The 55,969-nt window shown below is 63.6% G+C and carries 56 protein-coding genes (2 of these 56 cut by a window edge); 26 read left to right on the top strand and 30 right to left on the bottom strand.

Features of this window, described 5'->3' with window-relative positions; genetic code table 11:
• Together BW975_RS11550 and BW975_RS11555 are read right to left on the bottom strand one after the other, a co-directional pair.
• On the bottom strand, positions 1-626 hold the 5' portion of the coding sequence (locus BW975_RS11550) for a sulfotransferase domain-containing protein (RefSeq protein WP_083687087.1). Its footprint begins 280 nt before the window's first position; only the first 626 of its 906 coding nucleotides appear in the window; the start codon lies at positions 624-626; its stop codon lies beyond the left edge, outside the window.
• A 221-nt stretch (positions 627-847) separates the two neighbouring features.
• The gene (locus tag BW975_RS11555; RefSeq protein WP_244512605.1) at positions 848-1,981 is read right to left on the bottom strand and encodes a porin; all 1,134 of its coding nucleotides are present in this window, start codon (positions 1,979-1,981) and stop codon (positions 848-850) included.
• Positions 1,982-2,412: 431 nt separating this feature from the next.
• Here BW975_RS11555 and BW975_RS11560 point away from each other — a divergent pair, with 431 nt between their 5' ends.
• Positions 2,413-2,697 carry a cupin domain-containing protein gene (locus BW975_RS11560; protein ID WP_076534152.1) on the top strand — a complete coding sequence of 95 codons (285 nt, stop codon included), beginning with the start codon at positions 2,413-2,415 and terminating at the stop codon, positions 2,695-2,697.
• A 3-nt stretch (positions 2,698-2,700) separates the two neighbouring features.
• Here the strand turns inward: BW975_RS11560 and BW975_RS11565 are convergent, their stop codons facing one another.
• The 3 genes from BW975_RS11565 to BW975_RS11575 are packed head-to-tail and all read right to left on the bottom strand — an operon-like array spanning position 2,701 to position 5,359.
• A complete protein-coding gene (locus tag BW975_RS11565) occupies positions 2,701-3,495 on the bottom strand; it encodes a dimethylarginine dimethylaminohydrolase family protein (protein WP_076534154.1) in 795 nt (264 codons plus the stop codon).
• Positions 3,492-4,688 carry a pyridoxal phosphate-dependent aminotransferase gene (locus BW975_RS11570; RefSeq protein ID WP_076534155.1) on the bottom strand — a complete coding sequence of 399 codons (1,197 nt, stop codon included), beginning with the start codon at positions 4,686-4,688 and terminating at the stop codon, positions 3,492-3,494. Before BW975_RS11570 ends, BW975_RS11565 begins: the two co-directional genes overlap by 4 nt.
• Positions 4,685-5,359 carry a TetR/AcrR family transcriptional regulator gene (locus BW975_RS11575; RefSeq protein WP_076534157.1) on the bottom strand — a complete coding sequence of 225 codons (675 nt, stop codon included), beginning with the start codon at positions 5,357-5,359 and terminating at the stop codon, positions 4,685-4,687. The genes BW975_RS11570 and BW975_RS11575 overlap by 4 nt, the downstream gene beginning before the upstream one ends.
• Before the next feature lie 103 nt (positions 5,360-5,462).
• Here BW975_RS11575 and BW975_RS11580 point away from each other — a divergent pair, with 103 nt between their 5' ends.
• From BW975_RS11580 to BW975_RS11595, 4 genes are read left to right on the top strand one after another with little or no spacing between them, the layout of a single operon-like run.
• Positions 5,463-6,287, top strand: a complete 825-nt coding sequence (locus tag BW975_RS11580; RefSeq protein ID WP_083687089.1) for an ABC transporter ATP-binding protein — start codon at positions 5,463-5,465, stop codon at positions 6,285-6,287.
• Positions 6,288-6,339: 52 nt separating this feature from the next.
• Complete coding sequence (locus BW975_RS11585; RefSeq protein WP_076534159.1) at positions 6,340-7,116, top strand: transporter substrate-binding domain-containing protein; 777 nt, start codon at positions 6,340-6,342, stop codon at positions 7,114-7,116.
• A gap of 9 nt (positions 7,117-7,125) precedes the next feature.
• Positions 7,126-7,842, top strand: coding sequence for an ABC transporter permease (locus tag BW975_RS11590; RefSeq protein WP_076534162.1), 717 nt, complete (start codon positions 7,126-7,128; stop codon positions 7,840-7,842).
• Between the two features lie 3 nt (positions 7,843-7,845).
• A complete protein-coding gene (locus BW975_RS11595) occupies positions 7,846-8,625 on the top strand; it encodes an ABC transporter permease (RefSeq protein WP_076534165.1) in 780 nt (259 codons plus the stop codon).
• Here the strand turns inward: BW975_RS11595 and BW975_RS11600 are convergent.
• The 3 genes from BW975_RS11600 to BW975_RS11610 are packed head-to-tail and all read right to left on the bottom strand — an operon-like array spanning position 8,622 to position 11,904.
• Positions 8,622-10,157, bottom strand: coding sequence for a rhodanese-like domain-containing protein (locus BW975_RS11600; RefSeq protein ID WP_076534168.1), 1,536 nt, complete (start codon positions 10,155-10,157; stop codon positions 8,622-8,624). The genes BW975_RS11595 and BW975_RS11600 overlap by 4 nt on opposite strands.
• Positions 10,154-10,738: a cysteine dioxygenase family protein gene (locus tag BW975_RS11605; RefSeq protein ID WP_076534170.1), complete on the bottom strand. Its 585-nt coding sequence runs from the start codon at positions 10,736-10,738 to the stop codon at positions 10,154-10,156. Before BW975_RS11605 ends, BW975_RS11600 begins: the two co-directional genes overlap by 4 nt.
• Positions 10,739-10,752: 14 nt before the next feature.
• Entirely contained in the window at positions 10,753-11,904 is a 1,152-nt protein-coding gene (locus BW975_RS11610; RefSeq protein ID WP_244512604.1) for a CaiB/BaiF CoA transferase family protein, read from the bottom strand.
• Positions 11,905-12,053: 149 nt separating this feature from the next.
• On the opposite strand from BW975_RS11610, the gene BW975_RS11615 reads away from it, so the two are divergent.
• A complete protein-coding gene (locus BW975_RS11615) occupies positions 12,054-12,860 on the top strand; it encodes an HpcH/HpaI aldolase/citrate lyase family protein (RefSeq protein ID WP_092746255.1) in 807 nt (268 codons plus the stop codon).
• The gene (locus BW975_RS11620) at positions 12,857-14,344 is read left to right on the top strand and encodes a fumarate hydratase (RefSeq protein ID WP_076534174.1); all 1,488 of its coding nucleotides are present in this window, start codon (positions 12,857-12,859) and stop codon (positions 14,342-14,344) included. The genes BW975_RS11615 and BW975_RS11620 overlap by 4 nt, the downstream gene beginning before the upstream one ends.
• A gap of 22 nt (positions 14,345-14,366) precedes the next feature.
• On the opposite strand, the gene BW975_RS11625 is transcribed toward BW975_RS11620, so the two are convergent.
• The 8 genes from BW975_RS11625 to BW975_RS11660 all read right to left on the bottom strand — a co-directional run bounded on the left by BW975_RS11625 (position 14,367) and on the right by BW975_RS11660 (position 22,412).
• Positions 14,367-15,116, bottom strand: a complete 750-nt coding sequence (locus BW975_RS11625; protein WP_076534176.1) for an SDR family oxidoreductase — start codon at positions 15,114-15,116, stop codon at positions 14,367-14,369.
• A 10-nt stretch (positions 15,117-15,126) separates the two neighbouring features.
• On the bottom strand, positions 15,127-16,581 hold the full coding sequence (locus BW975_RS11630) for an aldehyde dehydrogenase family protein (protein ID WP_076534178.1): 1,455 nt from the start codon (positions 16,579-16,581) through the stop codon (positions 15,127-15,129).
• On the bottom strand, positions 16,578-17,258 hold the full coding sequence (locus BW975_RS11635) for an ABC transporter ATP-binding protein (RefSeq protein WP_076534180.1): 681 nt from the start codon (positions 17,256-17,258) through the stop codon (positions 16,578-16,580). Before BW975_RS11635 ends, BW975_RS11630 begins: the two co-directional genes overlap by 4 nt.
• The gene (locus tag BW975_RS11640; protein ID WP_076534182.1) at positions 17,258-18,004 is read right to left on the bottom strand and encodes an ABC transporter ATP-binding protein; all 747 of its coding nucleotides are present in this window, start codon (positions 18,002-18,004) and stop codon (positions 17,258-17,260) included. Before BW975_RS11640 ends, BW975_RS11635 begins: the two co-directional genes overlap by 1 nt.
• Positions 18,001-18,957 (bottom strand): branched-chain amino acid ABC transporter permease, encoded by a 957-nt coding sequence (locus BW975_RS11645; RefSeq protein WP_076534185.1) that lies wholly within the window; start codon positions 18,955-18,957, stop codon positions 18,001-18,003. Before BW975_RS11645 ends, BW975_RS11640 begins: the two co-directional genes overlap by 4 nt.
• A 15-nt stretch (positions 18,958-18,972) precedes the next feature.
• Positions 18,973-19,878, bottom strand: a complete 906-nt coding sequence (locus BW975_RS11650; RefSeq protein ID WP_076534187.1) for a branched-chain amino acid ABC transporter permease — start codon at positions 19,876-19,878, stop codon at positions 18,973-18,975.
• Between the two features lie 222 nt (positions 19,879-20,100).
• Positions 20,101-21,387, bottom strand: a complete 1,287-nt coding sequence (locus tag BW975_RS11655; RefSeq protein WP_076534189.1) for an ABC transporter substrate-binding protein — start codon at positions 21,385-21,387, stop codon at positions 20,101-20,103.
• A gap of 65 nt (positions 21,388-21,452) precedes the next feature.
• Positions 21,453-22,412 carry a cyclase family protein gene (locus BW975_RS11660; RefSeq protein WP_076534191.1) on the bottom strand — a complete coding sequence of 320 codons (960 nt, stop codon included), beginning with the start codon at positions 22,410-22,412 and terminating at the stop codon, positions 21,453-21,455.
• Between the two features lie 229 nt (positions 22,413-22,641).
• On the opposite strand from BW975_RS11660, the gene BW975_RS11665 reads away from it, so the two are divergent.
• From BW975_RS11665 to BW975_RS11705, 9 genes are all read left to right on the top strand, one after another.
• Positions 22,642-23,766, top strand: coding sequence for a zinc-dependent alcohol dehydrogenase family protein (locus tag BW975_RS11665; protein WP_076534193.1), 1,125 nt, complete (start codon positions 22,642-22,644; stop codon positions 23,764-23,766).
• A 77-nt stretch (positions 23,767-23,843) separates the two neighbouring features.
• Positions 23,844-24,779 carry a LysR family transcriptional regulator gene (locus BW975_RS11670; protein WP_076534195.1) on the top strand — a complete coding sequence of 312 codons (936 nt, stop codon included), beginning with the start codon at positions 23,844-23,846 and terminating at the stop codon, positions 24,777-24,779.
• Positions 24,780-24,870: 91 nt separating this feature from the next.
• Positions 24,871-26,043 (top strand): acyl-CoA dehydrogenase family protein, encoded by a 1,173-nt coding sequence (locus tag BW975_RS11675; RefSeq protein WP_076534196.1) that lies wholly within the window; start codon positions 24,871-24,873, stop codon positions 26,041-26,043.
• Positions 26,040-27,329: an MmgE/PrpD family protein gene (locus BW975_RS11680; RefSeq protein ID WP_076534198.1), complete on the top strand. Its 1,290-nt coding sequence runs from the start codon at positions 26,040-26,042 to the stop codon at positions 27,327-27,329. The genes BW975_RS11675 and BW975_RS11680 overlap by 4 nt, the downstream gene beginning before the upstream one ends.
• Complete coding sequence (locus tag BW975_RS11685; RefSeq protein WP_076534199.1) at positions 27,326-28,150, top strand: HTD2 family dehydratase; 825 nt, start codon at positions 27,326-27,328, stop codon at positions 28,148-28,150. Before BW975_RS11680 ends, BW975_RS11685 begins: the two co-directional genes overlap by 4 nt.
• Before the next feature lie 120 nt (positions 28,151-28,270).
• Complete coding sequence (locus BW975_RS11690; RefSeq protein WP_076534201.1) at positions 28,271-29,173, top strand: metal ABC transporter substrate-binding protein; 903 nt, start codon at positions 28,271-28,273, stop codon at positions 29,171-29,173.
• A gap of 30 nt (positions 29,174-29,203) precedes the next feature.
• Complete coding sequence (locus BW975_RS11695) at positions 29,204-30,106, top strand: manganese/iron ABC transporter ATP-binding protein (RefSeq protein WP_076534203.1); 903 nt, start codon at positions 29,204-29,206, stop codon at positions 30,104-30,106.
• Positions 30,103-30,966 carry a metal ABC transporter permease gene (locus tag BW975_RS11700; protein ID WP_076534205.1) on the top strand — a complete coding sequence of 288 codons (864 nt, stop codon included), beginning with the start codon at positions 30,103-30,105 and terminating at the stop codon, positions 30,964-30,966. The genes BW975_RS11695 and BW975_RS11700 overlap by 4 nt, the downstream gene beginning before the upstream one ends.
• Positions 30,963-31,808: a metal ABC transporter permease gene (locus BW975_RS11705; RefSeq protein WP_076534207.1), complete on the top strand. Its 846-nt coding sequence runs from the start codon at positions 30,963-30,965 to the stop codon at positions 31,806-31,808. Before BW975_RS11700 ends, BW975_RS11705 begins: the two co-directional genes overlap by 4 nt.
• 55 nt (positions 31,809-31,863) lie before the next feature.
• Here BW975_RS11705 and BW975_RS11710 read toward each other — a convergent pair whose 3' ends face one another.
• The gene (locus tag BW975_RS11710; RefSeq protein WP_076534209.1) at positions 31,864-32,913 is read right to left on the bottom strand and encodes a hypothetical protein; all 1,050 of its coding nucleotides are present in this window, start codon (positions 32,911-32,913) and stop codon (positions 31,864-31,866) included.
• A gap of 13 nt (positions 32,914-32,926) precedes the next feature.
• Positions 32,927-33,397 carry a transcription elongation factor GreA gene (gene greA, locus BW975_RS11715; protein ID WP_076534772.1) on the bottom strand — a complete coding sequence of 157 codons (471 nt, stop codon included), beginning with the start codon at positions 33,395-33,397 and terminating at the stop codon, positions 32,927-32,929.
• Positions 33,398-33,655: 258 nt separating this feature from the next.
• On the opposite strand from greA, the gene BW975_RS11720 reads away from it, so the two are divergent.
• The 3 genes from BW975_RS11720 to BW975_RS11730 all read left to right on the top strand — a co-directional run bounded on the left by BW975_RS11720 (position 33,656) and on the right by BW975_RS11730 (position 38,035).
• Positions 33,656-35,314: an electron transfer flavoprotein-ubiquinone oxidoreductase gene (locus BW975_RS11720; protein ID WP_076534211.1), complete on the top strand. Its 1,659-nt coding sequence runs from the start codon at positions 33,656-33,658 to the stop codon at positions 35,312-35,314.
• Between the two features lie 134 nt (positions 35,315-35,448).
• Complete coding sequence (locus BW975_RS11725; RefSeq protein WP_076534213.1) at positions 35,449-37,170, top strand: tetratricopeptide repeat protein; 1,722 nt, start codon at positions 35,449-35,451, stop codon at positions 37,168-37,170.
• Complete coding sequence (locus BW975_RS11730) at positions 37,160-38,035, top strand: 4-(cytidine 5'-diphospho)-2-C-methyl-D-erythritol kinase (protein WP_076534215.1); 876 nt, start codon at positions 37,160-37,162, stop codon at positions 38,033-38,035. The genes BW975_RS11725 and BW975_RS11730 overlap by 11 nt, the downstream gene beginning before the upstream one ends.
• 2 nt (positions 38,036-38,037) lie before the next feature.
• On the opposite strand, the gene BW975_RS11735 is transcribed toward BW975_RS11730, so the two are convergent.
• Positions 38,038-39,063, bottom strand: a complete 1,026-nt coding sequence (locus BW975_RS11735) for a polyprenyl synthetase family protein (protein WP_076534217.1) — start codon at positions 39,061-39,063, stop codon at positions 38,038-38,040.
• A 48-nt stretch (positions 39,064-39,111) separates the two neighbouring features.
• Between BW975_RS11735 and BW975_RS11740 the strand changes: the two genes are divergently transcribed.
• On the top strand, positions 39,112-39,333 hold the full coding sequence (locus tag BW975_RS11740) for a putative signal transducing protein (protein WP_076534773.1): 222 nt from the start codon (positions 39,112-39,114) through the stop codon (positions 39,331-39,333).
• 174 nt (positions 39,334-39,507) lie between these two features.
• Positions 39,508-39,675: a YdcH family protein gene (locus tag BW975_RS11745; protein ID WP_076534219.1), complete on the top strand. Its 168-nt coding sequence runs from the start codon at positions 39,508-39,510 to the stop codon at positions 39,673-39,675.
• Positions 39,676-39,766: 91 nt separating this feature from the next.
• Here BW975_RS11745 and phbB read toward each other — a convergent pair whose 3' ends face one another.
• From phbB to BW975_RS11765, 4 genes are all read right to left on the bottom strand, one after another.
• Positions 39,767-40,489 (bottom strand): acetoacetyl-CoA reductase, encoded by a 723-nt coding sequence (gene phbB / locus BW975_RS11750; protein WP_076534221.1) that lies wholly within the window; start codon positions 40,487-40,489, stop codon positions 39,767-39,769.
• Between the two features lie 23 nt (positions 40,490-40,512).
• Complete coding sequence (locus BW975_RS11755; RefSeq protein WP_076534223.1) at positions 40,513-41,349, bottom strand: patatin-like phospholipase family protein; 837 nt, start codon at positions 41,347-41,349, stop codon at positions 40,513-40,515.
• A gap of 23 nt (positions 41,350-41,372) precedes the next feature.
• Positions 41,373-42,548 carry an acetyl-CoA C-acetyltransferase gene (locus BW975_RS11760; protein ID WP_076534225.1) on the bottom strand — a complete coding sequence of 392 codons (1,176 nt, stop codon included), beginning with the start codon at positions 42,546-42,548 and terminating at the stop codon, positions 41,373-41,375.
• 141 nt (positions 42,549-42,689) lie between these two features.
• The gene (locus BW975_RS11765; RefSeq protein ID WP_076534227.1) at positions 42,690-43,532 is read right to left on the bottom strand and encodes an EAL domain-containing protein; all 843 of its coding nucleotides are present in this window, start codon (positions 43,530-43,532) and stop codon (positions 42,690-42,692) included.
• An 89-nt stretch (positions 43,533-43,621) separates the two neighbouring features.
• On the opposite strand from BW975_RS11765, the gene BW975_RS11770 reads away from it, so the two are divergent.
• Together BW975_RS11770 and BW975_RS11775 are read left to right on the top strand one after the other, a co-directional pair.
• Positions 43,622-44,212, top strand: coding sequence for a DNA-3-methyladenine glycosylase I (locus BW975_RS11770; protein WP_076534229.1), 591 nt, complete (start codon positions 43,622-43,624; stop codon positions 44,210-44,212).
• A 234-nt stretch (positions 44,213-44,446) separates the two neighbouring features.
• Positions 44,447-45,943, top strand: a complete 1,497-nt coding sequence (locus BW975_RS11775; RefSeq protein WP_076534231.1) for a D-alanyl-D-alanine carboxypeptidase family protein — start codon at positions 44,447-44,449, stop codon at positions 45,941-45,943.
• A gap of 56 nt (positions 45,944-45,999) precedes the next feature.
• Here the strand turns inward: BW975_RS11775 and BW975_RS11780 are convergent, their stop codons facing one another.
• Positions 46,000-46,884, bottom strand: a complete 885-nt coding sequence (locus tag BW975_RS11780; protein WP_076534233.1) for a LysR family transcriptional regulator — start codon at positions 46,882-46,884, stop codon at positions 46,000-46,002.
• 99 nt (positions 46,885-46,983) lie between these two features.
• Here BW975_RS11780 and BW975_RS18075 point away from each other — a divergent pair, with 99 nt between their 5' ends.
• On the top strand, positions 46,984-47,124 hold the full coding sequence (locus BW975_RS18075) for a hypothetical protein (protein ID WP_170846610.1): 141 nt from the start codon (positions 46,984-46,986) through the stop codon (positions 47,122-47,124).
• Between the two features lie 65 nt (positions 47,125-47,189).
• Here BW975_RS18075 and BW975_RS11785 read toward each other — a convergent pair whose 3' ends face one another.
• The 6 genes from BW975_RS11785 to BW975_RS11810 form a co-directional block, all read right to left on the bottom strand.
• Positions 47,190-47,729, bottom strand: a complete 540-nt coding sequence (locus BW975_RS11785; protein ID WP_076534235.1) for a CBS domain-containing protein — start codon at positions 47,727-47,729, stop codon at positions 47,190-47,192.
• A 127-nt stretch (positions 47,730-47,856) separates the two neighbouring features.
• Entirely contained in the window at positions 47,857-49,467 is a 1,611-nt protein-coding gene (locus BW975_RS11790) for an ABC transporter ATP-binding protein (protein WP_076534237.1), read from the bottom strand.
• Positions 49,464-50,570, bottom strand: coding sequence for an ABC transporter permease (locus tag BW975_RS11795; RefSeq protein WP_076534239.1), 1,107 nt, complete (start codon positions 50,568-50,570; stop codon positions 49,464-49,466). The genes BW975_RS11790 and BW975_RS11795 overlap by 4 nt, the downstream gene beginning before the upstream one ends.
• Positions 50,571-50,694: 124 nt before the next feature.
• Positions 50,695-51,783 (bottom strand): microcin C ABC transporter permease YejB, encoded by a 1,089-nt coding sequence (locus BW975_RS11800; protein WP_076534240.1) that lies wholly within the window; start codon positions 51,781-51,783, stop codon positions 50,695-50,697.
• 6 nt (positions 51,784-51,789) lie between these two features.
• On the bottom strand, positions 51,790-53,748 hold the full coding sequence (locus BW975_RS11805; RefSeq protein ID WP_076534242.1) for an extracellular solute-binding protein: 1,959 nt from the start codon (positions 53,746-53,748) through the stop codon (positions 51,790-51,792).
• Positions 53,749-53,928: 180 nt separating this feature from the next.
• Entirely contained in the window at positions 53,929-54,453 is a 525-nt protein-coding gene (locus tag BW975_RS11810) for a c-type cytochrome (RefSeq protein WP_076534244.1), read from the bottom strand.
• A gap of 141 nt (positions 54,454-54,594) precedes the next feature.
• On the opposite strand from BW975_RS11810, the gene BW975_RS11815 reads away from it, so the two are divergent.
• Entirely contained in the window at positions 54,595-55,428 is an 834-nt protein-coding gene (locus BW975_RS11815; RefSeq protein WP_076534246.1) for a prephenate dehydratase, read from the top strand.
• A gap of 255 nt (positions 55,429-55,683) precedes the next feature.
• Positions 55,684-55,969, top strand: the 5' portion of a protein-coding gene (locus BW975_RS11820) for a hypothetical protein (protein ID WP_076534249.1). Its footprint extends 554 nt past the window's final position; the window shows 286 of its 840 coding nt (coding positions 1-286); its start codon is at positions 55,684-55,686; its stop codon lies off the right edge, out of view.

The following is a 55,969-nucleotide window of genomic DNA, read 5'->3' on the forward strand; positions in this document are numbered from 1 at the left end:
TCATAGCGCAGCACCAGCGAGGGATAGGGCGATTTGTTGGTCCAGCTTTCCACATGCTCGGACCAAGAGCCGAGGAATTGCCAGACCGCCGCGCCATCGGTGGCGTTGGCGTTGTCGCTGCGCCCGATCGCCTCGGCGGCGGCGGCAGGCTCGATCCCGTAATGCCGCGCGTAGGACAGCACCATGTCCAGAGGATTGCGGACGATATAGACGGACGAGCGGGTATAGGCGGGCGGGATCAGCGTGACACCGTAGGCTTGCCCGCGGATGTTGTGGGTCTTGACCAGGTTCACATCAGCGCCGTTGCCGATGATACCGCGCAGCACCTTGTCACGCAGTTGCAGCGTCACCTGATAGTCGTGCAGGTCCGGCGTGTGGGGCGCCGCGACCATGTTGTAGGTCTTGGCGATCGAGTCGCCCATGCCAAAGCGGTGGACCTCATTGATCGACACCGGCTTGTCCGGATTGGTCAGGTAATTGGCCAGAAAGATCCGCGTCCAAGTATTACCGGATTTGGGATAGGAGGCGAGCCAGACGATGCTCGCTTTCGGCTTGGGCCGGGGCGTTGCCGAGCCAGGTTTGGGCGCCGGTTTTCCTGCGGTTTTCTGCTTGGGTTTCTTGCTCATGCGTCAGGCCCTGCGTGCGAATGCCGTGTTCCAGCGGGAATAAACCAAGGCGCGGCGCGTTGCCACCCCTAGTCCCCAAGGCCTCCCTCCCGGTGCGCGGCGTCTGACTGCTGCACGTTGGAAAAATCAGGCGGGTGAGCCGCGAAACTTCGGCTTCTCAAACGAGAAACGGGAGGGGCGTTGCCACCCCTCCCGCTCGATCTTGGTCGTATCAGCCAGTCTTAGAAGGACAGGTTGATGCCGGTGCCGATGACAGTACCGGACACGTCGCGGTTTGCCGCGCCGACGCCGCCATTGTCTGCGTCCAGCTGGACAACGTAGATGTCCCAGTCAACGCCCGGGCCCAGGTCACGGCTTGCGCCGATGCGGTAGGCTTCGTAGTCAGCGTTGGATGCACCAACGTCGGTCTCACCAATGTAGGCCAGTGCTTCGACAGCCCAGGGGCCAGCGATGTCGTAGGTCATGCCAAGGCTGTAGCCCGAGCTGTCGCCGGCGCCGTTTGCAACGCCGTTGTCGTTCTCAGCGTACGAACCACCGAAGGTGAAGTCAGCAAAACCGACCTGGAAGCCCAGTGCCCATGTCTCGGGATCGGAAACACCTGCGATGTTGGTGTCGCCCACACCGTAACGACCCGACAGCGTGACGCTGGTGGTACCGAAGGTCTGGCTGTAGTTCACGCCGATGTCGAAGATATCCGACAGAACGCCGGGAGTGTTCTTGTTGACGCCAAAGCTGTTGGCGACGTTGTTGTTGCCGGTGGGTGCGTAGGACACGCCCAGGGTCAGACCGTTGAACGAAGGCGTGAAGTAGGTCAGACGCTGAACGTCGTTGTTACCCGCAACTTCGGTGAAGCTCGACAGGCCCGCCTGACGGAAACCGCCGGGATATGCCGCCGAGAACGGGATGAACGTCGAGATCGATGGCGAGTTGATGTACATCGAAGTCACGCCGGGCGCGCCAACCATGGACTTGTAACCGGCCGAGTTCTCGGAACCGATGATGATCTGACCCAGAGTGTCCGAGCTGATCGTCATGTACGACTCGTCGATTTCACCCGCTCCGTTCTGCTCGGTCTCGAGCTGAACGTTCACACCGAAGGTCAGGCCGTTGTCCAGCGTGATCGAGGGGGTGAAGATGATTTCGGAGTTCGAGTGAATGTCGACGCCGTCAAAGTCGCCGGCGCTCAGGCTTTGGGCGCTGCCCGCTGGGACAGCAGAACCGCTCAGGTCTGCGTATGCGACGTGCTGGCTCATGAAGCCGCCGAACGAAACGTCCCATTCTTGGGCCGCGGCAGGTGCCGCGAGTGCGACGGTGCCCAGGGCAATCGCGCTGGTGCTAAGCAGATGCTTTTTCAAGGTAGGTCCCTCCTCAGAGTAGCAGGAATGATGTGTGTCATGATCCGCCGCCTCCAAGGATGGACGCGACTTGAAGATCAAATGCTGCATTTCGCCCTCTGCTGTCAACGAACCCCGCCCGGCCCGGGTGGATGTTGCCCGCGCTGTGATGATTTTGGCACACAGTGTTGCCATATCTTGCCCCTAGGCGGAGCATGGCCCTTACCTTCAAGGGTCGTGGGCAATGCTAGCACGGGGTACGTGACCCCTCGATTGGGCGAAAAACGGCATTTTAGAGATGCACATTTGCGCAATGGGCCTCTTCAGACGGCATGGTCGAATCGTGCGCGCCCCGCCCTTCAGCACCTCGCACGCCACTGGACAAGCGCTGCGGAGTGTGGCGGAATCAGACTTCACTGTTCTCGAAATACTCCCGCCGGAGGCACATTTTCATGGCCATGACTTGCACCGCAACTCAACTCATCGACGACGCCCGCGTGCGCGTCACACGTTTCGACTTCGAGCCGGGTCAGCAGACGGGCTGGCATACGCACGGGATGGATTACGTGATCACCGCGCTGACCGATTGCCAGATGCGGCTGGAGCTTCCCGGCGGCGAGACCGCCGAGAACAATGTGGCCGCCGGGACGGTCTATCGCCGCAGCGAAGGCATCGAGCACAACGTCATCAACGGTGGCGACGCGCCGATGTCCTTCGTGGAGGTCGAGTTGAAGTAGAACCTACTTCGTCGGATTGAGGCGCAGCGACAGGCAGGACATGCCACCGTCCAGCAGCGCGCAATCCGTATTGTCGATGGGCCGGATATCATATCCCTCGCGCGTCAGCATCTCTGCTGTCTTGGGGAATCCGTCCGGCAAGAGCACCACGTCGTTGAAGCGGATGGCATTGGCCGCCGCTTCCTCGCCTTCGGGCAGGTGCAGGACGCGGTAGCCGTCAAAACAGCCCTCCGAATCGAGCAGCCTGGTCGACAGGATCGTCTCGGGATCGAGAAGCGAGCAATCCGTCTTGAAATGCAGCACGCCGTCCGGCGTCTGCAACTCGCGCAAGCTGTGGCCCCATTCGTCCAGGATCTTGCGAAGCTCTGCCACGCCTTCGGCATCGGTGCGGGCCGATTTGCCCACCAGCACCTCGCGCCCGGTATAAAGGATATCGCCGCCCTCGATATGGCCAGGCCCGGTAATGTCGCGCAGATCGGCAAAGAGGCCGGCCAGCGTGGGGCGCATATGCGCGACCTCGCCCATGCGGCTGGGCGCGCCGGGGCGCATCATGATCGCGCCTTCGGGCAGGCAAAGCGCCGTGTCCTCGACAAAAAGGGCGTCGGGATAGTCCTCGAGCGGATCGAGCAGCGTCACCTCGGCGCCGGTTGCGCGCAGGGTGGCGATGTAATTGTCATGCGCGGCCAACATGCGCACATGATCGGGTGCGCCGCGATCCTCGGCGCGCAAGCCACCGGTGACGGACTGGCCTGGACGGCGCGAGATGGCATGGGTGAAATGAGTGGCGGGGCTGGTCATTCTGCGGCGCTCCTTTTGGCGGCAATATCGGCGGCATGTGCAATGATACGGTCGCAAGCGGTCTCGATTGCCGCATCTGACGCGGTCAGCGCGACGCGCACCCAAGTGTCCAGCGTGGTGCCAAAAGACGTGCCGGGCATCACCGCTACGCCCGCCTGCTCCAGCAGGTCAAACGCGTATGTCTCGGCATCCATTCCGGTGCTGGATATGTCGATCAGCGCGAACATCCCCGCCTGCGGGCGGCTGACCGTCAGCACGCTTTCGTTCTCCAGCCGAGTCGCGATGTAGCCCGCCCGCGCCGCAAAACGCTGGCGCATGCCGGGCGCGACGGTCGAGGGGGATGACACGGCAGCAGCGGTCGCGTCCGCGAGGAACGGCTGGCTGCCGAAGAGCATGGTCTCGGACAAAGGCAGCAGGCTTTGGGTGAACTCGATACTGCCGATGGCCCAGCCGCTGCGAAACCCCGGCGCCGCGTGGCTTTTCGAGATGGACGAGACGATCACTGTGCGCTCGGCCAGATCGGGCTCGGCCAGGGGCGAGGCGAAGGCCACGCCGTCAAAGATCAGCTCTTCGTAAACCTCGTCCGAGATGATCCAGAGGTCGTGCTTTTTCGCGACCGCGCCGATTTCGCGGATGTCCTCTTGCGTCAGCACTGCGCCCGTCGGGTTGTGCGGGGTGTTCAGCATGATAACGCGGCTGCGCGGCGTGATGCGCGCCTCGATATCGGCGGCCCGCATGCGAAAGCCGTTCTCGGGGGCGAGCGGCACGGGCACCATCGCGGCGCCGCTGGCGCGGATGCAGCCCTCGTAGGTGGCGTACATCGGGTCGCCCACCAGCACTTCGTCGCCCTCCTGGGTGATGCCCATCAAGGTGGTAAAGAGCGACGTCTGCGTGCCGGGCAGGCACATGACCATGTCGGGATGGATGTCCCGGCCCGTCGATTCCGTATAGCGGCGCGCGAGGGCTGCGCGCAGTCCCGGCTCGCCCATGCCATCGGAATAGCCCATGCGCCCGCCGCGCATCGCGCCCGCCGCATCCTCCATCAGCGCATCGATCGGCGGCACGTCCGGCTCGCCAATCGTCAGTTCGACAATGTCACGCCCTTCGCGGGCCAGCGCGCGGGCGCGGATGTGAACCTTCCACTTGGCACCGCCAAGGCCGCTGAGCCGCTCTGTAATGTCTGCGAATTTCATGATGTCACCTCTTCGGTCCGTGTTACCTGCGCCGCGTCGTTCAGCGGCAAATCCAGCATCGCGCCGATCGCCTCGCGACCGATCGACGCCAACTCATCGGGTCCAAAAGCGCCCGGCAGCATGCCACCCTCCAGCCATAGCCCGTCGATGACCGCATTGCAGGCAATGGCATGACGGCGCAGCACGGGCGTGGGCGCCGGGCGCCCCGCCTCGCGCAGAGCATCCGCGACCAGCATCTGAAGGTGGTCCCGAAAGGCCGCATAGGTCCGCGCGTGCACAGCGTGCATCTCGGCGCTTTGCTGCACATGGGTCAGGAAGCCCGCCCAGAGCGAGACAGCTTGGGTGCTGACGATGGGCGCGCGCAGGCCGGCCTCGATAAACGCCGTCAGCCGCGCGGCGGCACTGCCGCCTTGCCCCGGACCCTGCCCCGCCTCGCTTGTCGCGCGGGTCAGATCGTCCATGTGCCGCTCGTAGGCGGCGCTCAGCAGCGCGTCCTTGCTGTCGAAGTAATGCCGGATGAGGCCCGGGGTCACCCCCGCCCGCGCCGCGACCGCGCGGGTGGTCGCGGCGGTGATCCCCTCCTCGGCGATGATCGCCAGCATCGCATCGATCATCGCTTCGCGGCGCTGATCCGGGCCGATGCGGCGGAATGGCTTGCGATCGGGCGACATTGGCGGAACCTTGAAATGAGAGCGTGATGAGGATGGCAGTAATTATACAGTTGCACAATTAGCCAGAATCGGAATTACTGCAAGCGACAAGGGAGACGATTGCATGAGTTCTGCACAATCCGCGCCAAAAGCGGAGGCGAACGCCGCACATAACGCCTCGGACGAGGTCGAAACCGCCGCCGAGGCGATTCGCGTCGAGGATCTGCACAAGTCCTTCGGTAATCTCGAAGTGCTCAAGGGCGTGTCGCTGACCGCGGCGCGCGGTGATGTCGTGGCGATTATCGGCGGCTCGGGCTCGGGCAAGTCGACCATGCTGCGCTGCATCAACTTTCTGGAAACGCCCAGCAGCGGCCGGATCATCGTGGGCGGCGAAGAGGTGGCGATGAAGCCCGACGGCTCACCCGCCAAGCCGCGACAGATCGAGCGTATCCGCACCAAGCTGGCGATGGTGTTCCAGTCCTTCAACCTCTGGACGCATCGCAAGCTATTGGAAAACGTGATCGAAGTGCCGGTCCATGTTCTGAAAGTCCCCAAGAAAGAGGCCATCGCCAGCGCCATGACGCTGCTCGAGCGTGTCGGGCTGGCCGAAAAGCACGCCAGCTATCCCGCGTTCCTCTCGGGCGGGCAGCAACAGCGCGCGGCCATCGCCCGCGCGCTGGCGGTCGAGCCGTCGGTGATGCTGTTTGACGAGCCGACAAGCGCGCTCGACCCCGAGCTGGTGGGCGAGGTTCTGACCGTGATCCGTGATCTGGCTGCCGAAGGGCGGACCATGATCCTTGTCACGCATGAAATGAAATTCGCCCGCGAGGTGGCAAGCCACGTCATCTATCTCAGCGAAGGCCGCATCGAGGAAGAAGGCCCACCCGAAGAGGTGTTCGGCAATCCCAAGTCCGAGCGGCTGCAACAGTTTCTGCGCACCGTCGGCTAACGTCGGCACGCAAGAAAAAACCGATCCAATCAAAAAACCAGGGAGACTATTCATGACACTCAAGACAACCCTCACCGCCAGCGCCGCCGCGCTGGCCCTTCTGACCGGCGCCGCGCTGGCCGATCCCGTCAAGGTCGGCATCGCCGCAGAGCCTTATCCACCCTTCGCCGCGCCCGACAGCGCCGGCAACTGGACCGGCTGGGAAGTCGAAATGATCGACGCCGTCTGCGCCGCCGCCGATCTGGAATGTGTGCTGACACCCGTCGCATGGGACGGCATCATCCCCTCGCTGATGGGCGAGCAGATCGACGTCATCATGGCTTCGATGTCGATCACCGAAGAGCGCGCCAAGCAGATCGACTTCTCGGATCACTACTACAAGACGCCTGCCGTCGTCGTCGCTGCCAAAGGCTCAGATATCGAGCCGACGGTCGAGGGCCTCTCGGGCAAGATCCTGGGCGTTCAGGCCTCGACCACGCACCAAGCCTATGCACAAAAGCATTTCGAGGATGCCGCGGCCGAAATCCGCATCTATCAGACGCAGGATGAAGCCAATCAGGATCTGGTGTCGGGCCGCATCGACGCGATCCAGGCCGACAGCATCGCCATGGCGGACTTCGTCGAAAGCGATATCGGCGATTGCTGCGAAGTCGTCGGTGCCGTCGCCGATGACGTTGCCGTTCTGGGCCAGGGCGTGGGCGCGGGCCTTCGCAAGGGCGACGACGCGCTGCGCGAAAAGATCAACATGGGCATCGCCGCCGTGCTCGAGAACGGCACCCACGAAGAGATCACGGCCAAGTATTTCTCGGCCCCGATCTACAGCAAGTAAGCCGCCGGTTTGGAGCAAACGCTCGAACTTCTGTCGCTGTCGCCCCCCGGTTGGGGGGCGAACCTTCTGCGCGGTCTGGCCGCTTCGATCCAGATCGCGCTGGGGGCTTTCGGCTTTGGCCTGATCATCGGGTTCTTCGGCGCCATGGGCAAACTCTATGGCAGCCCGTGGGTGCGGGACCTGCTGGAGGTCTATACCACCGTCGTGCGCGCCGTGCCCGAGCTGGTCCTGATCCTCATCCTTTATTACGTCGGCACGGATCTGATCAATCAGGCCGCCGCAGCCATGGGGCGCGGCCCCGTCCAGATCAGCGGCGTCGCCGCCGGCATCTGGGTGCTGGGCATCGTGCAGGGCGCTTATTCCACTGAAATCCTGCGCGGCGCGATCACCGCCATCCCCGTGGGCCAGATCGAGGCGGCGCGCGCCTATGGCATGCCGCGCGGGCTGATGGCCCGGCGCGTGACGATCCCCGCGATGACCGCTTTTGCCATTCCGGGCCTTGCCAACCTGTGGCTGATCGCCACCAAGGACACCGCCCTTCTGGCCGTCGTCGGCTTTAGCGAACTGACGCTCGAGACACGCCAGGCCGCGCAATCGACCCGCGCCTATTTTACCTTCTTCCTCGCCGCCGGTTTTCTCTACCTGATGGTCACGCTCTTCTCGGGCGTCATCTTCGGGCGGATCGAGAAATGGGCGCGGCGCGGTCAGCCGACGCATCGGAGCTGACCCATGGGATTTATCCGCGCCATGCTCATTCCTCGCCGCATCATCATGCTGGGCCTCTTCGCGGCCTTCGTGATCTGGTGCGCGCTGTCGATGGATTGGAGCTGGCTGCCGCGCTACACGCCCCTCATCCTGGAGGGGCTGTGGGCGACGATCTGGATTTTGGCCGTTTCGCTTATCCTGGGCTTCATGCTAGCCGTGCCTCTGGGCCTCGCGCAGGCAATCGGGCCTTGGTATCTCGCGGCGCCCGCGCGCGCGTTTTGCACCGTGATCCGTGGCACGCCGCTGCTGTTGCAGATCTGGCTGCTCTATTACGGCCTCGGCTCGCTCTTTCCGCAATTCCCGGCCATTCGAAATTCCGATCTCTGGCCCTATCTTCGGCAGGCCTGGCCGTATGCCGTGCTGTCGCTCACGCTGTCCTATGCGGGCTACGAGGGCGAGGTGATGCGCGGTGCGTTTGCCTCGGTGCAAAAGGGTCAGATCGAGGCGGCGCGCGCCTACGGGATGCCGCGCCACAAGATCTTTTTCCGTATCTGGCTGCCCCAGGCGATCCGCAGCGCCCTGCCCACGCTGGGCGGCGAGACGATCCTGCAGCTCAAGGCGACCCCGCTGGTGGCCACAATCACGATCGTCGAGCTTTACGCCGTCGCCAGCCGCGTGCGGCAGGACACGTTCATCGTCTACGAGCCTCTCTTGTTGTTGGCCGCCGGATATCTGGTCATCGCCGGGATCATCACGCTGGCCTTCCGCCTGATTGAGGGGCGCGGCCCCAAGATGAGCCGCTAGCGCGGTTTTAAAGGCGCCAGCGCCGCGCGCTCATCCGCGTCCAGCTGCGCAAGCAGGCCCGTCTCCCACTCAAGATACCGGCGCGCGGCGTCGAGATTGCCATCATGCCGGTCATGCACGAACCAAAGATGGTCAATGCACTCGGCCTCCGTGGGGCTATCGGGGGAGGCGACGACGGTCAGGCCTGCTGCCTGCCACGCCTCCGGCCCGCTGGGGATCGCTTCGACGTCGGCATGGCCTTGATGCTTCAGCTCCGCGATGACCCCCTCGACCAGCGCAGGATCGCGCCCGACCACGGTGATCGGCGCCCGGAACCTCGGCCGCTCCCGCCAAAGATGCGCGCGGTTGACCCATGTTGCGCCGTCAATATGCGCGGCGCGGAAATCGAGACCCCGCGACGCATCCAGCCATGTGCCGGGCCGCATACGGCGCATCTCTGGCGTCTCGGCTGCGCTATCGGGCGCCACCTCCTCCATCGGAGCGCCTTGCAGAATACAGGCATCCTGCCCCATCCCGCGCAGCCAGATCGCCGTCGTCGCGGCGCGCAGGCCGGTGTCACAGCTCAGCACGATGCGCGCGCCGCGCACGGCCAGCTTTTCGTCCGTTGCCTGCACCAGCTGCCCACCCGGCGCCGAGGCAAACCCTGCGGCATGGCCCGCGCGGTACTCGGCCTCGCTGCGCACGTCGAAGCGGTAAATCGTGCGCGCGGTGCCCTCGAGAAGGTCCAGCGCAGTCATGTCCAGCACCGGCAAGCCATAGTCCGCGATCAACGCGGCGGCCCGGCGACGCGCCGCCTTGCGGCCCTCGGGCGGCACCTCGGGCAGCGTCCCGGCTGTGCGCCCGTGATCCAGATCATACCCCGCCAGCCGCCAGCCCTGCGTGCCGTTGCGCAGCGCGTGTACCGGACCATCCCAGCCCGCCAGCCGCAGCGTCTCGGCGCCGATGATCGACCGCGTCCGCCCGGCGCAATTGACCACGATGGGCGTGCCCGGGGCAGTCATCTGGCCTGCGCGATAGCCCAGCTCGGCATTGGGGCAGGAGCGCGCGCCGGGGATCGACATCTTGGTAAACTCACCTGCGCTGCGCCCATCGAGCACCACCGGCGCGCGCCCACTCTCTTGCATCGCGCGCAGCTCCTCCGCAGAGACCGAGGGCGTGCCCAGCTCATGCTCCACGATCTCGCCGAAGGTCTTGGACGGCAGGTTCACCCCCTTGAAGAGCGTATGCCCCGCCGCCGCCCAGCCCGGCGCGCCGCCCTCCATGATGTGTAGATCGCCGTAGCCCAGCGCGCCCAGTACCTCGGCGCCGCGATCTGCGATGCCATCTCCGTCATCGAAGAGGATGCAGCGCACGGCCCGGCGCGGCATCAGGCGGGGCGCGTCATGCTCCAGCCGGCTGAACGGGATATTCACGGCAAAAAACGGATGACCCTCGCCGTATCGACCGAATTCACGCAGGTCGATCAGCGCGACCTCGCTGCCATCCGTCAGCGCGGCGCGCACCTTTGCAACGCTGATGCGCGCCGCGCTCATTTGCGTGTCTTGGCGCCGATATCCATCACCTTGCAGGTGCCCGCCTCCAGATCGTAGCTGATCCGCTGATCCAGCGATTCCAGCGGCTGGCCGTAGAAGTGCAGGTGCCGGATCACCTCGGTGCCCTCGATGACCACGCTATGGATATCGTCGGGCATCATGGCCAGTGCATTGCCCGGGCGCAGATCGACCTCCGCGCGCAACTTCAAGTCGGCTTTTCCGGGCACCGATCCATCATCGACGCGCTCGTACACCTTGTTCTGCTCGGCACCCTCGACAGCGGCGATGCAGGCAAAGACGGTGTGATTATGCGGCGGGATCACCTTGCCCGGCTGCATCACGTTCAGATAGAGCGTCAGGCCGCTGGGATCGTCAGCGATGAAATAGCGGTTCTGCTTCTCCTCGGGGCTGGGCGCGGGAAAATCGTCCTCGCCCCACAGCTCGGGGCGTGCGGCGATCTCCATGAGGCGCTCCTTGATCCGATCAAGGCGGGTGCGGGTCATCGCGCCCTCGCCGGCGATGTGGCGGGCGTCAGCGATAAAGGCATCGGTGGCCTCCTTGCGTTCGGCGGCGTGGCTCATCTCAATCTCCTCCTTCAGGCGGAAAATTCGGCGCGCAGGGCGTCTGTATGTTGACCAAGGGCCGGCACATCGCCCGGCTGGGGCACTGTGCCATTTGCCAGAGCGCCGGGGGCCAGCATCCTGACCGGCCCCGTGGGGCTGCCCACCTCGACAAAACGGTTCTGCGGATGCTGCGCCAGATCTTCCATAGTGCTCACGCGGCCATAGGCAATGCGCGCCGCCTCCAACCGCTGAACCATCTGGTCGCGCAAGACCTCGGCAAAGACGGGACGGATGATATCGTCCAAGGCCGCGCGGTTCTCGACCCGGTGGGAGTTGGTGTCAAAGCGGGGATCCTGCGGCAAGTCGGGCAAGCTTAGGATATCGGAGCAAAACACGCGCCATTCCCGCTCATTCTGAATGGAAAACAGCACATCCTTGCCGTCCGCGCAGGTATAGGCGCCATAGGGCGCGATCGTGGGGTGATTGAGCCCGCTGCGCACCGGCGCCTTGCCGCCATAGACATATTGCAGATAGGGCACGTTCATCCAGTCGGTCAGCGCATGAAACAGCGAGATCGACAGATGCCGCCCCTGCCCCGTGATGCCGCGCCCGATCAGCGCCTGCAGCACCGCCTGATAGGCCGTCATGCCCGCCGCGATATCGCAGACCGACACACCGACGCGGGTCAGCTGGTCATCGGTTCCCGTGATCTGCGACAGGCCACTTTCGGCCTGTACCAGCAGGTCGTATGCCTTGAGATCCTTCAGCGGCCCCTCCTCGCCATACCCGGAAATGGCCACCGTTATCAGGCGCGGATATGTGCGGCGCAACTCTGCCTGATCGAAGCCCAGCCGCGCCACAGCACCCGGCGCGAGGTTCTGGATGAATACATCAGCCTTGGCCAGCATCCGGTCCATCAACGCCTTGTCTGCTTCCTGGCGCAGATCAAGGCAAACCGATTCCTTGCCGCGATTGAGCCAGACGAAATACGCGCTCTCACCGTGCACCAGATGGTCATAGCCGCGTGCAAAATCGCCCTCGGGGCGCTCGACCTTGATGACGCGCGCCCCCGCCTCGGCCAGCCGGCCCGATACATAGGGCGCGGCCACTGCCTGCTCGATTGAGACCACCATCAATCCTGCCAGATCGCCCGCCATAAACCCGCCTGTTCCCGCTTTGCACATGGAATGATGCCCGATCCGGCGGATGGCCGGAAATAGCCATAGGCGGCGGGGGGGCATAGGCGAGGGCTATGCCCTCGGACCGATGCATCTGGCCGCACATCACCGCGCAGTTTAGCATAACGCTTATCCAGCCTGACGGAGCGCCCCCGATGACCAGCCCGATAGACGAGATGACCCTTCCCCTCTTTGTGCCAGCCGACCGGCCCGAGCGCATTGCCAAGGCGGCGGCTGCCGGCGCCGATGCGGTGATTATCGATCTGGAGGATGCGGTTGCGCCCGAGGCACGCGAGGCGGCGCGCGCCGGGCTGGCCAAGGCGCTGGCCGGGATCGACGCGCCGCTGATCTTGAGGATCAACACGGCGGAAACGCCCGAGCATGCGGCGGACCTGGCCGCTGCCAAGGAATTGCCGCTGGTCGCCGTCATGCTGGCCAAGGCCGAAACGGGGGACGCCTGCGCCGAGGTCGTGCAAGCCACCGGCAAGCCGGTGATTGCGCTCATCGAGACGGCGCGCGGCATCGCAAATCTGACCGAGATCACGGGCGCCTCGGCGCGGCTGGCCTTTGGCTCGATCGATTACGCAGCCGATCTGGGGATGGGTCACACGCGCCAGTCCCTGCTCACCGCGCGCGCCGCGCTGGTGCTGGCTGCGCGGCTGGCCGGGCAGCCCGCGCCCATCGACGGCGTGACGACGGCTGTGCGCGACGACGCGCTGATCGAAGACGACTGCCGCCACGCCGCCGAGATGGGCCTGACCGGCAAACTGATCATCCACCCCGCGCAGATCGCGCCCGCCCGGCGCGGCTTTGCCCCCTCGGCGGACGAGGCGGCATGGGCGCGCAACGTGGTCGAGGCAGCCAAGGGCGGCGCGGCAGTGCTGATGAACGGCGCCATGATCGACGCGCCGGTGATCGCCCGCGCCCGGCAGATCATCGCCCGCAGCGAGGCCACCTTATGAAACGCATCCTTGAGGCCGACCTGATCGCCAGCATCGCGGACGCGCTTCAATACATCTCTTACTATCACCCGCCCGATTTCATTTCCGCCATGGCCGATGCCTACGCGCGCGAGCAAAGTGCCTCGGCCAAGGCCGCCATCGCGCAGATCCTGATCAACTCGCGAATGTGTGCCCTCGGGCATCGCCCGATCTGCCAGGATACCGGCACCGTCAATGTCTTTATCGATATTGGCGTCGAGGCGCGGACCGATTGGACGCGCCCCGTGCAAGATATGGTGGATGATGCGGTGCGGCAGGCGTGGAAGCTCGACACGAATCCGTTGCGCGCGTCGGTCGTGGTCGATCCGCTCGATGCTCGCAAGAACAGCGGCGACAATACACCCGCGATGATCCAGACGCAGATGGTCGCTGGCAAGGCGGTGCATGTCACCGTCTCGGCCAAGGGCGGCGGTTCCGAGAACAAGACGCAATTCGCGGTGCTGAATCCGTCGGCATCCGTGGCCGATTGGGTGGTCGAGCGTGTGGCGCAGATGGGTGCAGGCTGGTGTCCGCCCGGCATGCTGGGCATCGGCGTGGGCGGCAGCGTGGACAAGGCGATGGCGATGGCCAAATCCGCGCTCAACCAACCCATAGACATCACCGATCTGCGCAGCAGAGGCGCGCGAAACAAGGTCGAGGAAATGCGGCTGGAGATCCTCGACCGCGTCAACGCGCTCGGGATCGGGGCGCAGGGGCTGGGCGGGATCACGACCGCGCTCGACGTCAAGATCGAGACCTTTCCCACCCATGCCGCCTCGATGCCCGTCGCACTGGTGCCGAATTGCGCGGCAACACGCCATGTGGATTTCGTGCTGACCGGGGCCGGACCGGCGGAGTTCACGCCGCCCGATCTGTCGCTTTGGCCCGAAATCGAGGGTCAGGGGCCTATTGGGCGGCGCTTTTCGCTGGATGATCTCACGGATGAGACGCTGGCGGCGCTGCAGCCGGGTGAGACGCTGCTCTTATCGGGCACGCTTTATACGGGCCGCGACGCCGCGCACAAGCGCATGGTCGAGACCTTGCGCGCGGGCGGCACCCTGCCCGTCGATCTGAAAGGCCGCGCGCTTTATTATGTTGGCCCGGTCGATGCCGTGCCGGGCGAAATCATCGGACCCGCCGGGCCGACCACCTCGACACGGATGGACAAGTTTACCGAGGAGGTGCTGGCCGCGACCGGCCTCAAGATCATGATCGGCAAGGCCGAGCGCGGGGCGGAGGCGATCGAGGCGATCCGGCGGCATGGCGCGGTTTACATGATCGCCGTGGGCGGCGCGGCCTATCTGGTAAGCCAGGCGATCAAGGCGGCCCGCGTGGTGGCCTATGACGACCTCGGCATGGAGGCGATCCGCGAATTCACGGTCGAGGACATGCCGGTGACCGTGGCCGTGGACACGCGCGGGAATTCCATCCACGAGACAGGCCCGCGCCAATGGGCACGGGCCTGAAATTCACTTCGAGGCAGTCGTCTCAGATCGTGCGGCCGCCATCCACTTCCAGAACCACGCCAGTGATGAAATCGGCGTCGTCCGAGGCGAGATAAAGCGTTGCATTGGCGATATCGCGCGCCTCTGACAAGCGGCCCATCGGCACGGTTGCGATGAATTTCTTGCGGTTCTCGGGCGTGTCCTCCATCCCCATGAACTGCTCGAGAAGGCCGGTCGCCCCCATCACCGGTGCCACGCAATTCACGCGGATCCTGTCCGGCGCCAATTCGACCGCCAGCGATTTGGTCATCAGGTTCACCGCGCCCTTGGACGAGTTGTACCATGTCAGGCCGGGGCGCGGCCGAATGCCGGCGACCGATCCGATATTGATCATCACGCCGCCACCCTGATCGCGCCACAGCGGCACGCAGGCCTTGGTCATGTGAAAGATCGACAGCACGTTAACGTCATAGATCTTGCGGAACGTCGCCTCATCCGTCTCCATCAAGGGGCTGTTCTTGTTGGTCCAGCCCGCGTTGTTGACGACGATATCCAGCCCGCCGAACGCCTCTTTGGTCTTTTCCACGGCCTGCGCGACCTGCGCGCCGTCGGAAACATCGCACCCGATGGCGATGGCCTTGTCACCCAGACTGGCTGCGACTTCGGTCGCGCCGGTCTCGTTCAGATCGACGATGGCAACGCGCGCGCCCTCCGCGACGAAAAGTTCGGCAATTCCCTTGCCAAAGCCCGACGCCGCGCCCGTCACCAGTGCCGTTTTTCCCTGCAATCTCATGATACTGCCCTCAATCGTGCTTGTGTATGATCGTCTTGATTTGCGAAAATTCCAGCAGCGCGGCAAAGCCCTTTTCGCGGCCATGGCCGGATTTACGCACCCCGCCGAAGGGCAGCTCGATCCCGCCGCCCGCGCCGAAGCCGTTGATATAGACCTGGCCGCCACGCAGCTTTTTCGCCACGCGCTGTTGACGGTTGCCGTCCCGCGTCCAGACCGAAGCCATCAGGCCGTATTCGGTGTCGTTCGCGATGCGGATCGCGTCCGCCTCATCCTTGAACGTCATGGCGCACAGGACCGGGCCGAACACCTCTTCCTGGCCGATTTTCGACTGCGGATCGACGGGACCGAAGAGTGCCGGCGCCACAAAATAGCCGCCCTCGGGCGCGCCCTGCCGTACCTTGCCGCGCGCGATCAGCGGCGCATCTGCGCCCTCTATATAGGCCTCGACGCGCTTTTTCTGTTTTGCGGAAATCACTGGGCCGAGGGCTGCCTCCTCGGCGAGGTCCGACGCCTCCAATGCCTCGAACCGCTCTTTCAGCCCTGCGACCACACGGTCATAGACGCCTTCCTGGATCAGGATGCGAGACCCCGCCGAGCAGGTCTGGCCCGCATTGGCGATGATGCCGCCCACGAGGAACGGCAGTGCCGCGTCGATATCGGCATCGTCAAAGACGATCTGCGGGGATTTCCCACCCAGCTCCAGCGTGCAGGTGATGTAGTTTTTCGCCGCCGCGATCTGGATCATCTGGCCCACCTCGGGCGAGCCGGTGAAGGCAATGAAATCGACGCCCGGATGCTCACTCAGGGCCTTGCCCGCCACATCGCCGCGACCCGTGACCACGTTGATGGCACCGTCCGGAAAGCCGACTTCGCCCGCGATTTCGGCAAGTCGTAGACAGGTCAGGCACGCATCCTCAGCGGGCTTCAGAACGGTCGCGTTGCCCATTGCCAGCGCAGGCCCCAGCGCACGGCCGAACATCTGCGACGGGTAATTCCACGGGATAATGCAAGCGATGACGCCAAAAGGTTCGCGCTGGACCTGCACATTATAGCCATCCATGAAGGGGATGATCTCGCCATGCACCTTGTCGGCACCGCCGCCATAGAATTCGAAATAGCGCGCGCAGGCGGCCATGTCGGCGCGCGACTGCTTCAGCGGCTTGCCGTTGTCACGCGTCTCGAGCTGCGCCAGCGCCTCGGCCTCCTCGAGGATCGCAAGGCTCATCTTCTGCATCAGGCGCCCCCGCTCGGCGGCAGTGAGCTGGCCCCAGGCGCCGGTATGATACGCCTCGCGCGCGGCCTGAACGGCTGCGTCCACATCCTCGGGCTGGGCCGCGGCGATGGTGGTGAACACCTCGCCATCGAGAGGCGAGCGCACGTCCATTTCATCGCCGGAGGCGGCAGGCACCCATTTACCGCCAATCAGATTAAGCGGTTTCGGCAGTATTGTATTGGTGACCATCATGCGTCTTCCTTCTTATCGTCGAGTGACCCTATCGCGACGGCGCCCCGCTCGATCACGAAGGTATCGCTGGCAAAACCGCGCAAAAGCGATGGGTTCGATTCAGTAATGATAAGCGTCACGTTCTGGTCCGTGTCGCGCAGATCGCGCAGTGCATCGGCGTAGCGTTTGGCCAGCGCGGGGGCGAGGCCCTGAAACGGCTCGTCCAGCATGATCAGCTTGGTGCCCAGCATCAGCGCCCGGCCCAGCGCCACCATCTTGCCCTGCCCGCCCGAGACATTGCCGGCCGGGCGGCCCGCCATCTCCTTCAGTTCTGGCAGGATATGATAGACCCGGTCGAGACGCTGTTTGGTGGTGGCGGCGTCCAGCTTGGCCACTTGTGCCGGCAGCAGGATATTCTCCTCGACCGTGAAGGCCGAGAATAGGCGCCGATCCTCGGGCGCGTAGCCGATGCCAAGCGCTGGGCGCTTGGCCGGGGTCATCTCGCTGATGTCCTGCCCGTCAAAGCGGATCTCGCCCGTGACATTGGTAAACCCCATGACCGAGCGCAGCAGGGTTGTCTTGCCCGCGCCATTGCGCCCTATCAGCGCGGCGGTGCTGGATGCAGGAATAGTGAAATCCAGACCGCGCAAAATGGGGATATTCCCGATGGATGCGTTGGCATTGTGAAAGCTCAGCATCAGGCGACCTCCCCGATCACTTCGCGGATGACGTCGGGATGCGCCAGCACCTCCTCCGGCGTGCCGCGCATCTCGATCTTGCCCATGTTCCACACGGCAACCTCGTCGGCGTATTTCTCGACGATGCCCATGTCATGTTCGACAAAGACGGCAGTGACTTCGGCCTCGGCCAGCGCTTTGACCAGAATCTCCATCACCCCGAACTTCTCGGAGCTGGCAACGCCCGATGTCGGCTCGTCCATCAAGAGCAGCTTGGGCTTGAGCGCCAGCGCCACGGCGATGTCGATCAGCTTGCGCTGGCCCTCGGACAGCTCGTCCACCTGGCGGTGGGCGACGTCAGTGCAATTGATCATGTCCAGCAGATGCATCATCTCGGCCCGCTGGCTGCGATCCTTGAGCGCGCGGATCGGGTTGCGCAGACGGTCGCGCGCGGCCACGGCGATCAGCAGGTTCTCCAGCGCCGTATGCTCGGTGAAAAGCTGGGGGATCTGGAAAGCGCGCGCAACGCCCTGCCGGGTGATCTCGCGCGGGGAGAGGGGCGTGACGTCGCGCCCCTCGAAATAAACCTTGCCCTTGGCCGGTTTCAGCCAGCCGGTGCAGATATTCAGGAAGGTCGTCTTGCCCGCGCCATTCGGGCCGATGATGGCCAAGTTCTTGCCCGCATCGATCTGAAGATTGATGTTGTCGGCGGCCACGACCCCGCCAAAGCGGATCTCGAGCCCCTTCGTTTCCAGCAGATGGGTCATTCGCCCTCCTCCTTCTTGCCGGCGATGCGGTCCATCACGCTATTGTAGATGCCGGCGATACCGCCCGGTGCGAAAAGGATGATGATCAGCAGGAAGGTGCCCAGCACCAGCTGCCACACATCCGCGGCATAGGCCGAGGCATAGGTGCGCACGATCTCGTAGATCGCGGCGCCCACCAACGCGCCGGGCACTGATCCTGCGCCGCCCAGAACGGCGATGAACACCATTTCGCCCGAGCGGACCCAGAATGCGTATTCCGGCGTCACGACGCCCTGCACCAGACCCATTATGATGCCGCCCACCCCGCACAGAAGCGCCGAGAGGACGTAGCCCGTCAGCATCACCCGCTGCGGCGACATGCCCAGGTATTGCAGGCGCGTTTCGTTCGTCTTGATTGTGCGGAACAGCTGCCCGGTGGGCGATTCCAGCCAGCGCATCGAGAACCAGCCCAGCCCCAGCGCTAGCGCAAGCGCGAGATAGAACATGAAAAGCTCGTAGGGTCCGCGCTCCATCTCGATCCAGAAAACCGTGGGGCGTGGCAGGCGCATGCCGTCGGCGCCACCGGTGTAGTGATAGAATTTCTCGAGGATCGACCAGAAAATCATCGAGAAGGCGAGGTTGAGCATCGCGAAGAAAATGAAGCGGTAGCGCGCCACGAAAAGGCCCACGATCAGGCCCGACAGCACCGCCGCGATGATGCCCAAGAGGAACACCACGATCAGGTCCGCTCCCGGCATCAGCATGAGGGTGAACGCGCCGCCATAGGCCGCGATCGCAAAATAGAGCGCGTGGCCGAACGAGACCTGCCCGCTGCGCAAAAGGACGGTGATACCCATGACCGCGATGCCCTTGGCCAGAGCGAGGGTGAGCAGAACCTGCAGGCCGGGCGCGCCGAAGGGCACGATCGCCAGCAGGATCAGCAGGATAATGGGGATGAGTGTACGGATCGACATGCTATGCTCGCCCCCTCAGATCTTGCGCGCCGCGGGGCTGCCAAACAGTCCCTCGGGACGGACCAGAAGCACGGCAACCATAATGAGATAAGGCACCAGAACCTGCGTCTCGGGCCAGACATAGACCGCGAAAGAGCGGCCAAGCCCGATCAGCAGCGCGGTCAGCGCCGCGCCCTCGATCTGGCCGAGGCCCGCAGTGGCGACGACCGCAAAGCTAAGCACGATCATATCCGCGCCGATTCCCGGAAGGATCGACGTGGTCGGCGAGGCCAGCGCGCCGCCAAGCCCCGCAAGGCCCGCGCCTACGATGAAGGTCAGAAGGAACACCTTGTCGGCGTCGATGCCGATGGCCTGCGCCGCCTCGCGGTCTTCGGTCGTGGCCAGGATCAGCTTGCCCGCAACCGTCTTGCGCAGGAAAAACCGTAGTCCGACCAGCAATCCGACAGCGACCAAAGGCAGCAAGATCAGCTGATAGACGGTGTAATTAACTGAAAACACACGAACGTTGCCCATCAGCTGCAGCGCGGTCGACTGAAAGATCGGCTGCGTGCCCCAGATCAGGCGCTGTACGTCCTCAAGGATCATGAAAATCGCAAACGTGACCAGCAGCTGCAGGACCTCGGGCTTGTGATAGATCCGCCGCAACAGCAGCCATTCCAATGGCCCGCCCAGTACTGCGCCAATCAGGATGGCCGAGACCAGCATACAGGGGAAGGCAAAGATCGGCGGCAATCCCGCCGAGACGATGAATGTCGTCAGCGAGGCCGTCAGATAGGCCCCCACCGCATAGAGCGATCCATGCGCCACGTTGAGGATGCGCATGACGCCAAAAATGAGCGTCAGCCCGACGGCGACGATAAAGACGAGCGCCGCGTAGGCGATACCGTCGAAGAGGGCTAGCAGGAACAGGGTCAGGTTCATGGGGGTCCACTCTGTAATCTGGCGGCGGAAATTTTGCGTAAGCCGCGTGCTGGGCGTGTGCGGCAAGTCGGGATCGAACCGGCAGTCTTCAGCCTGTCAGGCCGGTCGATCCTTTGCCTTCATGGGCCTTGGAGCCACCCTTTGGCGTGGCATGCGGCCGGACGCCGGGGGCGAAAACGGGGCCTTCGACTGGCGAAGGCCCCGATGCTCAGACCCGAAGGATCAATTCTCGTAGCTGTCGACGGACAAACCGTCGAGCCACGCCTGATCCAGCGTGCCGACCCATGCGACCGATTCTTCTCCAACGGGTGTCGTCAGCTCGGCGCCGTCGAAGATCATGATATTCTCCAGCGTGGCAAAGGGAAGCTCGCCGCCCTGAACCGACATGCCCAAGAGCTGCGCCTCGATGCCCTGATGGTCTTCGCGCAGTGTCACGGGACGTCCCAGACCCTGAAATTCCAGACCGGCCATCGCTTCGATCACCTGGTCTTCGCTGGGCCAGTTGCCACCATTCGCATCGGCTGCCTTGTCGTAGGCGGCCTGAAGTGCAGCCAGACCCTGGCTCATGTGGAAGACGGGATAGATCGCCTTGGCGCCGGTCTTTTCCTCGAATTTGGCCATGAACGATTTGAAGTCCTCGTCATCGCGGCGTTCGGGGTGGTTCCAATAGTGATCACCGCGCGCACCCACGATGTGGCCGGATGGCAGGCTGGAGCCCAGACGCTCGAGCGAGCTTTCGGCCAGGGGCAGGACGAAGGTCGACGTATTGGTCAGGCCGCGCTGCGACGCCTGCTGAACGAAGGTGTCCAGATCGCCGCCCCAGGACGTGCTGAGGATGACGTCAGGCTGTAGGGCTTGCAGGCGCGAGATTTCCGTCGAGAAGTCAGGCGAGCCGAACTTGGGAAAGAACTCGCCGACCACTTCGACATCAGGCTTGAGCGCCTTGAGAGCGGCACTGAAAATGTCCCAGCTGTCACGACCCCAGGCATAGTCCTGGTTCACGACGGCAATGGTGCTGAAGTCCGGCTTGGTTTTCAGCAGGTAGGCGACCGTGGCCAGCATTTCGGTGCCGGCATGGGCCTGGCTACGAAAAACGTAGTTGTACTCGCCCTCTTCAAAGATCTTCTGTGTACCGCAATCCCACATGATGTTGATGACCTCGAGGTCCTCAGCCAGCGGGGCGATCGTCTTGCAGTTGCCGGAAGAAATCGAGGCCAGCATCGCATCGGCGCCATTCTCGACCAGGCGGCGATATTCGGTGGTCAGAACCTCGGTGCCCGCGCCCTCATCAATGAAGGTCAGCTCGAGCGGCACGCCCTGAATGCCGCCTGCGGCATTGATGTCCTCGGCCATGATCTCGGCTGCGTCCTTGGCCGGAACGCCAAAGACGGAGGCCGGACCGGTCAGGAAGGCGGTGACGCCAACCTGCAGCGTCTCGGGCTTGTCCTGCGCGAAGGCCGCAAGCGGCACCACGGCGCAGGCGGCAGCGGACATGAGTAGTTTTTTCATTGGTAATCTCTCCCCTTGGTTTGATGTCGTGGCCGCCACGGCAGCCGCGGCGGTTCGATGCGTCTCTAGCGGATCGCGATCGGATTGATGATCATCTGAACGGCGCCCTTTATGCGCGCCTGGCCCAGGACGAACAGGAATTCATGGACGCCGTCCTGTGCCAATTCGCGCGTGTCCATATTCTCCAAGATGTAGATGCCATGCTCGGGCTGCAGGATCTGGTGCGCGCGGAAGGCCTGGCCCTCTTCTTCGGCGGGCACGACCTCCATGCCCCAGGTATCGGCGCCAACGGCCATCACGCCAAGCGAGGCGAGGTATTCCGCGCCGCTGACGCCCAGCCCCGGCTCGGCCGCGCCGAAACGCTCGGGATCGGGCGCGTCACCGTCCAGCAGATTCATCCAGTTCGAATTGAAGAGGACGATGTCACCCTCGCCGATGCTGACACCTTGCGCCTCGGCGGCGGCCTTGATGTCGTCCTCGGTGTAGGGCGTGCCCTCTTCGACCATGTCGGTGCCGAAATGCTTGGCCATGTCCAGCATCACGCCGCGCCCGACGAGGCCCGGCAGCTTTTCGAGGCCCAGCTTGCTGAGGCCGGCGGCACCGGCGAATTCATCGACGGTATGACCATTGTAGTACATGTGATCGACGCCCGCATGACCCAGCCCGTCGATCTGCGGGCCGATGCCCAGCCACCCCATGAAGATGTCGTCATTATAGGTGAACGCGTTTTCGCCCAGACCGCTGGTTTCTGTCTGGTTGGGCTGCAGCACCGTCACGGACAGGCTGCGGGGCGGGAAAGCGGGCGTATCGCTGCCCACGATCATACCGAGGCTGTACATCTTGCCTTCCGTCACAAGGCCGGCAGCGGACTTGATCCGTTCGGGCGTCATGGTGTTTGCGGCGCCGATTTCGTCATCAGGGCCCCATTGCGACGTGGCCCATTCAGGCTTGGTGTCCTGCGCGGCGGCGGCACCGGCCGTCAGTGCCAAAAGCGCGGCCAGCGCTGCATTGCGAGTGGCAGACATGGTCAATCCTCCTCCCAAAGGTGTGAACAGCTATACCTTACGCACGATCATCGGGCGCCGACTAATAGTTTATGCCTTGCGCCGCCATAGCGCGAGCCTATCACTCTTGGCATTACGGGACCTTTCGCAATAGGATGCCCCAATGCAAGATCACCGCAGAGCGGACGCCGCGCGCCATGCCGTTTGCGCAGCCGGGCCGACCCGATCCGTGACAATGGGAGACGAAGATATGAAAATCACCGCAGCCGTTCTGATGCGCGATGGCATCACCGAAAACTTCGCCAAGGAAGCGCCTCTGGAGGTGCGCGAGGTCGATCTGGCGCCGCCGGGCCGCGGAGAGGTTCTGATCCGCATGGGCGCCGCGGGCGTCTGCCATTCCGACCTGTCAGTGATCAACGGTACCCGCCCCCGGCCCTTGCCGATGGCACTCGGGCACGAGGCGTCTGGCTATGTCGAGGAGGTGGGTGACGGCGTCGATGATCTCAAGCCCGGCGATCATGTCGTGTGCATCTTTGCCCCCGGTTGCCGCCAGTGCACCCCCTGCGCCGAGGGGCGTCCCGCCCTTTGCGAGCGCGCGGCCAAGCATCATGGCGTGGGCGAGTTGATGACCGGCGCGCGGCGCCTGACGATGGACGGCGCGCCGATCAATCACCACGTCGGCGTATCGGCCTTCGCCACCCATGCGGTGATGGACCGCCGCTCGCTGGTCAAGGTCGAGCATGACCTGCCTGCGCATGTATCTGCCTTGTTTTCCTGCGCTATGCTGACGGGTGCAGGCGCCATTTTCAACACGGCGCGCATCCTTCCGGGCCAGACAGTGGCCGTGATCGGCCTGGGCGGTGTGGGCCTCTCGGCGGTTCTCGGCGCGGCGGCAGCGGGCGCGGGGCGTGTTATCGCGATCGACCCTTTCGAGTCCAAGATGGAAGCCGCACGCACCATGGGCGCGACCGATTGCATCAAGGCGGACGAGAATACCATTCAGGCCGTGCGCGACCTCACCAATGGCGGCGTCGATTGCGCGGTGGAACTGGCCGGATCCGTCAAGGCGCTTGAGACAGCCTACGAGATCACCCGCCGCGGCGGTCTGACCGTGACGGCGGGCCTGCCTCACCCGGATCAGCGCATGGCCTTGCCCGCGCTGAAACTGGTGGCCGAAGAGCGCACGCTGAAAGGCAGCTACATCGGATCCTGCGTGCCGCAGCGCGATCTGCCGCGCATGTTCTCGCTGTACGAACAGGGCAAGCTGCCGGTCGAAAAAATGCTTAGCCACCGGGTGCGCCTGGACGAGATCAACGTGGCGATGGACCGGCTGAATGATGGCAGCGCGATCCGCCAGATTGTCGATTTCGACTAAACGGCGCCGCGCCCGCGACCTTGACAAACCTATAGGCGGCGCCTTTAGCTACCCGTTTAAAGTGCAAAGGCCCACCTATGGACATCCGCCAGCTTCGCTACTTCATCGCCATCGCCGAGTCGCCCTCGCTCTCGGTCGCAGCCAGCACGCTGGGCGTGGCGCAGCCGTCGCTGTCACAGAACGTCGTGCGCATGGAGGAAGAGCTGGGCGTGCGCCTGGTCGAGCGCAGCCCGCGCGGTACGGTCCTCACGGATGACGGCACACTTTTCCTGAAACACGCCCGCACTGTATGTGCCGCGTTCGAGAATTGCCTCGACGAGATGCGCGAGGCGGGCGGCGCCTTGCGCGGCAAGGTCGGCTTTGGCATGCCGCCTTCGGTGTCGATGGTCATGGCGGTCCCGCTGGCCGAAACGGTGCGCGTCGAATTTCCCGATCTGCGCCTGCAGGCCATCGAAGCGATGAGCGGCTATATCAAGACATGGATCGACGACGGCACCGTCGATATCGGCTTTATCTATGACCTCGCCAAGGCCGATCACTTCCGCACAATCCATGTGCTGAACGAGCGCCTCTTCTTCTTCTCGGCGCCTGATGCCTGGCCGCTGGACACGCCCCCCGGAACGCCCGTGCGCCTGCGCGATCTGCAAAAGCTGGAGCTGATCCTGCCCAGCCCGTCGCATGGCCTACGCAAGACGATCGAGGATTACGCGCAGCCACGCGGCGTGCAGCTGAACGTCACGATCGAGATGGACGCGATGACCCAGATCAAGGAGCTGGTGGCGCGCGGCTCGGGCTATGCCATCTTTGCCCCCGCCGCCGCACATGATTTCGTGGCGCGCGGTGATCTGGTCAAGGCGCCCATTCGCGAGCCCGACATGGTCCGCCCGGTCTACTTGGCCAGCAACCCCGCCCGCAAAAGCAGCCGTGCCTGTCAGGCCATCGCGCAAGTGACCCTGGACGTCGCACGCGACCTGGTGCAGCGCGGCATTTGGGAAGGCGAACTGGAGGCATAGGCAGCGCCGATAGCCGCCAGATCGCATCCCTATTGGCCGATCCGGCTCCGTTGTTGCACATATTGCGCTATCCAGCATTGCGAGGGCCATCATGACATCGTTCCACCCCACAGCTGACTATCGCGACATCCGCGAAGGCGTCGCTGCCGTCTGCGCCGAATTCCCCGGCAGCTACTGGCGCGATCTGGATGCGCGCCGCGCCTACCCCACCGATTTTGTCGAAGCGCTTATGAAGGGCGGCTATCTGGGCGCGATGATCCCCGAGGAATATGGCGGCCTCGGCCTCAGCCTGACAGCGGGCGCGGTGATCTTGGAGGAGATCCATCGCAGCGGCGGGAATGCCGCCGCCTGCCATGCCCAGATGTACACGATGGGCACCGTGCTGCGACACGGCAGCGACGCACAAAAGCAGATGTATCTGCCCGGCATCGCGGATGGCAGCATCCGCCTCCAGGCCTTTGGCGTGACCGAACCGACCAGCGGCACCGACACGTTGGGACTTAAAACCACCGCCAAGCGAGACGGCGACGATTATGTCGTCAACGGTCAGAAGATATGGATCTCGCGGGCCGAGCATTCCGATCTGATGGTCCTGCTGGCGCGCACCACCCCGCGCGATCAGTGCGAGAAGAAAACCGACGGGCTTTCGGTCTTCCTGATCGACCTGCGTGAATTGCGCGGCAATGGCGTCGAGATCCGGCCCATCCGCACGATGATCAATCACGCGACGACCGAGATCTTCTTTGAAAACGCGCGAATTCCCGCCTCCAGCCTCGTCGGCGAGGAGGGCCAAGGCTTTCGCTATATCCTCTCGGGCATGAATTCCGAGCGCATCCTGATCGCCGCCGAGTGTATCGGCGATGCCAAGTGGTTCCTCGAAAAGGCCTCAGACTACGCGCGCGAGCGGGTGGTTTTCGGCAAGCCCATCGGCGCCAATCAAGGCGTGCAATTCCCGCTGGCCCGCGCCCATGCGCATATGATGGCCGCCGAGGCCATCGTATACCGCGCCGCCGCGATGTATGACGCGGGCGAGAATCCGGGCGTCGAGGCAAACACGGCCAAGATGCTGGCCGCCGATGCCAGCTGGGAGGCCGCCGAGGCGTGCCTGCAGACCCATGGCGGCTTCGGCTTTGCCGAGGAATACGATGTGGAGCGCAAGTTCCGCGAGGCGCGGCTTTATCAGGTGGCGCCCATCTCGACCAACCTCATCCTGTGCTTCATTGCCGAGCGTGTGCTGGGCCTGCCCAAGTCCTACGGCGCATGAGCGGGCTGGACACGCTTCTGGACCTGGCCGCGCTGCCGGACGGGGACATCCCCGAGACCAGCATGGGCATCGCACGCCTGTCGCTGATGGACTGGATGATGTGCGGCCGCGCAGGCGTGCCCGAGCCTGTGGCCGGCATCCTGCGCAACCTGGCAATTGCGGAAGGTGGCGCAGCTCAGGCCGCGATGTTCGGCGGGGGCCGCGCACCCGCGCGGATGGCGGCGCTGGTCAATGGCACGGTCAGCCATGCGCTCGATTACGATGACACGCATTTCGCCCATGTCGGGCATCTGTCGGTCGGGATTTATCCCGCCGCCCTCGCCATCGGCGAGACGGTGGATGCCAGCACCAAGGCGGTCTGCGCCGCTTTCGCCGTCGGAGGCGAAGCGGCGATCCGCGTCGGGCTGGCCCTTGGCCGCGCGCATTACGAGCGTGGGTTTCACCAGACGGCGACCGCTGGCGCCTTTGGCGCGACCGTCGCTGCCGGGCGCCTCATGGGGCTGGACCGCGCACAAATGCGCGCCGCCATCGGCCTTTGCGCCAGCCGCGCGGCCGGTCTGCGCTGCCAGTTCGGCACGATGGGCAAGCCTTATAATGCCGGCGTCGCGGCCTCTGCCGGCGTGGAATGCGCGCAGCTTGCGGCACTGGGCATGGCGGCGCCCGATGACGGGCTTTTCGGGCCGAACGGTTATCTGGCCACCCACAGCGATGCGCCGGGCGAGATTTTGGCGCCGGATGGCGCATGGCTGATCGATGACATGAAGTACAAGCTGCACGCCTGCTGCCACGGCACACACGCAATGATCGAGGCACTCAAAGGCTACAAGCTGGAGGATGTGCGCGCCGTCTCCTTACGCACAAACCCCCGCTGGCTGAGCGTTTGCGACATCAAGGCGCCCCGTACCGGACTGGAGGTGAAGTTCAGCTACGCCTGGCTGGCCGGGATGGCCCTGCGCGGCGATGCGACCGGAAGCGACCGAACCTATACCGACGCACTGGCCGCCGATCCGGAACTGGCCGCGTTTGCAAAGGCGGTGACCGTGACCGGCGACAGCGCGCTGACCGACATGCACGCCGCGGGCGAGATCACACTGGCCGATGGCGGCACGCTTGGCTTTGAACATGATCTGGCCGCGCCAATCCCGCTAAACGTTCTGATGCAGAGCTTGCGGGACAAGGCCGCCGCATTGCTGGGCGAGGAGGGGACGGCTTTGTGCGATGCGCTGGCACCAATGGACAGGATGAGCGCCCGTGCCCTTGGGGATCTGGTGGAGGCCGAAGCATGAGCGACTTTTCCGACTGGATCGGCCGCAGCACAACGCGCACGGACCCGGTGGCGCCGCGCCTCTTGGCCGAGTTTCGCGCCACGCTCGATGGCGTGCTGGCACCGCTCGATGTGCCGCCCGGCGTCGAATTCTGTCTCGCGCCCGATATCTGCGCGCCGGACCTCTTAGGCCGTGACGGTCATCCGCGCACGGGCCTCTACCTGCCGGACCTGCCCCTGCCCCGCCGGATGTGGGCGGGTGGCCGGATCATGCGGCACGCTCCGCTGGCCGAGGGCGACGTGGTCACGCGCGTCTCGACCATCGAGGATGTGACCTTCAAGACGGGGCGGAGCGGGCAACTGGGCTTCGTCACCGTGCGCCACCTCTATAAGACCGAAGGCGAGACACGGATCGACGAGCGGCAGGATATCGTCTATCGCGAGGATCCCGCCCCCGGCGCCCCCGCACCCATCCTGCCCGAAGCCGATCCCTGGCCCGAGGCCACCGCATGGGATGTTACCACAACGCCGACGCTCCTTTTTCGCTACTCGGCCCTCACCTTCAATGGCCACCGCATCCATTACGATGCGCCCTACGCGCGCGCGGTCGAGGGATATGACGGCCTTGTCGTGCATGGCCCCATGCAGGCAATCTGGATGCAGAACCTTGCCTCCACAGTGATGGGTCATGCGCCCGCGCGCTTCGACTATCGCGGAACCGCGCCATTGATCTGCGGCGAGCCTGTGCGCGTCGAGGCAATATCCGAACCGACGGGTCTTGCGCTTCGGGTGCGCCGTTTGTCCAATAATACAATCACAATGCAGGCGCGCGCGACGGCCTGACACAGGCATCCGGTCACTTCCTGCAATCGCAGCAGTCACTTTTGCGAATGATTATCATTTTACTTGCATCTTGCGAGTGCGTCGCATTTACACTACCCCGTATTTAACGATGAGGACGCCATGACTTCGAAACTCACGACATCCCTGCGCGCCGCTCTGTTGCTGACGGCTGCATTTCATTTCTCGCCCGCCGCTGCGGACGACGATCCGCTGAAAGTCGTCACGACTTTCACCATCCTTCAGGACATGGCCGCCAATGTTGCGGGGGATGCCGCCGAGATCGTCTCGATCACCAAACCGGGCGCGGAAATTCACGGCTATCAGCCCACTCCGCAGGATATCGTGCGCGCCTCGGATGCAGATCTGATCCTCTACAACGGTCTCAATCTCGAGCTTTGGTTCGAGCAGTTCCTCGCCAATCTTGGCGATATCCCCTCTGCAACGCTGAGTGACGGGATAGACCCCATTTCGATCTCGTCCGGCAGTTACGAAGGCAAGGCCAATCCGCACGCATGGATGGGTCTCGACAATGCGATGGTCTATGTCGACAATATCGCCGCCGCCTTGGCAGAGCATGATCCAGCCAATGCCGAGACCTATGCCACCAACGCCGAAGACTACAAATCCCGCATCCGCGGCGCCGTCGCCCCTCTGCGCGAGCGTATTCAGGCCATCCCCGAAGAGGGCCGCTGGCTGGTGACCTGCGAGGGCGCATTCAGCTATCTCGCCCGTGATTTCGGGCTGAAGGAGCTTTATCTCTGGCCGATGAACGCCGATCAGGTTGGCACGCCCCAGCAGGTGCGCCGCGTCATCGACGGTGTACGCGACCAAGGCATCCCCGTCGTTTTTTGCGAAAGCACCGTCAATACCGACCCGGCCAAGCAGGTGGCACGAGAGACAGGCGCGCTATATGGAGGTGTGCTCTACGTCGACAGTCTAAGCGGTCCCGATGGCCCCGTGCCGACATATATCGACCTTCTGCGCGTCGACGCCGAGACAATCGCAAATGCGCTCGAACGGTGAGACGCCAACATTGAAACGCCAAGGAAGTCTATGACGCCCCAGCCAAGCACCACGCCGGAAACCGAGGCTATGGACGGCATCACCGCCACCGGCGTCACAGTCACCTATCGCAACGGACACACTGCGCTGCGGGATGCGACATTCCAGATCCCGCGCGGCACGATCACCGCACTTGTCGGCGTCAACGGCGCCGGGAAATCCACGCTTTTCAAGGCCATCATGGGCTTCGTCCCCGCCGCCAGCGGCGAGATTCGCCTGCTGGGCAAGTCGGTGAAGGAGGCGCTGGCGCAAAACCTCGTGGCTTATGTGCCGCAATCCGAAGAGGTCGACTGGGCCTTCCCCGTGCTGGTCGAGGATGTGGTGATGATGGGGCGCTACGGCCATATGGGTTTTTTGCGCCGCCCCCGCGCCGCCGACCGCGCCGCCGTGGATCAGGCGCTGGCCCGCGTTGGCATGGCCGAGTATCGCCACCGCCAGATCGGCGAGCTGTCGGGCGGCCAACGCAAGCGCGTCTTTCTCGCCCGCAGCCTTGCGCAGGACGGCCAGGTCATCCTGCTGGACGAGCCATTCACCGGCGTCGACGTCAAGACCGAGGAGCAGATCATCGCCCTCCTGCGCGAACTGCGCGACGAGGGCCGGGTGATGTTGGTTTCGACCCATAATCTGGGGTCGGTGCCGGAATTCTGCGATCGTACGGTTCTCGTCAAAGGCACCGTGCTGGCCTACGGGCCGACCGAAGAGGTCTTTACCCGCGACACACTGGAAGAGGCATTCGGCGGCGTCCTGCGCCACTTCACGCTGGGCGGCCAAGACCTGCACGACGATGATGACCCGCGCGAATTGCGCATCATCACCGATGACGAACGCCCTTTCGTCCACTATGGCGAGCGCCGGAAAAAGCCGAAAGCGGCCAAGCCGGAGAACGCCGAATGATCAGTGTCCTGCTAGAGCCCTTTGGCTACAGCTATATGTTCAACGCCATGTGGGTGTCGGCGCTGACGGGCGGCGTTTGCGCGTTTCTTTCGTGCTATCTCATGCTCAAGGGCTGGTCCCTGATCGGCGACGCGCTCAGCCATTCGGTCGTGCCGGGCGTCGCGGGCGCCTACATGCTGGGTCTACCTTTTGCATTGGGTGCGTTCTTGGCGGGCGGACTGGCGGCGGGGGCGATGCTGCTGCTGTCGGGGCGCTCGGGCCTGAAAATTGACGTGATCATCGGTATCATCTTTACCTCCTTCTTTGGCCTCGGCCTTTTCATGGTGTCGCTCTCGCCCATGTCGGTCAGCATCCAGACGATCATCATGGGCAACATCCTGGCCATCACGCCCGAGGATACGCTGCAACTCGCCATCATCGGCTTTGTCGCGCTGGCGGTCCTCCTCGCCAAGTGGAAAGACCTCATGGTCGTCTTCTTTGAAGAGAACCATGCGCGCACCATCGGCCTGCGCCCGGAATTGCTGAAGGCCGTCTTTTTCATGCTGCTCTCGGCCGCCGTTGTCGCGGCGATGATCACCGTCGGCGCGTTTCTGGTGATCGCGTTGGTGGTCACGCCCGGCGCCACGGCCTATCTGCTCTGCGACCGCTTTCCGCGCCTCATTATCGTCTCGGTCCTCATCGGCACGCTCACCAGTTTTGCGGGGGCCTATATCAGCTACTTCCTCGACGGCGCGACGGGCGGCATCATCGTGGTACTGCAAACGGTGATTTTCCTCATCGCCTTCTACCTCGCGCCCAAGCATGGCATGCTGGCCGCCCGTCGCAAGGCAATGCTTGCGACAAGCGAGGCGCGATCATGATCGAGCAGCTCCTCCTGCCCTTCCAGTTTCCCTTCATGCAGAACGCCTTCTGGATCGCGCTGCTGGTGGCGCCGCCGACGGCACTGCTATCGTGCTTCATGGTGCTAAAGGGCTGGGCGCTGATGGGCGACGCGGTCAGCCACGCGACGCTGCCGGGCATCGTTCTGGCGTGGATGCTGGGCCTGCCGCTGATCACGGGCGCCTTTGCCGCGGGCATGGCCTGCGCGCTGGCGACGGGCTATCTGTCCTATAACAGCCGGGTCAAGGAGGACACGGTGATGGGCGTCGTCTTCTCGGGCATGTTCGGCCTCGGGATCGTGATGTACACCTCGATCAGCACGAACGAGCATCTTGACCACATCCTCTTCGGCAACATGCTGGGCGTCGGCGCGCGCGACCTGTGGACCTCGGGCCTCATCGCCCTCGTCGTCACCGGGCTGCTGGCTCTCAAATGGCGCGACCTTCTGCTTCATGCCTTCGATCCCGCGCAGGCCAAGGCATCGGGGCTGCGCACCGGCCTGTTGCATTACGGCCTGCTCACCGCGCTCTCGCTTTGCATCGTGGCCACGCTTAGCTCGGTGGGCCTGATCCTCGCGGTTGCCCTCCTCGTCACGCCGGGCGCCATCGCGTTCCTGCTGGTGCGCAGTTTCGGCGCGATGCTGATCACCTCGGTGCTGGTCTGCGCGGCGTCGATGGTGGGCGGCACTTACGCCAGCTTCTTCCTCGATTCAGCCCCCGCCGCGACGATCGTGCTGATCCTGACGGCCATCTTCATCGCCGCCTTCCTGCGCCGCATCGCGATCACGCGCCGCACCTCGCGCATGCAAGCGCGGCAGGTCTAGGCTTTCATTGTTCTGAAAATACTCAAGTCCGCGGCCAGCCATAGGGCGCCGCGCTCTAATCGAACGTGCCCGCCACCCGGCCAAGCAGCATGAAGGCCCGCGCCGTGCGCGTGTCCGACAGATCCGAGATGTCGCTGTCCGTCGCATCATCCGCAAAGCTCGAAAACATCTGATCGAAGCGCCGCAGGAAATGGTGCGCGGCGTCGCGAAAGATCGGATCGTTCTTCATCCGCGCCGCCGCCAGCGCCAACGACGAGCGGTCGCGGATCCCGCCCAGCGCGGCAATCGCGCGACCCCGCGCGCCGCCCGCGAAGTTGCGCCACGTTTCCGGGCGAGCCATATCGGGACGCAGATCATCCATATAGATGCCGTCCTGGCTGAGCAGCGTCAGCACGTCCTGCGCCGCCTGGATCAGCTGCGCCGTGGGGCGGTCCTTCAGCGCGCGGCGCAGAGCGGCAAAACCTTCTTTATCCTCGGCCGTCTCGGGGAAGTTCAGCGCGCGGATAAAGTCGCTGCGCTCCAGCGGGGGCCGCATATCTTCGGCCTGCGTGCCGAGGGGCAGCGCGGTCTGCGCCTCATCGGAGGGCGCGGCAGGCGCTGGCGCCGGGGCGCGGCGCACGGGCGCAGGATTGGCCATGGGCCGGATCGACGAAAATGTGGCCAGCGCGGTCTCGGTCTTGCGCTGCGCCGCCGCGATCTCGTCCAGCTTGCGCGCGACGCTGACCTGACTGTTCGCGGGCGCCGCGAGCGTTTGGCTCTGGGTGATATAGGCCTGCCGGATGGCGTCGATTGCGGCGTGAAGGCGCGCGCTCTCCTCTCGCATGACGCGTGCGGTGCGCGCCGCGGTCGCGGCGACCCAGATCATCGCGACCGGCAGGAAAATGACCAGCGCAATTACCAGAAAGCCCAGCGCGCCGTCGGTCCCCGCCATCCCGAAGACGGCAAAGACCACCGCCGTCAGAACCAGCCATGCTGCGGACAGCACCAGCGCCGCCCTCTCCGGCCCCGACAGGCCCTGTGCGGGGGCGGGCGACGGCCTTGGCGTGCGGTCCTGCGCCGGTTTCGGCGTCTGTCCGGGCCGCGAGGCGTGGCTGGAGGGGGGCATGCGCTGCGCCTTTTCAGATATACTGGATCTTCAGCACTTCATAGGCACGGTCGCCGCCAGGCGTGCGCACCTCGACGCTGTCGCCCTCATCCTTGCCAATCAGAGCACGGGCAATGGGCGATTTGATGTTGAGAAGACCCTTTTCGATATTGGCCTCATGCTCGCCCACGATCTGCCAGGTCTTTTCCTCGTCCGTATCCTCGTCGACCAGCGTGACGGTCGCGCCGAACTTGATCGGACCCGACAGCTTTTTGGGGTCGATCACCTCCGACAGGCCCAGCGCGCCCTCCAGCTCCTTGATGCGGCCCTCGATGAAGCTCTGCTTTTCGCGGGCGGAGTGGTATTCGGCGTTTTCCGACAGATCGCCATGCTCGCGCGCCTCCGCGATGGCGCGGATGATTGCCGGACGCTCAACCGATTTCAGCTGCTTCAGCTCGGCATTCAGCGCGTCGTATCCGGCGCGTGTCATCGGTAGTTTATCCATGGAAATCCCCCAAACCGGCGATGCGAGCATTCCCGCATCGGCCTTTTCTTGTCTTTCGTGCCGCCCGAGGATGGCCCGAGCATGCGCGGCTTTGCAATAGGGCATCGGGGGGTCGCGCGCAATCGCGCCGCAACAGCGGCGAAATGCCGTTTTGCACCCCGCAAGGCGTCGTGTTTGAATTGACGCGCCCCGGCCCGCCGCGCTAGCAACGTGCGACCGGAAATTGCCCCATTGGGGCGCCCAGTGAAAGGATGCTTCATGGCCGATCAGGCGCGCGAGACGATGGAATATGACGTTGTGATCGTCGGGGCCGGGCCGGCGGGCCTGTCGGCGGCGATCCGGCTCAAGCAACTGGACGCGGATCTGGACGTTGTCGTTCTGGAAAAGGGCAGCGAAGTAGGCGCGCATATCCTGTCAGGCGCAGTGTTGGACCCTGTGGGGCTGAACCGCCTCATCCCCGACTGGAAGGAAAAAGGCGCGCCGCTGAACGTGCCGGTCAAGGACGACAATTTCTATCTGCTGGGCGAAGGCGGCCAGGTGCGCATCCCCAATTTCCCCATGCCGCCGCTGATGAATAACCACGGCAACTATATTGCCTCGATGGGCAATGTCTGCCGCTGGATGGCCGAACAGGCCGAAGAGCTGGGCGTCGAGGTCTTTCCCGGCATGTCCTGCTCGGAGCTGGTCTATGCCGAGGATGGCGGCATCAAGGGCGTCGTCGCCGGCGAATTCGGGCGCAATCCCGACGGCACCGAAGGCCCCAACTATGAGCCGGGGATGGAGCTGCACGGCAAATACGTCTTTCTCGGCGAGGGCGTGCGCGGATCGCTGTCCAAGCAGGTGATCGCCAAGTTCGATCTGGCAGACGGGCACGAGCCGCAGAAATACGGCCTCGGCATGAAGGAAATCTGGGAGATTGACCCCGACAAGCATAGCGAGGGCAGCGTCACGCACACGATGGGCTGGCCCCTGGGCAAGAATGCCGGCGGCGGGTCGTTCATCTATCACCTTGAAAACAATCAGGTTTATGTCGGCTTTGTCGTTCACCTGAACTACAAGAACCCGCATCTTTACCCCTATATGGAGTTCCAGCGGTTCAAGCATCATCCGATGGTGGCCGAGCTCTTGAAGGGCGGCAAGCGTGTGGCCTACGGCGCCCGCGCCATCAGTGAGGGCGGCTATCAGTCCATGCCCAAGATGGTCGCGCCCGGCGTTGCCCTGCTGGGCTGCTCGGTCGGGATGGTCAACGTGCCACGCATCAAGGGCAACCATAATGCGATGCTCTCGGGTATGGCCGCCGCCGAGGCCGCCTATGCGGCCATCAAGGACGGGCGTAGCGGTGATGAGCTGTCGGACTATGAGGCCGAGGTGCGCAATGGCGATATCGGCGAAGACCTGAAAAAGGTGCGCAACGTCAAACCGCTCTGGTCCAAGCATGGATTGACCGCTTCGCTGACGCTGGGCGGCCTCGATATGTGGACCAACTCCTTGGGCAAGCTCAGCTTTTCCATTCTCGGCACGCTCAAGCACGGCAAGAGCGACGCCGAGGCGACCGAGCCTGCGGACAAGCACAAGAAGCTGGAATATCCCAAGCCGGATGGCACGCTCAGCTTTGACCGGCTGACCAATGTCAGCTTTTCGATGACCAACCACGAGGAAAACCAGCCCGCGCATCTGAAACTCAAGGATGCCAGCATCCCGGTGGACGTGAATCTGCCGAAATATGCAGGGCCTTCCGCGCGTTACTGCCCGGCGGGCGTCTATGAATTCGTCGAGGAGGACGGCAAGGCGCCGCGCTTCCAGATCAATTTCCAGAACTGCGTGCATTGCAAGACCTGCGACATCAAGGATCCGTCGCAGAATATCGTCTGGACCACGCCTCAAGGCGGCGATGGCCCGAACTATCCCAACATGTAGGCAGATCGGGCGCCTTCACACGCAGAAGTCATAGGCGGGCCCGCGCGGATAGCGCGGGCCCGCATTGCCCTGAGGGCGGCGCCGCATTACGTTGCCCCCAACAGCCGATTGACATCAATGCAAAGGCAGCGCGCGTGACCCTTCGATTTCTGACCATTCTGGCCTTTGTGGCCCCCACCGCCCTTGCCCTGCCCGCGCCGGTTCAGGCGCAGGAGGCCGCAGGCGCGTATCTGGCCACGCGGCAAGCCCGCTATGACAGCGACTATGCCGCCGCGGCGAAATACGCGCTCGAGGCGCTGAAATCAGACGCGGACAACCCATTGCTGATGGAAAGTGCGGTTGGAGCGCTCTTGGCCACAGGCGATGTGGCGCGCGCGATCCCCATCGCCAAACGCATGGACGACGCCGATATCCGCAGCCAGGTTGCGCAAATGGTGCTTCTGGGTGATGAGGTCGCGCGCGGGGATTACGACGCGGTTCAGGCGCGCATTGACGCCGAACATGGCGTCGGCCCGCTGGCCGATGGCCTGATCGGCGCCTGGGCCACATTGGGCCAAGGCGACATGGCCGCCGCGCTAAAAGAATTTGATACCATCGCCGCCGAGCCGGGCCTCCGCGGCCTCGCCATCTATCACAAGGCGCTGGCGCTTGCCTCGGTCGGCGACTTCGAGAGCGCAGACAAGATTTATTCGGGCGACAGCGACGGACCGATGCAGACCACCCGCCGCAGCACACTGGCCTGGGTCGAGGTTCTGAGCCAGCTGGAGCGGTCGGAAGACGCCATCAAGGTGCTGGATGACACGTTCGGCACCGACCCCGACCCGCAGATCGCCGATCTGCGCGCGCGCCTCGCGGCAGGCGAGACGCTGGACATGGGCCGGATCGAGACGCCGGCGCAAGGCATAGGCGAAGTGTTCCTGTCCCTCGGGATGGCCCTCTTGCAGGACACCAGCCCGGATTACATCCTGCTCTATAGCCGCATGGCGGAGTATCTGGACGAAACCGACGTTGACGCCATCATTCTAACCGGCGAGCTGCTGGAACAGCTGGGCCGCTATGAGCTGGCAACCCAAGCCTTCGCCCGCGTGCCCGAAAGCTCGCACGCGTATTACACCGCCGTTCTGGGCCGCGCGGAGGCACTGCGCAGCTCTGGTGATCTGGAGGGCGCGATCGCGCTTGTGGCCGAGCTGCGCGAGACGCATCCCGATCTGGGGCTGGTCCATGCTTCGGCGGGGGATCTTTACCGCCAGAACAACGATTTCGCCAAGGCTGTGGACGCATATGACGCCGCCCTCGAGATATTTGAGGCGCAAGAGGGTGATGCACCTTGGGTGATCTACTATTCGCGTGCCATCAGTCACGAGCGGCAGGGCAACTGGCCCCCCGCCGAGGCCGATTTCCGCCGCGCTCTAGAGCTGAACCCGGACGAGCCGATGGTGCTGAACTACCTTGGGTATTCCCTTGTCGAGCAGCGCGAGAAGCTGGACGAAGCGCTGGACATGATCGAGCGGGCCGTCGCCGCCGAACCCAATAGCGGCGCCATCGTCGACAGCCTCGGATGGGCGCAATTCCGGCTGGGCCGCTACCAGGAGGCGGTCGTCACACTGGAGCGTGCCGCCGAGCTTTATGCCGTGGATCCCGTGGTGAATGACCATCTGGGCGACGCAATGTGGGCCGTGGGCCGCACGACAGAGGCCAGATTCCAGTGGCGCCGTGCGCTGTCGCTCATCAACGAGGACACGCCCAGCCAGGATGTCGACCCCGAGCGCATTCGCCGCAAACTGGAGGTCGGCCTCGATACCGTTCTTGAGCAGGAGGGCGCAGCGCCCTTGAAAGTGAGTGGCAATGAAGGATGATCAAACCCAACCGGAGGGCGACGTAATAGAGATTTTCGCCCCCGCCAAGGTCAACGTGGCGCTGCATGTCACCGGCCAGCGCGAAGACGGGTATCACACGCTCGACTCGCTGGTGATGTTCGCCGATGTGGGCGATCACATCACGGTGCGGCATGCCCCCCAGACCGAGCTGACCATGACGGGCCCGATGGCCGACAAGACGCCGTCGGGCGACGATAACCTGGTGCTGCGCGCGGCACATCTGATAGGCGTCACCGCCGCGATCACGCTGGACAAACGGCTGCCCGTCGCTGCGGGGATCGGAGGCGGCTCGACCGATGCCGCCGCCACGCTGCGCGCCCTGTCGGAGTTGTCGGGCCGTGACATCCCGGATGACGTGATGTCGCTTGGCGCCGATGCACGGGTGTGCTGCGCAGCGGGTGTTGGCGCGGCGCGCATGGGCGGAATAGGCGATATGGTCGAGCCGGTGACAAACCTGCCCGAGCTTCATGCCGTGCTGGTCAATCCCAATGTGCCGGTCGTCACGGCCGATGTTTTTGCCCGGCTGGGCAAACGCGACAATACCCCGATGCCGGACGCCTTGCCACAGCATTGCGATGCGGCGGAATTGATCGAGTGGCTGCGCACGCAGCGCAACGATCTGCAAGGGCCCGCCATCGACGCCGAGCCAGTGATCGAACAGATCTTTGGCGCGCTTGAAGTGACGCCGGGCTGTCTGCTCACGCGCATGTCGGGGTCAGGCGCGACCTGTTTCGGTCTTTATGCAGATGCCGAGACCGCCGCCTCGGCGGCAGGGCGCTTGCAGCTCAGCCATCCGAGTTGGTGGGTGGCCGCGACACGCCTCAACCCCGGCGGCGGCGCCTGAGATCAGTTGATCCGCGCCACCACGTAATCTGCCAGATCCGAGAGCATGTCCCGCACATCATGGGCGGGCAGCACCTTCAGCGCATCCGTGGCGCGGGTGGCCCAGGCAACGGCGTCGTCCCGCGCGGCATCCAGCGCCCCATGCTGGGTCATCAGCGTCATCGCATGGTCCAGATCACCGTCTTGCTGATCACCCTTCTCGATGGTGCGGCGCCAGAACGCGCGCTCTTCTTCGTCCGCCTTGGCGACCGCCTTGATGATGGGCAGGGTCAGCTTGCGCTCACGAAAATCGTCACCGATATTCTTGCCGGTTGCCGCCGCATCCCCTTGAAAATCCAGCAAATCATCCGCGATCTGGAACGCGATACCCAGGGCATCACCGTAGTCGAACAGCGCGCGTGTATGGTCTTCGGGCGCGCCCGCGATGACGCCGCCCACCTCCGTCGCCGCCGAGAAAAGCGCTGCCGTCTTGCCGCGCACAACTTGCAGATAAATCTCTTCGGTGGTCGCCAGATCGCGAGCGGCGGTCAGTTGCAACACCTCGCCCTCGGCGATCGTCGCCGAGGCATTGGCCAAGATATCCAGCACCCGCAGCGAGCCGGTCTCAACCATCAACTGGAAGGACCGCGAGAAGAGGTAATCACCGACCAGGATGCTGGACTTGTTGTCCCATAATAGGTTGGCAGTCGCGCGCCCGCGGCGCTGGCTGCTTTCGTCCACGACGTCGTCGTGGAGCAGTGTGGCGGTATGAATAAACTCCACCGTCGCTGCCAGCTTCTCGTCATCGACGCCGCGATAGCCGCAGATATCTGCCGCAGCCAGCGTCAGCATGGGCCGCAGGCGCTTGCCCCCGGCGCCGACCAAGTGGGCGGTTACCTCGGGGATACGCGGCGCATGGCGCGACTCCATCCTGGTGCGGATCAATGTGCCGACGGCGTCCAGCTTGGTCTCGAACCGGGCCGCCAGCCGATCATGCGGTTTGCTTGGATCTGTCGTCAAACGCCGCTCACTCTCACTTGTGCTACTCATTGAATGCGCGGCTCGACAAATTCGGCCGCTCTGCCTAAACCTTTGACGATGAAACAATTGATGCGCACGACCGATATGTCCACCATCGCCTTCGCCCAGGCATTGCTGCAAGGCGAGGGTATAGACTGCTTTGAAATGGACGTAAATATGAGCGTCCTGGAAGGCGGCATCGGTATATTTCCAAGGCGTTTGATGGTGCATCCCGATGACTGGGAGGACGCCGCGACTGCCTTGCGCGACAACGGCATCGAGGTGCATGACGGCCCCTGAGCCGCACCATGGGCGGAAATGTCGCGCCCGCGTAAGAGCTTATTTTTGCACAAGTTGCGCAAAACTGTTCGCAATAATCCGCCACGATGCTGCGACTGCGGCGTGACAGACTTAAAATTATGTGCTGCACTGCCCATGTACTATTTTGTACACACACAAGCAGAGGAGCTTTTCATGAGCCTGACATCCCACATCGAAGAACTGAAGAGAAAGCATCAGGACCTCTCGGCCAAAGTGGATCAGGCGCAACGCGCGCCGGGTATCAGCACGCTCGATGTAGCGGAAATGAAAAAGCAAAAATTGCGCCTGAAGGAAGAAATCGCTCGCCTGTCGGGCCTCTGACCTTCCGTTCCCACCGGAATACCATTCAAATCGTCAAGGGCCGGTGCGGGATGCACCGGCCCCTTTTGAATTTCGAAGGGGTCATGCGCCCTCAGACGAAGAACTGTCCACCATTGGCCGAAATGGTCGAGCCATTGACGAAACCCGACCCGTCAGCCGCCAGGAAAGACACGCAGCGCGCGATTTCTTCTGGCTCACCCAAACGGCCTGCCGGGATCTGGCCGATGATCGCCTCACGCACCTTTTCCGGAACCGCCATCACCATCTCGGTCGCAATATAGCCGGGGCAGACCGCGTTCGCGGTGATGCCCGCGCGCGCGCCCTCCTGCGCCAGAGATTTGACGATGCCCAGATCGCCGGCCTTGGTCGCGGCGTAGTTGACCTGCGCGAACTGGCCCTTCTGCCCGTTGATCGAGCTGATGACGATAACCCGGCCAAACTTGCGCTCGCGCATGCCGGGCCAGACGGGGTGGACGGTGTTGAAGACGCCGGTGAGGTTGGTATCGATCACCTGGTGCCACTGCTCGGGCGTCATCTTGTGGAAAGGTGCGTCTTTGGTGATGCCGGCATTGGCCACGACGATGTCGATGGGGCCCAGATCGGCCTCCACCTTGGCGATGCCCGCGGCGCTTTCCTCGTAATCGGCGACGTTCCACTTGTAGGTCGCGATGCCCGTTTCGTCGGTGAACGCCTTGGCCGCCTCATCATTGCCGGCATAAGTCGCCGCCACGTTGCATCCGTCCGCCTTCAGCTGTTTCGAAATCGCCGCGCCGATCCCGCGGGTGCCGCCCGTCACCAATGCCGTTCTTGCCATGTCCTTCATCCTCCCGAGATGATTTATTTTTCGGCGCTTCGAAGGAAACGCTCTCCCTCATTCTTACCTTGATTCCAGGTGCGGTCAATTTTTGCCGGATCGGTGAAATCCACCTTGTCGGCCTCCACCTCATCGCCCGGCGCGACATAATGGCGGCCCTCGATCTCGGGGATCCGCCGATACGCGCGTGTGAGCAGGATAAGGCTTCGCCCCTCGTCCGGCTCCGGCATTGGTGCCTGGTCCGACATGCCGCCGTCGATGACGTCCTTGCCATCCCAGCGGGCCAACTCGAACAGCGGCGGGATGACCGCCGCGGCGCAGATGAGGTCCACGAGCAAACCGTCACGCGCGGCCTGACGCGCGTCCACCATGGTCGCGGTGACGCCGATCCGCTCGGCCCAGTTGAAGTGAGGGGAAGAAATCAGATGCAGCTCGGCCTCGTAGGCCATCGTCGCGGCAACGCCTGTCACGGAGGCCAGCGCGCCAGTGGGCGGATGGCCGAGATAGATCTGAAAGACCGGGCCATTCGCCACGGCCTCGACCGCATCGGGTGTCATCGCCGCCTCAACCACCTCGCGATAGATGCGCTGGTGCGGGCTGATCCCGGCGCCCTCGGCAATCTCGTGCATCGGCGCGTTGCTGTCCTGCTCGGAAAAAGCGTCCTTCATGAGGGACAAAATCCGCGGACCTTGCCGGGTGACAAAGCCCGCCCCGGTCAGCGCGCCGCCACTGACGGCCGAAATGCGCGCCGGATCCAGATGTAGCGGATCGCGCACGACATCCAGAAAACCGCCCTGCCAGAAGCAGCGCGTCCCGCCGCCGGAGAAGACAAGCTGGTCATAGGGCGGGCGCGGGCTCAACGCCGCGCGCCCCCGCCGGTCTCTCAGTCCCGCTCCACGCACATGGCCACGCCCATGCCGCCGCCGATGCACAGCGTCGCAAGACCCTTCTTGGCGCCGCGACGCTGCATCTCGAAGAGGAGGGTGTTGAGCACGCGGCAACCCGAGGCGCCGATGGGGTGGCCGATGGCGATGGCGCCGCCGTTGACGTTCACGATCGACGGATCCCAGCCCATGTCCTTGTTCACGGCGCAGGCCTGAGCCGCAAACGCCTCGTTCGCCTCGACGAGGTCCAGATCGCCCACGCTCCAGCCTGCCTTCTCCAGCGCCTTGCGGCTGGCATGGATCGGGCCCACGCCCATGATGGACGGATCCAGGCCCGCTGTGGCGTAGCTGGCGATGCGTGCCAGCGGCTCGATCCCGCGCTTGGCGGCCTCATCCGCGCTCATCAGCAGGGTCGCGGCGGCACCGTCGTTGATGCCCGACGCGTTGGCGGCGGTAACGCTGCCGTCCTTGGTAAAGGCGGGGCGCATCTTTTGCATGGCCTCGATGACGGCGCCGTGGCGGATGTATTCGTCCTTGTCGACGATGTTCTCGCCCTTGCGGGTCTTGACGGTGAAGGGGACGATTTCGTCGTCGAACTTGCCGGCGTTTTGCGCCGCCTCTGCCTTGTTCTGGCTGGCGAGGGCGAATTCATCCTGCTGCTCACGGCTGATCTGCCACTGCTCGGCCACGTTCTCGGCGGTCTGGCCCATGTGATAGCCATTGAATGCGTCCCAAAGACCATCGCGGATCATGGTATCGATCATCGACAGATCACCCATTTTCTGCCCGGCGCGCAGATGCGCGGCGTGGGGGCTGAGCGTCATGTTCTCTTGCCCGCCCGCGCAAATGATCGATGCATCACCCAGCATGATGTGCTGCGCACCCAGCGCCACAGCCCGCAGGCCCGAGCCACATACCTGGTTGATACTCCAGGCCGCCGACTCCTTTGGCAGACCCGCGTTGATATGCGCCTGGCGCGCGGGGTTCTGGCCCTGCGCGGCGGTCAGAACCTGGCCCAGGATCGTCTCTGACACCTCGGATTTGTCGATGCCTGCGCGCGCGACGACCGCCTCGAGTACGGCAGCGCCCAGGTCATGTGCAGGCGTATTGGCAAACACGCCCCCGAACGAGCCGACGGCAGTGCGCGCGGCAGATGCGATAACGACTTTGGTCATAGGATTCCCTCCACCAGGATCATGATTGGCGCGCGTGTCAGCGCCGCCCCTGATTAGATTGATAGACCATGCGCCGCACTGCGGCAACCGGCGCCATGGCCCCCGCCTCGCGCAACAGCGACCGGCAAGCGGCCTTCCCGATCACGCCGCGCCGAGCCTGTCATCGCGGTTCAGCCAGACGGGTTTGACCGAAGGCGCGCCGAAGTAATACCCCTGCAGACAGTCGATCCCGATCGAGGTGAGATAGGCCGCGTCATCGGGGCGTTCGACGCTTTCCGCGACCGTAATCATGTCGAACTGTCGACCGATGGTGGCCAGTGCCGTGGTCAGCACCTGATTGTCCGCGTCCTGCGCGATACCGCGGATGAACTGGCCATCGATCTTGAGAATGTCGAAAAAGAAATCCTTGAGATAGCGCAGCGAGGTGAAGCCGGCCCCGAAATCGTCCAGTGCAAAGCTGACGCCGCGCTGCGACACCTCATCCATGAAACCGGTGACCAACTCGGGCACCAACATGGCCGAACTTTCGGTGATCTCGAGGATCAGGCGCTCGGCCACGGTCGGATCGTTCTGGAGCCCCTCGTTCAAGGTGCGCAACCAGCGCGCATATCCGATCGAGCGGGCGGACATATTGATCGACAGGCGCAGATCACGATGCACGGATAGCGTGCGCAGACCCTTCTCCAGCGCCACGCAATCAATGATGCGCCCTGTCTCGGTCGTTTCGATCGCGCCGATGAATTCGCGCGCCGGAATGATGCGCCCGGTGGCGTCCAGCACCCGCACAAGACCCTCGTAGAAGGCGACACGCTCGGTCTGGCCTGCGGGCACGACCGGTTGATAGGCAAGCATCACCTGTTTATGGCGTACCGCGTCGTCGACCATCTGGATGGTCGTGCGATCCCGCGCCGAGATGGCATATGATAGCGGGTCCTGATGACCCTCGGGCACGTCCGCCCACTTCCCCTTGCGATGGTCCAGCATGTCACGCTCCGATTTGAGTAGGGACACGCTATCGCCAAGCGGCTAATCAGGACTTAACACTTTGCAAAGAAGTATAGAGGATTGTTCCGATGTGCCAAAGGTGCGCCTGGGCGGGGCCCGAAGACATCTATATCGCCTATCACGACACCGAATGGGGCGTGCCCGAATGGAACAGCCGGGCCTTGTGGGAAAAGCTGATCCTCGATGGATTTCAGGCGGGCCTGTCCTGGATCACGATCCTTAAAAAGCGCGAGAATTTTCGCGCGGCCTTTGCGGGATTCGACCCGGACATCATCGCAAAATGGGGTGAAGCGGACGTCACGCGCCTTCTGGCCGATCCGGGAATCATTCGCCACCGGGGCAAGATCGAGGCGACCATCGGCAATGCCCGCGCCTGGCGCCGAATCGAGGATGAGGGCGGGTTCGACCGCTTTTTATGGGGGTATGTCGGCGGCACGCCGCTTCAGAACAGCTTTGCCAGTCAGGCCGACGTGCCGACCCATACCGCCCTTTCGACCCGGATCTCAAAGGACCTGAAGCGCCACGGGTTCAAATTCTGCGGGCCGACCATCGTCTATGCCTTCATGGAGGCCTGCGGTCTGGTCAACGATCACCTGACTACCTGCCACCGCCATGCGCCGGTGGCCGAGATGGCCCGGCGGCCAGACACCGGCGCCTGATCCCGGTCTACCCGCTCGCCTCTCGCGCGAGCGATGCGCCACATTCTCGCCACAATGGCCAGTCTGGTAGGTCACTGGGCGCCCGCCCCCATATCTAGGCGCAGGACCCTGCCAGAGCCTGAAAATTCCATTGAATCTAAGACTTTATTCGAAAGAAATCATGTGCTACCTTACTTAAATAATTAAGTCAGCCGGGCAAATCGGCGGCGTGAGGCAGTAAAAAAGAGTGGTTCCATGAAAAATCGGAACAGGCAGCCCATTCGGCTGGGTCTGTGGGCGTTCGCAACGCTCTGGATGTTGGTCATTTTGCCGCTCAGCGCGGCAGCGGCCCCTTATGCGGCGATGGTGATTGACGCGAGGTCCGGCAAGGTGCTGCACGCTGAAAACGCGGATGCACGGCTGCATCCCGCCTCGCTGACCAAGATGCTGACCCTCTATATCGCTTTCGAGGCCATCGAGCATGGCGAGATCGGCCTTGATGACGAGGTGGTCATCTCGCGCTTTGCCGCGTCCGAGCCGCCCAGCAAGCTCGGTCTGAAATCGGGCCAGCGGATCAAGCTCCGCTATCTGATCCGCGCCGCCGCCGTGAAATCCGCCAATGACGCCGCCACCGCGATCGGCGAGGCGATCGAGGGCAGCGAGGCGGCCTTTGCCCGCCGGATGAACCGCACCGCGCAGGCGTTGGGTATGTCACGCAGTACGTTCAAGAACGCGCATGGCCTGACCGAAGAGGGGCACCTGTCGACCGCGCGCGACATGACGGTGATGGGGCGTCACCTGCTTTACGACTTCCCGGAATACTACAACCTCTTCTCGCGCATCACTGCCGATGCGGGCGTGCGGAAGGTTTCGCACACCAACCGCAAACTTCTGCGCGACTACAAGGGCGCCGACGGCATCAAGACCGGCTATACCCGCGCTGCCGGCTTCAACCTTGTCGCCAGCGCCGAGTTGGGCAGCGAGCGGATCATCGCAACCGTCTTTGGCGGACGCTCTACCGCGACGCGCAACGCCCGCGTGGCCGAGCTTCTGGATCTCGGCTTTCGCCAGGCGCCCACGCAGATGGCCCTTAACCGGCCAGCCAAGCCACGCTATCAGGGGCCTGGCGGCACACGCGTTGTGACCGTGGGCGACAACGAAGAACATGGCGTCGCCGGCAAGACCGTGCGCCTGACCACGGCCGCCGCCGTCAAGACCAGCCTACGTCCCAAAGCGCGCCCCCTGCCCGCCGAACCGGTGCTGATCGCCGCCGCGGATGACATCGAAAAGGCGCTGGCCGCTGCGCAAGAGGCGGATATCGCCGCCGCGTCCCTGCCCGGCGCCGAGCAGCCCGCACCGGCCACGACACCCGCCACCGCGGCGGTCGCCGTCGCGCGTGCCGATCCCGACATGCCGCGCCCCGTGCGCCGCCCCGAGGGCCTGACGCTGGCCAGCCTCCAGACCCAGACCGAAGATCCGGTGCAGGAAGTCGTCACGCGCATCTCCACGTCGGGTGGGCGCAATTGGGGCATCAATGTAGGCCGCTATCCCAGCCAATACGCAGCGCGCAAAATCCTGCTGCGAACCGCGCTCAGCGAGATGAGCACACTGGACGGATCGCTGCGCAAGGTTGTGACCCGCTCGAACGGGTATGACGCGAATTTCATGGGCCTGACGCGTGAGACGGCCGATCTGGCCTGCCGGCGCCTGCAGTCGCGCCAGTTCACCTGCTTCATGATCGAGCCGGGCTGAGCTATTTCACAGGGCATCGGACAAAGGCGCGGCGGGCATGTCCCCTAGCGCCTTTTTCATTTTGCAGGTGCAACATCACGCTGCGCGCGCAACCATCGGCGAAACGCCTTGGCTTGAGGGCGCAGGATGCCGGGCCGCGTCACGATGAAATACCCCGTCTCGCCGCAATCGCGAAAGAGGATGCGCAACCGGCCCGCCGCGACATCTGCCTCGACGGACGAAGCCGTCAATACCGCAACGCCGTGGCCCGCGCGCGCGCCATCAAGCATCAGGTTGCCCGGCACCTGAGTGATCGAATGACCACGCGGCAGTTCCAGCCCGGCACGAAACATCCAGTCCGAGGCAGGGCTCTGATCCAGCTCTGTCAGCCACGGATAATCCAGCAACTCCTCCCGCGTAGTGAACTGCCGATCCCCGACCAGCGAAGGCGCCGCCGTCACGACGATATCTGTCGGCACAAGCAGCTCGGCCTCCAGCCCGTCCCAGTGACCAAGACCAAACCGCAGCGCCAGATCAACACCGCCCGGCGCCGGATCGGCGCGCTGTGGCGAGGGATGCACCATCAGGTCCACGCCGGGATGGCGCGTCTGAAAATCACGCAACCGCGGCATCAGCCAGACCGCTGCAAATTGCGGCGTCGTCGAGATCTGAAGCGGCCGCGCGGCATCCGCACCCGTCAGCGCCGCCACCTGCTGCGCGATGAGGCCAAAGCCCTCGTCCAGCGCAGCGGCCAGATGCTTGCCCTCATCCGTCAAAGCCAAGCCGCGCCCCTCGCGCCGAACCAGTGCCAGGCCCATATGCGCCTCCAGCGCCTTGATCTGCTGGCTGATCGCGGCGTGGCTGACATTCAGCGCCGCCCCCGCGCCGCTGGCGGATCCCGCCTGCGCCAGCGCCGAAAACGCGCGCAAGGCGTTCAGCGAGGGAAGGTCGCACCAATTCATTCGTTAGCCTGCTTTACATGTGGGTAATATTCCAGACTCGCATCATGTCACGCAAAAGCGCAATTGTATAGCATATCAGCGCAATGAAAGGATCGCGCCATGCTCAGTATCTTTGCCAAAACTTTCATGACTGCCGCACGTCAGCCCGAGGTCAAAGGCCATCAAGGCACCCGTCACCGCTTTGAATCGCGCCGCGAGGCCGAGATCGAGGCGCATCTGACCGCGCGGCGCCGCGACTAAACAAAAACGGCCCGCCCCCGGATTTCCCGGAGGCGGGCGATGCATGTCTGCCGTGGGGTATGCGTTCAGATCACGCTCAGCACGATGATCATCGCGAGTGCATACATCAAGATGCCGCCGCCTATTAGGAAATAGGGAAACCTGCCCATGACCTGCGCCTTGGCCAAATTGCCCGCTTGAGCCAGCAGGTCGGGCCATGTGTAGCTGACAAAATCGCCTTGTGTGAATATCGCCTTGATGCGCCCATTCTCGTCGGTGACGGGCAAGCGGCGAAAGCGATCATTGGACATGATGCGCAGCCAGTCGATGATCTGATCATCCTCGCGGGCGCAACGTGGGTTGCGCGTCATCAGCTCGGACACTTTCGTCTTGGCCGGATCCAGCCCCTTGTCGACCAGCTTCTTGAGAATATCGCGCTCGGTCATGATGCCGGTCACTTTCTCGTCGTCGTTCACCACGATGATGCACCCGAAATTACGCTCGGTCATGTCGGCCACCGCAGCGGCGACCGTGCTGTCCTCGCGGCAGGTCAGCGGCTCGGGTTTGCTGGGATATTCGGGGCGGTCCATCAGGCGGGCGCCAGTTCGATTTTCGGTTGCGGCCATTGGTCGGTCCTTCCGATGATTGCGTTTGCTTGGAATTGAGGTAGCCCGCACCGCCCATGCGTCAAAGACACGCAGCGACCCTACCCTGAGCAGGGCGGGATCGACCAATCGCTACAGAGGCTTAGGGCTAGCGCGCCGCGCCCTCATGCGCCACATCCAGCGCGGCGCGCAGCAAGGCTTGGGTGTATTCGGTTTGCGGACGCTCGAAGAGGTCTTCGGCACTGCCGGCCTCGACCACATCACCCTGCTTCATAACCATGATCTTGTGGCTCATCGCACGCACCACCGCGAGGTCGTGGCTGATGAAAAGATAGGCCAGTCCATATTTCTGCTGCAGCCGGCGCAGCAGATCCACGATCTGAACCTGCACCGTCATGTCCAGCGCGCTTGTCGGCTCGTCGAGCACCAAGAGCCGGGGCCGCAGGATCATCGCGCGGGCGATCGCGATACGCTGGCGCTGTCCGCCCGAGAACTCGTGCGGGTAGCGATCCATCGCCGCGCGCGGCAATTCCACCTCGTCCAGCATCTCGGCCACCAGATCGCGCTGCGATCGGCCCTCTTGCCCCTCGGGCAGGCCATGCACGCCCAGACCCTCGGCAATGATCTCGGCGCAGGTCATACGCGGGCTGAGGCTGCCGAACGGGTCCTGAAAGACGATCTGCATGTCCGCGCGCCGGCGGCGCAGCGCCTTGGTGGACCAGCCATGCACATCCTCGCCGCAAAACCGGATGCCCCCTTCGGAGCCAATCAGCCGCATCATGGCCAGCGCCAGCGTTGTCTTGCCGGACCCGCTCTCGCCCACGATGCCAAGCGTCTCGCCCGCGTGCACGCTCAGGCTGGCCTCGTTGACCGCCTTGACGTGACCAACCGTCTTTTTGAGGAAGCCTTTCTGGATCGGGAACCAGACCCGCAGCTTGTCGGCCTCAAGGATGACGGGCGCATCGGGCGCCACTGGCGCCGGCCTTCCCGATGGCTGCGCATTCAGCAGCTTGCGGGTATAGTCATGCTGCGGATTGCCAAAGACCTCGGCCGTGGGCCCGGCCTCGACCACCATCCCGTCCTTCATCACACACACCTTGTCGGCGATACGCCGCACGATCCCCAGATCGTGGGTGATGAAGAGCAGCCCCATGTCACGGCTCTTCAGCTCCGCCAACAGCTCAAGAATCTGCGCCTGAATGGTCACATCAAGCGCCGTCGTCGGCTCGTCCGCGATCAGGATGTCGGGCTCGTTTGCCAGCGCCATTGCAATCATCACGCGCTGCCGCTGCCCGCCCGACAGCTGATGGGGATAGGCGCCCAGACGGCTCTCGGGCTCGCGAATGCCGACCTCGGTCAGCAGTTCGATGATGCGCGCGCGGGCCTCCGCCCCGGTTAATCCCTGGTGCAGCGCCAGCGACTCGCCCAGCTGCTTTTCCAGCGTATGCAGCGGATTGAGCGAGGTCATCGGCTCCTGAAATATGAAGCTGATGTCGTTGCCGCGCACCTTGCGCAGGGTCTTTGCCGGCGCGCCAATCAGCTCCTGCCCGTCATATTTTACACTGCCGCCCACCTCCGCGGCATCGCCCAGCAACGACACGGTGCTGAGCGCGGTGACGGATTTGCCCGACCCGCTCTCGCCCACCAGAGCGACGGTCTCGCCCCGGTCCACGGTAAAGCTGACGCCATGCACGCAGCGCGTCAGCGTCCCATCCTGCCGAAAGGCGATGGTCAGGTTTTCGACCGTCAGAAGGCTCATCTAAACGTCTTTCTGGGGTCGAAGGCGTCGCGCACCCCTTCAAAGATAAAGACCAGCAGCGACAGCATTATCGCGAAGGCGAAAAAGGCGGTAAAGGCCAGCCACGGCGCCTGCAGGTTCTGCTTGGCCTGCAAGGTCAGCTCGCCCAATGAGGGCGACGAAGACGGCAAGCCAAAGCCGAGGAAGTCGAGCCCCGCCAAGAGCGAGATCGTCCCGGTGATCACGAAGGGCAGCATGGTCAGCGTCGCCACCATCGCATTCGGCAGCATGTGGCGGAACATGATGCGCCGATTGCTGACGCCCAGCGCCTTGGCCGCGCGCACGTATTCCAGGTTGCGCGCGCGCAAGAACTCGGCCCGCACCACGCCCACCAGCGCCATCCACCCGAAAAGCACCGTGATCCCGACCAACAGCCAGAAACCCCGCGGCAGGATGGCAAACAGGATGATGATCACATAAAGCTGCGGGGTCGCTGCCCAGATCTCGATGAACCGCTGAAAGGTCAGATCCAGCCAGCCGCCGAAATAGCCCTGCACCGCCCCCGCCGCGATCCCGATGACCGAGGCGAGCGTGGTCACGATCAGCGTGAACATCACCGAAAGGCGGAAGCCGTAGATGACGCGCGCCAGCACGTCCCGCTTGGTATTGTCCGTGCCCAAGAGATTCTGCCCGTTCGGCGGCAGCGGCGCCGCCCCGGGCCGGTCGACGGGGGTGTCGTAGCTGTAGGGAATGGGCGGCCAGATGGCCCAGCCCTTGGCGATCTCCTCGCCCTCCACCACGCCATCGGCGGCATCTCCGATGACCCCTTCCGGATCGTCGAAACAGATATCAAGCCCGCCGGACGCGATCAGGCAGCGCACTTCGGGATCGCGGTAAACCGCCTCGGTCTTGAAATCGCCGCCAAATTCCGTCTCGGGATAGAAATTGAAGATCGGCGTATAATACTCGCCCCGGTACTGCACCAGGATTGGCTTGTCGTTGGCGATGAACTCGGCAAAGAGACTCAGCCCGAAGACAATCGAAAAGAGGACCAGCGACCAGAACGCACGCCGATTGCGCCGGAAATTGCGCCACCGACGCTGGTTGAGCGGCGAAAGGGCCATCAGCGCCGCCCCCCCGTTTCTTCTTGCGAAAAATATCCTGGGGTGAGCCGGAGGATTTCGCAGAAATCCGTAGGCGAGGGGCAACGCCCCTCTGCGCGGCTAACCAGATGGACAGAACAGCGCATCATCCCTCCCGCTTCTCGAAGTCGATGCGCGGATCGACCAGCACATACATCAGGTCGCTAAAGATGTTCACCACGAGGCCGATCAGGCCAAAAAGGAACAGCGTGCCGAACATCACCGGGTAATCGCGCCCCACGGCCGCCTCGAAGCCCAGTCGCCCCAGACCATCGAGCGAGAAGATCGTCTCGATCAGGACAGACCCGCCAAAGAAGATGCCGATGAAGACCGTCGGAAATCCCGCGATCACGATCAGCATCGCGTTGCGAAAGACATGGCCGTAGAGCACACGCTTTTCCGACAACCCCTTGGCGCGGGCGGTAATCACGTACTGCTTCTTCACCTCGTCGAGAAAGCTGTTCTTGGTCAGTAGCGTCAGCGTCGCAAAGGCTGCAATGGTGCTGGCCAGCACCGGCAGGGCGATGTGCCACAGATAATCGAGTATCTTGCCGGCCAGCGTGAACGTGTCGAATTCGTCCGAGGTGAGGCCGCGCAGAGGAAAGATCTTGAAATAACTGCCCCCCGCAAAGAGGACCAGCAGCATGATGGCAAAGAGGAAGGCCGGGATCGCATAGGCCACGATGATTATCCCACTGGTCCAGGTATCGAAGGTGCTGCCATCCCGCACCGCCTTGGACACGCCCAGCGGGATCGAGATGAGATAGGCGATCAACGTGGACCATAGCCCGAGCGAGATCGAGACAGGCATTTTCTCCAGCACCAGATCGGTCACCTCGATCTTGCGGAAATAACTCTCGCCGAAATCGAACTGCATGTAATTCCACATCATCAGGCCGAACCGCTCCAGCGGCGGCTTGTCGAGGCCGAACTGCCTTTCCAGCTCTGCGATCATCTCGGGCGGCAGGCCGCGCGCGCCGACATAGGCATTTTCGCCTTGGGTGCCCATGGCCGTGCCCGCATCGCTGCCGCCACCGGCAAAGCTGTCAAAGACGTCGCCCTTGCCCTGCATGTTGGCGATGGCCTGCTCGACGGGGCCGCCCGGCACGAATTGCACAAGGGCAAAGTTGATCACCATGATCCCCAGAAGGGTCGGGATGATCAGCAAGAGCCGCCGCAGGATATAGGCCCCCATGCGGCGTTACCTCATTTCGCCCGACGCGGCGAGCGCGGCGGCCTTGTCCGGATCAACCCACCAGAAATCCAGCACGCCCAGCGCATAGGGCGGCATCGGCTCGGGATGGGCGAACTTGTCCCAATAGGCGACCCAGTGAGAATCGTTGTACCAAACGGGGATCATAAACCGCTCATAGCGCAGCGCACGGTCGAGGGCCATCAGCGCCGCCTCCTGCGTGGCCAGATCGTTGGTGTCCAGCGCCGCGTTGATGATGGCGTCCACCATGGGGCTGGCGAGGCCCGCGGGATTGAACAGGCTGTATTCCGCCCCTTCCGAGCCGAAACGCTGCATCAGGCCGGTGCCGGGCTCCAGAAAGGCCATGTAGCTGTCGAAAATCATGTCGTAATCGCGGTCTCGGTTGCGCAGCGTGTATTGCGACGAGTCGATCTTCTCCATCTTGGCATCGATGCCCATCGCCTCGAGATTATTGATGAAATTCTCGACCACGGCGACGATCGTGGCCGACCCCGAGGAGGAGACGGGCAATTCGATGCTCAGCACCTCACCCTCCGCATTACGCCGCATGCCGCCCTCGCCTACGGGCCAGCCGGCCTCGTCAAGCAGCGACATCGCGCGGCGCAGGTTGCGCCGGTCCGTCAGGCGGCTGGCATCCGAAGTATGCGCCGTGACTGCCGGCTGGGTCAGCACCTCTTCGGGGATGACGTCGCCGAGGCTTTGCAGCAATTCCAGCTCGGCGCCTTCGGGCGCCCCCATTGCTTCCAGCGGCGTATCCTGAACAAAGCTGTCGCGCTGCTCGAAAAGGCCGAATTGCAGGCTCTCGTTGGTCCATTCAAAGTTGAAGGCCAGAGAGATCGCCTCGCGCACACGCTTGTCCTGCAGCTTCTCACGGCCGAGGTTGAAGACGAAGCCGGAAGGAACAGGGGGCGAGCCGTCGGGGATCTCTTCCAGCTTGACCCAGCCCTCGTTCGCGGCGGGAAAATCATAGCCCGTCGCCCAGGTCTTGGATGTCGTCTCGGCGCGGAAGCTGTATTCGCCCCCGGTGAATGCCTGAAACGCGACGGCGTCATCGGCGAAGTAAAGCACGCTGATCGTATCGAAATTGTGCCGTCCCAGATTGATCGGCAGGTCGCGGCCCCAATACTCGGGGTTGCGCGTGTAGGTGATGCTGCGGTCGGCCTCGGCGTTTTGCAGGACATAGGGCCCCGAGCCGGGGGACGGGTCCATGCGCGGCTCATCAAGGCGCGCGCCCGTTTCCTCGTACCACGCCTTCGAGAAGACCGGCACATTGCCAACCTGGTCGATCAGCGACCGGCGCGAGATACCTTCGGCGAAAGTGAACTTGACCGTATGATCGTCCAGCGCTTCGGCGCCCGGCACACGCTGCCTTACCGCTTCGGCGTAGGATTGCAGGCCCTGATCCAGCAGCAGATTGTGCGAAAAGACGACGTCATGCGCCGTCACTGGCGTGCCGTCCGAAAACCGCGCTTCGGGGCGCATATAAAAGATGACCCAATTCTTGCCCGCATCATATTCCAGCCGCTCGGCCAGCAGGCCGTAGGACTGACCATAGACATCGGCGGGCAGACCCTCACTGGTGCTGGGCATGTCGCCCAGCAGGCTTTCGTACATCATCCATGAATAGGCCCCCGCGCGATCCTTGCGCGAATAGGGGTTCATAGAGCTGAACGTGCCGGTCACGGCCAGCGATATCTCGCCGCCTTTGGGCGCCTCGGGGTTCACATAGTCGAAATGCGGGAAATCGGCGGGGTATTTCAGATCACCGAAATAGCTGTAGCCATGGCTTGTGATGATCTCGGCGTCCTGGTTATTGCCAGTGGCTGCGGCATCATCGGCCAGCGCGCCATGGGCCATGAGGGCCGCAATGGCCAGTCCGGCAAGGGCCGCGCGCAGACCAAAGCTGCGCCCGCCTGCCGTCTGTGCCTTGGTGTCGCCAGATCTCATGCCGTCCCTCCCGAGTGATGTGAATACAGTCTTATATATACAAGCCGCACGCTAAAGGAGGGGCAGCGCGACATTCAAGCGGGTAAAAAATTTGTCAGCGCGCGCGCCGAGGGGCACCGGACATAAATAGGGCCGCCACTCCATCGGGAATGACGGCCCATGATCCGCTATAATGCGGTGTTAGCTGCCGACCGAATCCAGATACGCGATCAGGTTCGCGCGGTCCTCGACATCCTTCAGCCCCGAATAACCCATCGATGTGCCGGGCGCATAACCCTGCGGGTTTTCGAGAAAGCCATTCAAGTTCTCGGGCGTCCAGACGTCAGCCGCCTCGGAGAGCGCGCCGGAATAGGCATAGCCGTTGGCGGTGCCAACATCGCGGCCCACGACATTATAAAGATAGGGGCCCGCACCGTTCACACCGTCCTCCAGCGCGTGGCACGCACGGCACTGGTTGAAGATCCGCTCGCCGCGGCCCGCATCGGCCATGGCATAGACTTCCTCGAAGGGGACAGCGGCCTCTTCGGGCTCGGCGCTCTCGTCCTCGCCGGTGTCGATCATGTAGCCTTGCACGACCTCGCCGTCATGATCCCCACCGGCCTCGGCGTGATAGATCGTCTCGGCCGCGAACTTGCCCAGCAGGAACACCAGGAAGGCGCCGGCGAAACCGCCCAGAATTTTGGTGAATGTCATTGTATCGAACATGAGCCCGCTTCCATTTGATATCCGTTGGCCGCGTATCTATCCGCTTCCCCTCCCCTTGCGCAAGGTATAGTTTCCGCGACCAAATGCCCGCCCTGCCCCGATCACGGCGCCCGCGGGCGACGGCACGGGGGACAGCACGACATGAGCCAGATCATTGCCTTTCAGGGCGAGCCGGGAGCCTATTCGCATCAAGCCTGCTTGCAGACCTATCCCGACGCCACGCCCCTGCCCTGCCGCACCTTCGAGGATGCGATCGAAGCGGTGCGCAGCAATGCCGCGCATCTGGCGATGCTCCCGGTCGAGAATTCCACTTTCGGCCGGGTCGCCGATATCCACCATCTGCTGCCCGGCACCGGGCTGCACATCATCGCCGAAGCGTTCGTTCGGGTGGAAATCGCGCTTCTGGCCGTGCCCGGCACGCCGCTGAAGCGGATCGAAAGCGCAATGAGCCACGCGATGCTGTTGGGCCAGTGCCGCGCGTTTCTGGGCGCGCATGGCATCGCCCGCGTCACTGGCGCCGATACCGCCGGATCGGCCCGCGAGGTCGCCGAGCTGAACGATCCGGCCATGGCCGCCTTGGCCAGCCCTCTGGCGGGCGAGATCTATGGTCTCGACATTCTGGCGCGCGGCATCGAGGACGAGGGAAATAACACCACCCGCTTCCTGGTAATGTCGCCGACACCCGACAGGGCGCGCCGCGGCACGGCAGGCATGATGACCAGTTTTGTCTTTGAGGTGCGCAATATTCCGGCCGCGCTTTACAAGGCCATGGGCGGATTCGCGACCAATGGCGTCAACATGACCAAGCTTGAAAGCTACATGGTGGGCGGATCTTTTACCGCTACACAGTTCTATTCCGACATCGAGGGGCACCCGGATGATGCGAATGTTGCACTCGCGCTGCAGGAACTCGATTATTTCACCAGCCAAGTGACAATTCTGGGCGTCTACCCGCGCGATCCGCGTCGGGACTGACCAAACGCCTTCCTGCGTTGACGATCGAACGTCCATCCGGCCTCCGGATGGGCGTTTTTTCATGGTCGGAGGTTACAGCCCCTCACGCCGGAGGACGAAAGCAGTCACGCCGAAGTGACGCATTGCGAGGCCAGAGTCACAGGGTTGCGAGGCGGGTTTTTAATTTAGACCATTAGGTTCATATTCATCTCACAGCACGGCGACAGACGCCCTACACCACATTGAATAACGCAACCAGCACAAAGGATTAACACAATGACACGCTTTGCACTCATCGCCCTTATCGCCGCCACCGCCACCGCCGGCCCCGCACTGGCAGTCGGGTTCACCTCGTCCGCCAATGAAGCCGTCGCGGCCCGTGACATCGCAGATCGCCAACACGGCTTTCAGATCAGCGAACTGAGCGCCGACGAGCGTGGCGGTCTCAACACGACGCCCAACGCCCGTGACATCGCGGACCGCGAAGACGGCTTCCAGATCAGCGAGCTGAGCGCCGAAGAGCGTGGCGGCTTCAACACGACACCCAACGCCCGCGATATCG

The sequence above is a fragment of the Roseovarius nanhaiticus genome (assembly GCF_900156535.1).
Lineage (GTDB): Bacteria > Pseudomonadota > Alphaproteobacteria > Rhodobacterales > Rhodobacteraceae > Roseovarius > Roseovarius nanhaiticus.

Bases quoted from the DNA above. Each gene is read 5' to 3' on its own strand.
- BW975_RS11560 (WP_076534152.1), top strand. From the start codon at position 2,413: ATGGCCATGACTTGCACCGCAACTCAACTCATCGACGACGCCCGCGTG.
- BW975_RS11565 (WP_076534154.1), bottom strand. From the start codon at position 3,495: ATGACCAGCCCCGCCACTCATTTCACCCATGCCATCTCGCGCCGTCCA.
- BW975_RS11570 (WP_076534155.1), bottom strand. From the start codon at position 4,688: ATGAAATTCGCAGACATTACAGAGCGGCTCAGCGGCCTTGGCGGTGCC.
- BW975_RS11575 (WP_076534157.1), bottom strand. From the start codon at position 5,359: ATGTCGCCCGATCGCAAGCCATTCCGCCGCATCGGCCCGGATCAGCGC.
- BW975_RS11580 (WP_083687089.1), top strand. From the start codon at position 5,463: ATGAGTTCTGCACAATCCGCGCCAAAAGCGGAGGCGAACGCCGCACAT.
- BW975_RS11585 (WP_076534159.1), top strand. From the start codon at position 6,340: ATGACACTCAAGACAACCCTCACCGCCAGCGCCGCCGCGCTGGCCCTT.
- BW975_RS11595 (WP_076534165.1), top strand. From the start codon at position 7,846: ATGGGATTTATCCGCGCCATGCTCATTCCTCGCCGCATCATCATGCTG.
- BW975_RS11600 (WP_076534168.1), bottom strand. From the start codon at position 10,157: ATGAGCGCGGCGCGCATCAGCGTTGCAAAGGTGCGCGCCGCGCTGACG.
- BW975_RS11605 (WP_076534170.1), bottom strand. From the start codon at position 10,738: ATGAGCCACGCCGCCGAACGCAAGGAGGCCACCGATGCCTTTATCGCT.
- BW975_RS11610 (WP_244512604.1), bottom strand. From the start codon at position 11,904: ATGTGCAAAGCGGGAACAGGCGGGTTTATGGCGGGCGATCTGGCAGGA.
- BW975_RS11615 (WP_092746255.1), top strand. From the start codon at position 12,054: ATGACCAGCCCGATAGACGAGATGACCCTTCCCCTCTTTGTGCCAGCC.
- BW975_RS11620 (WP_076534174.1), top strand. From the start codon at position 12,857: ATGAAACGCATCCTTGAGGCCGACCTGATCGCCAGCATCGCGGACGCG.
- BW975_RS11625 (WP_076534176.1), bottom strand. From the start codon at position 15,116: ATGAGATTGCAGGGAAAAACGGCACTGGTGACGGGCGCGGCGTCGGGC.
- BW975_RS11630 (WP_076534178.1), bottom strand. From the start codon at position 16,581: ATGATGGTCACCAATACAATACTGCCGAAACCGCTTAATCTGATTGGC.
- BW975_RS11635 (WP_076534180.1), bottom strand. From the start codon at position 17,258: ATGCTGAGCTTTCACAATGCCAACGCATCCATCGGGAATATCCCCATT.
- BW975_RS11640 (WP_076534182.1), bottom strand. From the start codon at position 18,004: ATGACCCATCTGCTGGAAACGAAGGGGCTCGAGATCCGCTTTGGCGGG.
- BW975_RS11645 (WP_076534185.1), bottom strand. From the start codon at position 18,957: ATGTCGATCCGTACACTCATCCCCATTATCCTGCTGATCCTGCTGGCG.
- BW975_RS11650 (WP_076534187.1), bottom strand. From the start codon at position 19,878: ATGAACCTGACCCTGTTCCTGCTAGCCCTCTTCGACGGTATCGCCTAC.
- BW975_RS11655 (WP_076534189.1), bottom strand. From the start codon at position 21,387: ATGAAAAAACTACTCATGTCCGCTGCCGCCTGCGCCGTGGTGCCGCTT.
- BW975_RS11660 (WP_076534191.1), bottom strand. From the start codon at position 22,412: ATGTCTGCCACTCGCAATGCAGCGCTGGCCGCGCTTTTGGCACTGACG.
- BW975_RS11665 (WP_076534193.1), top strand. From the start codon at position 22,642: ATGAAAATCACCGCAGCCGTTCTGATGCGCGATGGCATCACCGAAAAC.
- BW975_RS11670 (WP_076534195.1), top strand. From the start codon at position 23,844: ATGGACATCCGCCAGCTTCGCTACTTCATCGCCATCGCCGAGTCGCCC.
- BW975_RS11675 (WP_076534196.1), top strand. From the start codon at position 24,871: ATGACATCGTTCCACCCCACAGCTGACTATCGCGACATCCGCGAAGGC.
- BW975_RS11680 (WP_076534198.1), top strand. From the start codon at position 26,040: ATGAGCGGGCTGGACACGCTTCTGGACCTGGCCGCGCTGCCGGACGGG.
- BW975_RS11685 (WP_076534199.1), top strand. From the start codon at position 27,326: ATGAGCGACTTTTCCGACTGGATCGGCCGCAGCACAACGCGCACGGAC.
- BW975_RS11690 (WP_076534201.1), top strand. From the start codon at position 28,271: ATGACTTCGAAACTCACGACATCCCTGCGCGCCGCTCTGTTGCTGACG.
- BW975_RS11695 (WP_076534203.1), top strand. From the start codon at position 29,204: ATGACGCCCCAGCCAAGCACCACGCCGGAAACCGAGGCTATGGACGGC.
- BW975_RS11700 (WP_076534205.1), top strand. From the start codon at position 30,103: ATGATCAGTGTCCTGCTAGAGCCCTTTGGCTACAGCTATATGTTCAAC.
- BW975_RS11705 (WP_076534207.1), top strand. From the start codon at position 30,963: ATGATCGAGCAGCTCCTCCTGCCCTTCCAGTTTCCCTTCATGCAGAAC.
- BW975_RS11710 (WP_076534209.1), bottom strand. From the start codon at position 32,913: ATGCCCCCCTCCAGCCACGCCTCGCGGCCCGGACAGACGCCGAAACCG.
- greA (WP_076534772.1), bottom strand. From the start codon at position 33,397: ATGGATAAACTACCGATGACACGCGCCGGATACGACGCGCTGAATGCC.
- BW975_RS11720 (WP_076534211.1), top strand. From the start codon at position 33,656: ATGGCCGATCAGGCGCGCGAGACGATGGAATATGACGTTGTGATCGTC.
- BW975_RS11730 (WP_076534215.1), top strand. From the start codon at position 37,160: ATGAAGGATGATCAAACCCAACCGGAGGGCGACGTAATAGAGATTTTC.
- BW975_RS11735 (WP_076534217.1), bottom strand. From the start codon at position 39,063: ATGAGTAGCACAAGTGAGAGTGAGCGGCGTTTGACGACAGATCCAAGC.
- BW975_RS11740 (WP_076534773.1), top strand. From the start codon at position 39,112: ATGAAACAATTGATGCGCACGACCGATATGTCCACCATCGCCTTCGCC.
- BW975_RS11745 (WP_076534219.1), top strand. From the start codon at position 39,508: ATGAGCCTGACATCCCACATCGAAGAACTGAAGAGAAAGCATCAGGAC.
- phbB (WP_076534221.1), bottom strand. From the start codon at position 40,489: ATGGCAAGAACGGCATTGGTGACGGGCGGCACCCGCGGGATCGGCGCG.
- BW975_RS11760 (WP_076534225.1), bottom strand. From the start codon at position 42,548: ATGACCAAAGTCGTTATCGCATCTGCCGCGCGCACTGCCGTCGGCTCG.
- BW975_RS11765 (WP_076534227.1), bottom strand. From the start codon at position 43,532: ATGCTGGACCATCGCAAGGGGAAGTGGGCGGACGTGCCCGAGGGTCAT.
- BW975_RS11770 (WP_076534229.1), top strand. From the start codon at position 43,622: ATGTGCCAAAGGTGCGCCTGGGCGGGGCCCGAAGACATCTATATCGCC.
- BW975_RS11775 (WP_076534231.1), top strand. From the start codon at position 44,447: ATGAAAAATCGGAACAGGCAGCCCATTCGGCTGGGTCTGTGGGCGTTC.
- BW975_RS11780 (WP_076534233.1), bottom strand. From the start codon at position 46,884: ATGAATTGGTGCGACCTTCCCTCGCTGAACGCCTTGCGCGCGTTTTCG.
- BW975_RS18075 (WP_170846610.1), top strand. From the start codon at position 46,984: ATGCTCAGTATCTTTGCCAAAACTTTCATGACTGCCGCACGTCAGCCC.
- BW975_RS11785 (WP_076534235.1), bottom strand. From the start codon at position 47,729: ATGGCCGCAACCGAAAATCGAACTGGCGCCCGCCTGATGGACCGCCCC.
- BW975_RS11790 (WP_076534237.1), bottom strand. From the start codon at position 49,467: ATGAGCCTTCTGACGGTCGAAAACCTGACCATCGCCTTTCGGCAGGAT.
- BW975_RS11795 (WP_076534239.1), bottom strand. From the start codon at position 50,570: ATGGCCCTTTCGCCGCTCAACCAGCGTCGGTGGCGCAATTTCCGGCGC.
- BW975_RS11800 (WP_076534240.1), bottom strand. From the start codon at position 51,783: ATGGGGGCCTATATCCTGCGGCGGCTCTTGCTGATCATCCCGACCCTT.
- BW975_RS11805 (WP_076534242.1), bottom strand. From the start codon at position 53,748: ATGAGATCTGGCGACACCAAGGCACAGACGGCAGGCGGGCGCAGCTTT.
- BW975_RS11810 (WP_076534244.1), bottom strand. From the start codon at position 54,453: ATGTTCGATACAATGACATTCACCAAAATTCTGGGCGGTTTCGCCGGC.
- BW975_RS11815 (WP_076534246.1), top strand. From the start codon at position 54,595: ATGAGCCAGATCATTGCCTTTCAGGGCGAGCCGGGAGCCTATTCGCAT.